Below are 56,923 nucleotides of genomic sequence, written 5' to 3'. Positions count from 1 at the left end.
TCTTCAGCAAGCAGCTGCTGCACTTCCTGATGGAGCCGCTGCCGGCCTGCACCCCGGCCCAGCGGCTCGACCCCAACTACCACGGCCACTGCGCCGAGGTCGCGGTCATCGGTGTGACGGCGCCGTTCGCGCTCACCCTGAAGGTCTGCGTGACGGCGGGCCTGGTGGCCGCAGTGCCGGTCTGGCTCTACCAGCTCTGGGCCTTCATCTCGCCGGGTCTGCACCGCAACGAGCGGCGCTACTCGCTGGGCTTCCTGGCCGCGGGCACGCCGCTCTTCCTGGCCGGCGCTGGCTGCGCGTACATGCTGATGCCGACCACGATCCGGGTGCTGGGCTCCTTCACCCCGATCGGGGCGCAGCAGATCCTGCCCACCGAGGACTACCTGAACATCGCGACCAGGATGGTCCTGGTGTTCGGTGCGGCCTTCGAGTTCCCGCTGATCCTGGTGATGCTGAACTTCGCCGGGGCGCTCTCCGGCAAGCGGATGCTCGGCTGGTGGCGCGGCATGGTGATGGGCATCACGGTCTTCGCGGCGTTCGCCACACCGAGCGCCGACCCGGTCAGCATGCTCGCGCTGGCCTCGCCGATCTGGATCCTCTTCTTCCTCGCGGTCGGCATCTCGCTGCTCAACGACCGGCGCCGCAAGCGCCGCAACCCGGACGCGGACCTGGGTGACGAGGAGGCCTCGCACCTGGACCTGAGCGTCGAGCAGGTCGGCGGGGTGCAGGCGGTCGAGGCTTCGGCCGCGCCGCTGGCCTCGGTGCCGGGCGCGCGCGGTGAGAGCGTGGACGACGACATCACCTGATCCTGGTGCTGAAAAGGCCCCGGCCCCCTCGCACGCGTGCGAGGGGGCCGGGGCCTTTTGCGGTCCTTTTGCCGAACCGCGGGCGTCGTCTTGGCAGCCTAAAGGCAATGTGACATATTACTGAGGTGCTCACGAGACCATCCCACGACGTCGTGGTGATCGGCGCCGGCGTTGTCGGCGCCGCCTGCGCGTACTACGCAGCCGAGGCCGGCCTGTCGGTCGCCGTTGTCGACCGAGGCCCGGTCGCCGGCGGCACCACCGGCGCCGGCGAGGGCAACCTGCTGCTCTCCGACAAGGAGCCCGGCCCCGAGCTGGACCTCGCGCTGCTCTCGGCCCGGCTCTGGAGCGGGCTGGCCCAGGAGCTGCCCGCAGCCGTCGAGTACGAGGCCAAGGGCGGTCTTGTGGTCGCCTCCGACCCCGCGCGCCAGGACGCCCTGCGGGCCTTCGCGGCCAAGCAGGCCGCGGCCGGCGTGCAGGCCGAGGAGGTGCCGGGCGCCCGGCTGCACGAGCTGGAGCCGCACCTGGCCCCCGGGCTGGCCGGCGGCTTCCTGTACCCGCAGGACGCCCAGGTCCAGCCGGCCCTGGCCGCTGCCCACCTGCTGCGCGCCGCCCGCCGGCGCGGCGCCCGGCTCTACCTGGGCGAGGCCGTCACCGGGCTGCTGACCGGGTCGGCCGGCGCGGTCGGCGGCGTCCGGACGCCCCGGCGCGAGCTGCCGGCCGGCGCGGTGGTCAACGCGGCCGGCACCTGGGGCGGCGAGCTCGCGGCGCTGGCCGGGGTGGCGCTGCCGGTGCTGCCCCGGCGCGGCTTCGTGCTGGTCACCGAGCCGCTGCCACGGGTGGTGCGGCACAAGGTCTACGCCGCCGACTACGTGGCCGACGTGGCCAGCGGTTCGGCCGCCCTGCAGACCTCGGGCGTGGTCGAGGGCACCCCGTCCGGCCCGGTGCTGATCGGTGCCAGCCGCGAGCGGGTCGGCTTCGACCGGACGCTGTCGCCGCTGGTGCTGCAGCGGCTGGCCGCGCAGGCCGCCGAGCTCTTCCCGGTGCTGGCCGACGTCCGGGTGCTGCGCGCCTACCGGGGCTTTCGCCCCTACCTGCCCGACCACCTGCCGGCGATCGGCGCCGACCCGCGGGCGCCGGGCCTCTACCACGCCTGCGGCCACGAGGGCGCCGGGATCGGCCTGGCCCCCGCCACCGGTCTGCTGATCGCCCGGCAGCTGACCGGTGAGCGGACCGAGCTGGACCTCGCCCCGTTCCGGCCCGACCGCTTCCCGGCCTGAGGCCGGCCGGCCACCGTCCGACCGATTGCAGTCCGGCCGACTCTGAGTTCCACCCCCCCGCAACCCGCCCCGCAGAACGGATCAGCCGCATGCGTCGCACCCCCGCCGCACTGGTCGAGGCAGACCCCGGCCCGGCCCACACCATCGAGTTCGACGGCCGTCCGGTGCCCGCGCTGGCGGGCCAGAGCATCGCCGCCGCGCTCTGGGCGCACGGCATCCTGGCCTGGCGCACCACCCGGGTGGGGGGCCGTCCGCGCGGTGCGTTCTGCGGGATCGGCGCCTGCTTCGACTGCCTGGCCACCGTCAACGGGCGCCCCAACCAGCGCACCTGCCTGCTGCCCGCCGAGCCGGGCGACCTCGTTACCACCCAGGAGGGCCACGGCCATGCCGACCTCGCCGTCTGAGTCCGCCTCGCCGTCTGAGCCCGCCTCGCCGTCTGAGTCCGCCGTGTCGTCCGGGCGCCCGCGCCGGCTGCTGCACCCCCCGTACGACCTGGCGGTGATCGGAGCCGGGCCGGCCGGGCTGGCCGGCGTGGTGGCCGCCGCCGACCGCGGTCTGCGCTGCGTGCTGCTGGACGCCGGTGCCCGAGCCGGCGGCCAGTACTACCGCCACCCCGCCCCCGAGCTGGGCGCCGCCCGTCCCGACCGGCTGCACCACCACTGGTCGGTCTTCACCGGCCTGGCCGAGCGGTTGGCCGAGCACGTCGCGGCGGGTCGGATCGTCCACCTGGTGCACCACCACGTGTGGACGGCCGAGGCGGGCGCCGAGTGGCGACTGCACGCCGCGACCGGCGCCGACTCCTCGGGGAGCGCGGTGATCGGCGCGCGCGCCGTGCTGCTGGCCACCGGCGCCTACGAGCGGCAACTGCCGTTCCCCGGCTGGACGCTGCCGGGTGTGGTCACCGCGGGCGGCGCGCAGGCGATGCTCAAGGCAGGGCTGGTGCTGCCCGGACGCCGGGTGGTCGTGGCCGGCAGCGGCCCGCTGCTGCTGGCCGCCGCCGTCTCGCTGGCCGCCGCCGGGGCCGAGGTCCCCGCGGTGCTGGAGGCGGGCGACTACCTCGGCTACGCCCGCCGCCCCGGGGTGCTGGGCGCAGTCCCTGGCAAGCTGGTGGAGGGCGCGGTGCACGGCGCGGCGCTGGCCCGCCACGGTGTGCGGCTGCACCGGAGCAGCGCCGTGGTCGAGGCGCACGGGACGGACCGGGTGACCGGTGTGACGGTGGCCCGCCTTGACGCCCGCTGGCGTCCGGTGCCCGGCACCGAGCGCCGGATCGCCTGCGACGCGCTGGCGGTCGGCCACGGCCTGGTCCCGCAGATCGAGTTGGCCACCGAGCTGGGCGCGGCGACCCGTACCGTCCCCGACGGAACCGTCGCGCTGCGGGTCGACCGCCGCCAGCGCACCAGCCTGCCCGGGCTCTGGGCAGCGGGCGAGACCTGCGGTGTCGGCGGGGCCGAACTGGCGATCGCGGAGGGCGAGTTGGCGGCCCGGGCGATCGCCGGAGCGGCACCCTCGCGGTCGCTGCTCAGCCGCCGCCGGCGGCTGCGCGAGTTCGCCGAGCTGATGGCCGCCGCGCACCGCCCGGGCCTCGACTGGAGCGCCTGGCTGCGGCCGGAGACCGAGGTCTGCCGCTGCGAGGAGGTCCCGGTGGCCGCCGTTCGCGAGGCGCTGGACGAGCTGGGCGCGAGCGACGCGCGCACCGTCAAGCTGCTCACCCGGGCCGGGATGGGCTGGTGCCAGGGCCGGATGTGCGGTCCGGCGGTGGCCGAGCTCTGCGGCGGCGGGCAGCAGCGCGGTGCGGACAGCCGGCCGCTCTCCTGTCCGGTACTGCTGGGCGAGTTGGCCGAGCCCCTGGACGGCTGATCGCCCTGCTGCGGTCGTCTGTCTGGTCGTCCGTCTGGGCGTCCGCCGTATTGGCGCGTGCATGGTGCTTGCGCCGGACGGCGCCTATCTATAAAATGTCACACCTCACCAAGGAGAATCCTCGTGCCCAACGCTCTGAACGACCCCACCCGTCCGTGGCGCGGGATCATGGTCGCCACCGCACTCCCGCTGCGCGCCGACCACTCCGTGGACTACGACGCCTACGCCGACCACGTCCGCTGGCTGATCGACTCCGGCTGCGACGGTGTGGTCCCCAACGGCTCGCTCGGCGAGTACCAGACGCTCACCGACCAGGAGCGCGCCCAGGTCGTGCGCACCGCGGTCGAGGCGGCCGGCGACGGCGCGCGGGTGATGCCCGGGGTCGCCGCCTACGGCAGCGCCGAGTCGCGCCGCTGGACTGAGCAGGCCGCCGAGGCCGGCGCCGGCTCGGTGCTGCTGCTCCCGCCGAACGCCTACCGGGCCGACGCCGCCACCGTGCGCGCGCACTACGCCGAGGTGGCGCAGGTCGGGCTGCCGATCGTGGCGTACAACAACCCGTTCGACACCAGGGTCGACCTGACCCCCGAGCTGCTGGCCGCCGTGCACGGCGACGGCAGCATCGTGGCGGTCAAGGAGTTCAGCGGCGACGTCCGCCGGGCCTACCAGATCGCCGAGCTGGCCCCCGGCCTCGACCTGCTGATCGGCGCCGACGACGTGCTGCTCGAACTGGCGCTGGCCGGCGCGGTCGGCTGGATCGCCGGCTACCCCAACGCCCTGCCGCAGGCCTCGGTCGCCCTCTACCGGGCCGCCGTCGCGCACGACCTGGGCACCGCGCTGCCGCTCTACAAGGCGCTGCACTCGCTGCTGCGCTGGGACTCCAAGACCGAGTTCGTCCAGGCCATCAAGCTTTCGATGGACCTGGCCGGGCGCCCCGGCGGCCCGACCCGGGCCCCTCGCGGCCCGCTCGCCCCCGAGATCGAGGCCGCCGTCCGCGCCGCCACCGAGAAGGCCCTCGCCGAGGGCCTGCGATAAGGAGCCGGTGTCTCATCCTGCGCCGGGCCCGCGACGCCCGGCACGGCACCTCGCCGCGTTGGCGAAACGCCCTAATAGCTCCGCTATGAGGGCGCCCCGCCGCCTTGCGATGCACCGCACCGAACGCCGCGGTCTGATCCGACGCAGGATGAGACACCGGCTCAGCCGCAGTCGGGCCGGCCGTCGGGCCGGCCCGGCCTCTGATGAAGGGTCACCGATGCGCACCCGTCACGTCTTCCACGCTGTGGACTCGCACACCGAGGGCATGCCCACCCGGGTGATCACGGGTGGCTTCGGTGTCATCCCCGGCGCCACGATGGCCGAGCGCCGCACGCACTTCCAGCAGCACCTGGACCAGTTCCGCACGCTGCTGATGTACGAGCCGCGCGGCCACGCCTCGATGAGCGGCGCGATCCTGCAGCCGCCCACCCGCCCCGACGCCGACTACGGCGTGCTGTTCATCGAGGTCTCCGGCCTGCTGCCGATGTGCGGGCACGGCACGATCGGGGTGGCCACGGTGCTGGTCGAGACCGGCATGGTGCCGGTCGTCGAGCCGGTCACCACCGTGCGCCTGGACACCCCCGCCGGTCTGGTGGTCGCCGAGGTGCGGGTCGAGGACGGCGCGGCCACCGCGGTCACCATCCGCAACGTGGCCTCCTTCTCGGTCGCCCTGGACCGCAAGATCGACGTCCCCGGCTACGGCACCGTCCGCTACGACCTGGCGTACGGCGGCAACTTCTACGCCATCCTGCCGCTGGCCGAGTTCGGCATCCCGTTCGAGCGCGCGCGCAAGCAGGAGATCCTGCAGGCCGGCCTGGCCATGATGGACGCGATCAACGAGGCCGACCGCCCGGTCCACCCCGAGGACCCGTCCTTCCACAGCTGCCACCACGTCAACCTGCTCGCCCCCGGCTCCACCGCCGAGCACTCGCGGCACGCGATGGCCATCCACCCCGGCTGGTTCGACCGCTCGCCCTGCGGCACCGGCACCTCGGCCCGGATGGCCCAGCTGCACGCCCGCGGCGAACTGCCGCTGGGCCGCGACTTCGTCAACGAGTCGTTCATCGGCACCACCTTCACCGGTCGCCTCATCGAGGAGACCACCGTGGCGGGCCTGCCCGCCGTGGTGCCCACCGTCACCGGCCGCGCCTGGCTGACCGGCACCGCCCAGTACTTCCTCGACCCGAGCGACCCGTTTCCCGGAGGATTCCTGCTATGAGCGTCACCTCGTACAACCCCGCCGACCCCACCGACCTGGTCGTCGAGGCGGCCACCCCCGGTGCGTTCGGCACCGAGGCCGCCGTGGAGCGGGCCCGGGCCGCGCAGGGCGGGTGGCTCGCGGCCGGCGCGGCGGCGCGTTCGGCCGCGCTGGGCCGGGCCGCCGCCGCGGTCGAGGCGCACGCCGACGAGTTGGCCGCGCTCGCGGTCCGCGAGGTGGGCAAGCCGATCGCCGAGGCCCGCGGCGAGGTCGCCCGCACCGCCGCGATCCTGCGCTACTACGCCCAGGCGCCCTACGCCGCGGCGGGAGCCGTGCACGAGCCGGCGGCCGGCCCCGGCCTGCTGCTGACCCGCCGACGCCCGTACGGGGTGGCCGGGTTGATCACCCCGTGGAACTTCCCGCTGGCGATCCCGGTCTGGAAGGCCGCGCCCGCGCTGGCCACCGGCAACACCGTGGTGCTCAAGCCGGCGCCCGAGGCGACCGCCTGCGCGCTGCGGCTGGCCGAACTGCTGGGCCTGCCCGAGGGCGTGTTCACCGTGGTGCCCGGCGGGGCGGAGGAGGGCGGCGCGCTGGTGTCGGCCGCCGACGTGGTCTCCTTCACCGGCTCCACCGCCACCGGCACCGCCGTGATCGCCGCCGCCACCTCCCGGGGCATTCCGGTGCAGGCCGAACTCGGCGGGCTGAACTCCGCGTTGGTGCTCCCGGACGCCGACATCGAGCAGGCGGCCGCGCACCTGGCCGCGGCCATCGCCGGCTACGCGGGCCAGAAGTGCACCGCCACCAGCAAGGTGATCGCCGTCGGCGCGGCCTACCAGCCGCTGCGCGAGGCGCTGGCCAAGGCCCTGGCCGCGACCCCGCCCGGCGACCCCGCGAATCCTGCCACGGTCTGCGGGCCGGTGGTGTCCGAGGCCGCGCTGACCCGGCTGACCGCGGCCGTCGACTCCGCCCGGGCGGCCGGTGCCACCGTCCTTGCGGGCGGCGAACGCCCGGCGCTGGCGGGCTGGTTCATCGAGCCGACGCTGCTCACCGAGGTGCCGGAGCAACACCCGCTGCTGGCCGAGGAGTTCTTCGGCCCGGTCGCCGTGCTGCTGGCCGCCGCCGACCTGGACGAGGCGATCGCGCTGGCCAACGGCACCCGGCACACGCTGGCCACCTCGGTGCACACCCGCAGCCTGGACACCGCGCTGGCCGTCGCCGACCGCCTGGACGCCGGGATGATCCGGGTCAACGCGCCCTCCAGCGGCGTCGACTTCCACCTGCCGTTCGGCGGCGCGAAGGGGGCCTCGTACGGCGAGCGCGAGCAGGGGCAGGCCGCGCTCGACTTCTACACCGCGAGCCGCACCGTGACGCTGCTGCCGGCCGGAGACCCGCAGTGACGGTGGACGGCGCTGACCGGGCCCTGGTGGTGGAGACCGTCGACTACCACACGGCGGGCGAGCCGTTCCGGATCGTCACCGCGGGCCTGCCGCCGGTGCCCGGCGACACCGTCGCCGAGCGCCGCGCCATCGCGCTCGGCGCCGGCGGCACGGCCACCGCGCCGCGGGCGAGCCGGCTGGACACCGTCCGCCGGCTGCTCACCCGCGAGCCGCGCGGCCACGGGGGCATGTACGGCGGCTTCGTGGTGCCGCCGGACGACAGCGAGGCGCACCTGGGCGTGCTGTTCTGGCACAAGGACGGCTACTCGACGGCCTGCGGCCACGGCACCATCGCGCTGGGCGCCTGGGCCGTGGACAGCGGGCTGGTCGAGGCCCCCGACGACGGCACGGCGCGGGTTCGGATCGACGTGCCGTCCGGACGGGTCAGCGCGCAGGTGCACCGCGCCGGTGGCCGCACCACCGCGGTGACCTTCCGCAACGTCCCCACCGCGGTGGTCGCCCGCAAGCTGGCCGTCGCCACCTCGCGCGGCACGGTCGAGGTGGACCTCGCCGACTCCGGCGCCTGCTACGCCTCGCTCGCGGTGGAGTCGGTCGCGGTGGAGTCGGTCTCGCTCGCCACGCTGCCCGAGCTGACCGCGCTCGGGCGCGAGATCCGCGCGGCGCTGGTCGAGCGCTACGACCTGTACGGGGTGATCTTCCACCAGGAGCTGCCGGACACCGCCTCGGGCCTCAACCAGCGCAATGTGACCGTCTTCGCCGACGGCCAGATCGACCGCTCGCCGTGCGGCTCGGGCACCTCGGCCCGGCTCGCCCTGCTGGCCGCCGACGGGCTGCTCGCACCGGGGGAGGAGCTGCGCCACGAGTCGGTGATCGGGACCGTCTTCACAGGTCGGCTGGCCGGCCGGCACCCGCTGGGCGTGCTGACCGAGGTCACCGGGCAGGCCCACCACACCGGCACGCACCGCTTCGAGCTCGATCCGCGCGACGAGCTCGGCACGGGGTTCCTACTGTGACCCGCTCGCCCGCGCCGTGGCTCGAGGTCGACCTGACACCCGCGCAGGCCGCGGTGGCCGTCGCGGACGCGCTGCGCGCCGGTCTGGACCCGGAGGCCTGCCCGGCGCGCAGCAACGTCCCCGTGCCGGGCGGTGAGCTGCTGCTGATGCCCGCCGCCGGCTCCGGCTACGCGGGCGTGAAGATCGCCGGGGTCGCCCCCGCCAACCCCGGGCGCGGCCTGCCCCGGATCACCGGCAGCTACCTGCTGCTGGACGGCCCGACGCTGCTGCCGCTCGCGCTGCTGGACGGCGCCGCGCTGACGGCGCTGCGCACGCCCGCCGTCACGGCGGTGGCCCTGGACGCGCTGGCCGATCCGTCCGCCGCGCGCCTGGTGCTCTTCGGCGCCGGCCCGCAGGCGTACGGGCATCTGGACGCGCTGGCGGCGATCCGCCCGCTGCGCCGCGTCACGGTGGTCGCCCGGCGGGCCGGACCGGCCGGCGAGCTGGCCGCGTACGCCCGCTCCTGCGGCCTGGCGGCGGAGGTCGGCGGGCCCGACGCCGTGGCGGGGGCCGACCTGGTGGTCTGCTGCACCACCTCTGCCGAGCCGCTCTTCGACGGCCGGCTGCTCCCCGACCACGCCGCTGTGGCCGCGGTCGGCTCGCACGATCCGGCCGGCCGCGAGACGGATTCCGCCCTGGTGCGCCGGGCCGCCTGCTACGTGGAGTCGCGCGCGGTCGCCCCTGCGGGAGGCGGGCGATCTGCTGCTCGCGCTCGCCGAGGGCGCCACGGCGGGCCCCGAGCAGTGGCACAACCTCGCGGAGCTGGTCACCGGCAAGGCGCCGGTACCGAGGGATCGGCCGCGCTTTTTCAAGAGTGTCGGTATGGCCTGGCAGGACCTCGCGGTGGCGGCCGAACTGCATCGCCGCTCGATCCGGGCCTGATTTCCGATCCAGCCTGGTCGGTATTGTTGCTATCTGCTGATGTTCCGTCAGGATGTCGACGGAATTCACCAATCTCCCTGGTCCGGCGCTGGTTCAGCTGATTCAATGTTGTCGCGGTGGATGATCAAAGAAACGTGACATTGTACGCTGGTGCTCCGTACCGTTCGGAGGATCGCAGTGACCGAGTCGAAGCCCCGCACCCTTATTTCCGTTCAGGAGCGCCTGCGCGACCAGGTCGCGCACGCGCTGCGTGCCGCGCTGATCTCGGGGGAGCTGCGTCCCGGAGCCGTCTACTCCGCGCCCGCACTCGCCGCCGACTTCGGCGTCTCGGCCACCCCCGTCCGCGAGGCGATGCTCGACCTGGCCCGCGAGGGCCTGGTCGAGGCCGTCCGCAACAAGGGGTTCCGGGTCACCGAGGTGACCGAGCGCGACCTCGACGACTTCACCGAGATCCGCGCGCTGATCGAGGTCCCCACCGTCGGCCGGGTCACCCGCAGCGCGACCGCCGAGCAGCTGGAGGCGCTGCGCCCGGTCGCCCAGGAGATCGTGGCCGCCGCCGGGCAGCACGACCTGATCGGTTACCTGGAGGCCGACCGGCAGTTCCACCTGACCCTGCTCGCATTGGCCGGCAACGCCCGGCTGGTCGAGGTGGTCGGCGACCTGCGCAAGCGCTCGCGCCTCTACGGCCTGACCCGTCTGGACGAGCGCGGCGACCTGATCTCCTCCGCCGAGGAGCACCTGGAGCTGCTGGACATCATGCTCACCGGCGACGCGGAGGCGGCCGAGGCCTGCATGTCCCGCCACCTGGGCCACATCCGCTCCCTCTGGGCCGAGGGCCGCGAGCTCCCCCCGGAGGAGAAGTCGGCCCTGCGCCTGCGGGCCCGCTGAGCGGGCGCGCGGCGCGAGGGGTGCGTCCATCCGGGTGAACGGGGAGCATTTGGTCACGGGCGCCGGTAGCGTCCTTCAAGATGGTCTCGACATCGGCAGCCAGGAGGAAATCCGTGTCCGCCGCAGCACTTGAGCAGCCCTGTGAACAGCCATGTGAAGAGGTCGTCGAGCAGCCGAGTGACGAGTTGACGTTGCTCGAAGCCGCTGATCTGATCTCCGACCGGCTGGCAGGCTATCGAGTTGAGATTCTCGGGAGCCAGATCCTCGTGACGCCCCCCGCTGACGGTCCGCACGGCCGTTCTCTCACCCGTTGCATGAGGCCGTTGGTGGCGGCCGGTCTGGACGACGAGGAAACGAACGTCATCCAGGCCATCGGAGTCTGGCTCCCGGATGGGCCGTCGGACTACGCGATTCCCGATCTAGCGCTCGTCGACAGCGACTTCGAGGATCATCCCGCCGAGTTCAACTGCTACGACCCGTCGGTCTTCCGGCTCGTTCTGGAGATCACGTCCTCCAACCGCCAGACCGATGTCATGACGAAGCCGGCGGCCTACGCCACCGCCGGAATCCCCGTCTATGTCATCGTCGACCGCACCAAGCGCCGCGTGATGGTCCTCACCGAGCCCAAGGACGGCGAGTACCGGGTGCACACCGTCCACCGCCCCGGGGAGCAGTTCGAGCTGCCCGAGAGCATCGGCGCCCTCGTGACGATGGACGTCGACAGCATGCTCGGGCCCGTCAAGTAGCCTCGCTCAGGCGGCCGTCGTGCATCTCCATCACGGTGTCGACGCGGCCCAGCAGTTCGCGGTCGTGGGTGACCATCACGGTGGCTGTCCGGTGGGTGCGGGTGACCTCGGCGAGGAGGTCGACGATCTGTTTGCCGCGCTCGTGGTCCAGCGCCGAGGTCGGTTCGTCCACCAGGAGGACGGACGGGCGGCCGAAGAGCGCGCGGGCGATGTTGACCCGCTGGCGTTCGCCGCCGGAGAGCTGGTGCGGGCGGCGCTGCTGTTTGGAGCCGGTCAGGCCGACCGAGCCGAGCAACTCCTCGGCGCGCCCGCGGGCCTCGCGGACCCGTCCGCCGCGGACGTTCTCCAGGACGAGCAGCTGCTCCAGTGCCGTCAGCGAGGCCAGCAGGTTGGACTGCTGGAAGACGATGCCCAGGCGGTCCCGGCGCAGTGCGGTGCGCTCGCGGTCGCCCAGCGCCCCCGCGTCCTGACCGTCTATCAGCACCTCGCCGCTGTCCGGGCGCAGCAGCGTGGCGGCCACCGCCAGCAGGCTGGACTTGCCGGAGCCGGACGGCCCGGCCACCGCCGTGAACTCGCCCGGCGAGACCTCCAGCGAGACGTTGTCCAGGGCGGTCAGCCGGCTCTCGCCGTCGGGGTAGGTGAGGGTGACGTCGCGGAGCGCGAGTCCGGTGCGGGTCTGCAGAACGGCTGTGGTCATCGCTTGGCTGCTCATCGGTTGGCTGGTCATCGGTTTGCTCCCAGAGCGGCGATCGGGTCGACGGAGGTGATGCGGCGGACGGCGAGGGCGGCGCCGACCAGGCCGAGCAGGACCATCGCCGTCACCGGCACGGCCACGCTGGAGAAGCTCAGGTCGAACGGCACCCCGTTGGAGGCGATCAGCCCGCCCACCGCGCCCGCCGCCCCGCCCAGCGCCGCGCCGGCCAGCAGCACCGCCGCGGCCTGCGCCAGCGCGTCGCGCACCAGGTAGGCGCTGCTCGCGCCGACCGCCTTGAGCACCGCGATGTCGGGCTTGCGCTGCACCGTCCAGACCGTGAAGAAGGCGCCGACCACCAGCGCGCTGACCGCGAACAGGAAGCCCTGGATCATCTGCAGGCTGCCCTGCTCGGCGGTGTAGCCGTCGATGCCGGCCGGCGCGTCGGCCAGGGGGGCGGCGCGGGTGTTCTGCGCGGCGTCCAGCGCGGCCGGGTCGGCGGGGGCGCCGATCAGCGCGAGCGCGGTGGGCCGGCTCTGGCCGCTGACGGCCTGCCAGCCGGTCGGTGTGGTCCACACCGTCGGGGCGTGCGCGTAGGAGCGCTCGGCGGTGATGCCGGAGACGGTCAGCGTGCTCGGCCCGACCTGCACCTGGGAGCCGACGGTCAGGTGGTAGGTGGCGGCAGTGTCGGTGCCGACCGCGACCTGGCCGTCCTGCGGGGCGGCGCCCGTGCCGAGCGGCGGCAGCAGGGCGGCCGGCGCGCCGAACACGCTGACCGAGGCGGCGGCGCCGTCGGCGGTCAGCCTGGTCATCGCGATCCCCAGCGGCGCGGCCGTGCGCACGCCCGGGGCGGCGCTCCAGGCGGCCTGCTGGGCGGGGGAGACGGAGCTGTTGCTGAACGAGACGGTCGGCGAGGCCCCGGCGGGCGCGGCGAAGACGATCCGGTCGGCCGGCATCGAGGCGATGGCCGAGGAGGACGCGGAGGACAGTCCGCCGGTCAGCCCGTACAGGAAGACGACGAGGGTGGTGATCAGGGTGACCACGGCGCCCATCAGGGCGAAGCGGCCCTTGGCGAAACGGATGTCACGCAGGGCGACGAACACGGGGAGCCCTTCCGGGAGAGGCGGCGGTGTACCCCTCCACCTTGTCGAGCGGGCGGCCCGCTGCCATCGGGGAGAGGAGCTGGACCGGGACCCATCCTGTGGTGCACCCGGGAATCCATCGAACGGTTGATGCCGGGCGGTGTGGATCAACCGCAGCGGGCCCGTACCCTCGGAAGGCGTGAGCCGTACCGAGACACCCGCGAGCGACGACACCGTCGGCCATTCTGGAAACACCCCAGCCCTTCGCCTGATGAACCTCGCCCTGCACGGGCTGTTCTTCACCCTCCTGGCGGTGCTCGTGGTGCGCGGCCTGCTGGACGGTGCGCTGGGCGCCGCCGGGCTGGTCCTCGCCGCGGCCCTCGGCGCGCTCTACGCGGCGGGCGGGCTGGCCGAGCGGATCAGGACGGACCGGCTCTGGGCGGGCTGCTGGCTCGGCGCGGTGGTCGCGCTCTGGGCGGTGCTGACCCTGCTGCACCCCGAGTTCTGCTACCTGGTCTTCCCGCTCTACTTCGTCTGCCTGCACCTGATGCCGGTGCGCTGGGCGCTGCCCTCGGTGGTCGGCCTGACGGCGGTCGTGCTGGCCGCGCAGACGCAGACCACCGGCGGAATCTCCACTCCCAAGGTGATCGGTCCGCTGGCCGGCCTGGCCGTCGCGCTGCTCACCGCGTACGGCTACGCCGCGCTCTACCGGGAGAGCCGCGAGCGTCAGCGGCTGATCGACGACCTGGTGCGCACCCGCGACGCGCTGGCCGCCAGTCAGCGCGAGGCCGGCCGGCTGGCCGAGCGCCAGCGGCTGGCCCGCGAGATCCACGACACGCTGGCGCAGGGGCTGTCCAGCATCGTGCTGCTGGCCCGGTCGGCCGAGGCGGCGCTGCCCGCCGACCCGGCGACCGCCGCCGGCCGGATCCGCGAGGTCGGGCAGACCGCCTCCGAGAACCTCGCCGAGGCGCGCCGCTTCGTCCAGGCCCTGACGCCGCCCGCGCTGGACGACGTCACGCTCACCGAGGCGCTGCGCCGCCTGGCGGCCGGCCCGGGCGCCGCCTTCCACCTGGACGGCGAGCCGTACCCGCTGCCGGTGGAGGCGGAGGTCGCGCTGCTGCGGCTGACCCAGGAGGCGCTGGCCAACGCGGTTCGGCACGCGCGGGCCCGGCAGATCGCGGTGACGCTGACCTATCTGGACGACGAGGTCACCCTGGACGTGTTCGACGACGGCGTCGGCTTCGACCCGCAGACGCTGCCCAGCGAGGAGCGGCCCACCTTCGGGCTGCACGGGATGCACGAGCGGATCGCCGCGCTGGGCGGCAGCCTCACGGTGGAGTCCGCGCCGGGGGAGGGCACGGCGGTGGCGGTCTCGCTGCCGCTGCGTGCGGTGGTGACGGCGGAGAGCGTGCTGACCGAGGCGCCGGCGGCGCAGCTGAAGGCGGTGGCGCCGTGATCCGGGTCCTACTGGTGGACGACCACCCGGTGGTGCGGCGCGGCCTGCGCGCGATGGTCGACGACCGTCCGGAGCTGGAGGCGGTCGGCGAGGCGGAGGACGGCGCGGCGGCGCTGCGCGTGCTGGCGGAGCTGGAGACCCGGCCCGACGTGGTGCTGATGGACCTGCAGATGGGCACCGGCATGCACGGCGTCGAGGCGACCCGGCGGATCACCGCCCTGCCCGACCCGCCCGCCGTGCTGATCCTGACCACGTACAGCACGGACGCCGACATCCTGGCCGCGGTCGAGGCCGGCGCGACCGGTTACCTGCTGAAGGACGCGCTGCCCGAGGACGTGGTGGCGGCGGTGCAGGCCGCCGCCCGGGGCGAGACGGTGCTTGCCCCGCCCGTCGCGGCCCGGTTGCTCGGGCGGGTCCGGGCGGGGCGGCCGACGCTCTCGCCCCGGGAGGGGCAGATCCTGCAGCTGCTCGCGGAGGGGCTGGCGAACCGGCAGATCTCCAAGCGGCTCTTCATCAGCGAGGCCACCGTCAAGACCCACCTGGTGCATATCTACGACAAGCTCGGCGTGGACAGCCGCACCGCGGCCATCGCGGCCGGACTGAGCAGCGGCCTGATCCGTCCGGCGTAGACCGACCACCATGTGATGGTCGGTCCCAGCCTCAGCACACGGGGATGAGTACCGTCAGCGTGAACTGGTGCGGGTCCGGGTTGGCCGGGGCCTGCTGGGTGATCGTCACCGGGATGGCGGTGCCGGGCGTGGCGGTGGGGTCGACCTGGAGGGCGAAGCCGCGGTTGGCGAAGGACCAGGTGTTGCCGAAGACGCGCGGGCCGAGATTCGGGCCGAGACCCTCGCACGGGTGCGTGGGCACGAGCTGGCGGAGTTGCGGCGGTCGGCGGGGCTGACGCAGCGGGAGGTGGCGCGGACGCTGGGGGTGAGCCAGGCGCGGGTGTCGCAGATCGAGCACGGGCAGGTGGACAGCCTGGAGACGTTGCGCGCGTATGCCGCCGCGCTCGGGGGCGAGGTGTCCGTGGTGGTCCAGCGCGGGCCGGTCACGGTGCGGGTGGCCTGAGGGCACCTCGCCCGGGCGGGGGTCAGGGGAGGAGGGTGGCCATCCACTCCTCGATGGCGGGGGCGGTGCGGGGGAGGGCGCCGGACATCAGGTGGGCGCCGTCGGCGGTGATCACCAGGTCGTCCTCGATCCGGACGCCGAGGCCGCGCAGTTCGGCGGGCAGCGTCTCGTCGTCGGGCTGGAGGTAGAGGCCGGGTTCCACGGTCAGCACCTGGCCCTCCTCAAGCACGCTGTCCAGGTAGGTCTCGGCGCGGGCCTTGGCGCAGTCGTGGACGTCCAGGCCGAGCATGTGCCCGCTGCTGCACAGGGTGTAGCGGCGGTAGAGGCCGCTGTCCTCCTGCAGGGCCTGCTCGGCGGGGATCCGCAGCACGCCCCAGTCCGCCAGCCCCTCGGCGATCACGGTCATCGCCGCGCGGTGGAAGTCGCGGAAGCGGGCGCCGGGGCGCAGGGCGGCGATGCCGGCGTCCTGGGCGGCCAGCACCAGGTCGTAGACCTGGCGTTGGACGGAGCTGAAGGTGCCGCTGAGCGGCAGGGTGCGGGTGATGTCGGCGGTGTAGAGGGTGTCGGTCTCCACGCCGGCGTCGAGCAGCAGCAGTTGCTGCGGGTCGAGCGCGCCGTCGTTGCGGATCCAGTGCAGGACGCAGGCGTGTGCGCCGGAGGCGGCGATGGTCTCGTAGCCGGTGCCGTTGCCCTCGGCGCGGGCGCGCAGGTCGAAGACGCCCTCGATCCAGCGTTCGCCGCGCGGGTGGCGCAGCGCGGCGGGCAGCGCGCGGGCGACGTCCTCGAAGCCGGCGATGGTGTGGTCGACGGCCAGTTGCAACTGGCCGATCTCCCAGGCGTCCTTGATCAGCCGCAGTTCGGAGAGGGTGGTGGCGAGCTGGGCGTCCTGCTCGGCGACGGCGGTGCCGGCGTAGCCGGGGCGCGCGGTGCGGCTGTCCACCACCGGGTCGACGCCGGCCAGCACCCGGGTGGCCGGCTGCGGGCCGGTCAGCAGCTTCTCCAGGTCGTCCAGGTGCTCCACCTGGAGCCCGGTGAGCTGGGCGGCCTCGGCCAGGTCGGGGCGCCGGCCGACCCAGAACTCGCCGTAGCGGCGGTCGCGGTAGAACTCCCCGCCGCTGCGCGGTGAGCGCGGGCGCAGGTAGAGGACGGCCTGGTGGCCCTCGGGGCCGGTGGGCTCCAGGACGAGTACGTGCCCGACCTGGTCCTCGCCGCTGAGCCCGGTCAGCCAGGTGTAGGCGCTGTGCGGGCGGAAGCGGTAGTCGCAGTCGTGGCTGCGGACCTTGAGCTGTCCGGCCGGCACGATCAGCCGCTCCCCGGGGTGGGCGGCCGAGAGGCGGGCGCGGCGGGCCGGGGTCACCTGGTACGCCGCGACGCGGTCGGTGGCGGGCAGCGGGGTGGCCGCCCAGCGGGTGGCCATGAAGGCGTCCAGGGCGGCCGAGACGGGGAGGTCGTGGCTGCCGGTGTTCGGTGGCGTGACGGCGTGGCCGGAGGGTTGGGTGGTCACGGGGGCGGCTCCTGAGGTCTCGGGGCTTTTGTCCGCCACAGGCGGGCTGAACTGCGGCAATTCACTTGTATGAGAAGGAATATGAGTGTCCGTTAGGACACATCTGGATAACGTGCGGCCGCATCCCTTGTCAGTGCAATTTCACATTACTATGTTACGTGCCACCCCTCCGGAGTGCCAGACCCTGGCAGTCACCCGGTCGGTGGCCTCGGACCAGCCCCGGGGCGGGCCACGCGCCCCCGCACGTCACGGGCCTCAGGTCCGTCCCCCCAAAGCGGAGTTGCACATGACCAGGCGTACCTGCGCCGCCCTCGCGGCGGCGATCGCAGCGACACTGACCCTCACACTCGGGGCGTGTTCCAGCACCAGTGGCGGCAGCGGCGCCGCCGACAACGGCAAGGGCATCACCACCGAGGGCGACGGCATCGTCGGCGGTACGCCGGTCAAGGGCGGCACCCTCAACATCCTCTCCAACCAGGACTTCTCGCAGCTCGACCCGACCCGCAACTGGGTCGAGCCGGAGATGGACTTCGGCATCCGCACCCTCTACCGCACGCTGACCACCTTCAAGGCGGCCCCGGGCGCCGAGGGCCTGCAGATCGTGCCGGACCTGGCCACCGACCTCGGCGAGCCCAGTGACAACGACAAGACCTGGACCTTCCACCTCAAGGACGGCCTCAAGTACGAGGACGGCAGCACGATCGTCGCCGACGACATCAAGTACAACGTCGAGCGCTCGTTCTCGCCCGACCTGCCCGGCGGTCCCGACTACGCCAAGCAGTACCTCAACGCCCCGGCCGGGTATGCCGGTCCGCTCAAGGGGCAGCGGCTGGGCCCGGAGGCCATCGAGGTCCCGGACAGCAAGACCATCATCTTCCATCTCAAGCGCCCGGTCGCCGAGTTCGGCTACACCGTCACGCTGCCGACCTTCGCGCCGGTCCCGATCGCCAAGGAGGCCGGCGCCAACTACAGCAACCACCCGTTCTCCTCCGGCCCGTACAAGATCCAGTCGTACGACCGCGGCAAGAGCATGGTGCTGGTCCGCAACCCCTACTGGGACCCGAGCACCGACTCGGTCCGCAAGGCCTACCCGGACAAGATCGTGGTGGACCAGTCGCTCGGCAGCGCCGGCATCGCCGACCGCCTTATCGCCGACCAGGGCGACGACCGCAGCGCGATCTCGTACGTCGACCTGACCCCGGCCCGGGTGCCCGACGTGATCACCGACCCGGCCGTCAAGGCCCGCCTGGTCAGCGAGAATTCGGGCTGCACCACGATGCTGGACATGAACACCTCCAAGGCGCCGTTCAACAACCCCAAGCTGCGCCTGGCGCTGCAGTACGCGGTGGACAAGCAGGCGTTCCAGTCCGCGGTGGGTGGTCCGGCGCTGGCCGACATCGCCACCACCTACCTGCCCCCGGCGCTGACCGGCGGCACCGCGGTCGACCACTTCCAGATCCCGGCCGCCGGCGACCAGGCGAAGGCCAAGCAGCTGCTGGCGGACGCCGGTTACGCCAACGGCCTGTCCACCGACATCACCGTCTCCACCGGCGCCAAGCAGCAGGCCGAGGCGATCCAGGCGTCGCTGAAGAACGTCGGTATCAACGTCACCATCGACGCGGTGGATGCCAGTTCGGTCAACTCGGTGATCGGCGACAAGGACAAGCAGACCGGCCTGGCCATCTCCGGCTGGTGCCCGGACTACCCGTCGGCCGCCACCTTCCTGCCGATGATCTTCGACGGCCGCACCATCACCGACACCGGCAACCAGGGCGACGTCACCCGCTTCAACGACCCGGCCGTCAACGCCGAGTTGGACCGGATCGCCACCCTGAGCGACCTCAAGGCCGCCAACGCCGCCTACCTCGCGCTGGACGCCAAGATCATGGACGACTCGCCCGCCGTGCCGCTGACCTGGCAGAAGAAGCCGCTGCTGGTCGGCTCCAACATCGCCGGGGCGTTCGCCAACCCGGTCTGGTCCGGGCAGTTGGACTTCGGCGCCATCGGTCTCAAGTCCACCAACCTCAAGTAGCAGGGGAGTTGTGACATGACCGCCCCGCTCTCCACCGGCCACCCCGGGGGAGCGGGCGCGGCGGCCGGTGACCCTGACCCCGCCGCTCCCACCCCCGAGGACCAACTCACGGCCTCACCCTGGCAGTTGGCCTGGCAACGGCTGCGCCGCCAGCGCGCCGCGATGGCCGGCTTCGGCATCATCGTCTTCTTCGTGCTGGCCGCGCTGCTCGCCCCCGTGCTCACCGCGATCAGCGGCAGCGGCCCGGACACCACCGACAAGAACGCCATCGACCCCTATCTCGGCGGCCTGCCGCGCGGCAGCGCGGGCGGCATGAGTCCCAAGCACTGGCTGGGAGTCGAACCGATGCTCGGGCGCGACATCTTCGCCCGGCTGCTCTACGGCGCGCAGATCAGTCTCACCGTCGCCTTCAGCGCGGCCGTGATGATCACCGTGATCGGCGTGCTGCTGGGCATCACCTCGGGCTACTTCGGCGGCCGGATCGACACCCTGATCAGCCGCTTCATGGACGTCATGATGTCCTTCCCCAGTCTGATCTTCATGATGGCGCTGCTCTCGGTGGTCCAGAACGTCAACCGGGTGATGCTGCTGATCGTCGTGATGAGCCTGTTCACCTGGCCCTACATCGCCCGGGTGATCCGGGGTCAGACGATGTCCCTCAAGCACCGCGAGTACGTGGAGGCGGCCCGCGCCAGCGGCACCTCCAGCGCGCGGATCCTGCTCACCGAGATCCTGCCCAACCTCACCGGCACGATCATCGTCTACCTCACGCTCGCCATCCCGGGCCTGATCGGCGCCGAGGCCGGACTCACCTACCTGGGTGTCGGAGTGCGCCCGCCCACGCCGTCCTGGGGCCAGATGATCGCCGACTCCTCGCTCTACTACAAGGTCGACCCGATGTTCTTCATCCTGCCCTGCGCCTGCCTGTTCCTGATGGTGCTGGCCTTCACCCTGCTCGGCGACGCGCTGCGCGACGCGCTGGACCCGAAGGGCAGCCGCGGATGACCTCCTTCCTGATCCGCCGCCTGTTCGGGGTCGCGGTCACCCTGCTGGTGGTCTGCGCAGTGACCTTCTGCATCTTCTACCTGCTGCCCGCCGACCCGGCCACCCAGTTCTGCGGCAAGGACTGCGCGCCCGACCAAGTGGCCCTGATCCGCAAGCAGATGGGCCTGAGCGCCCCGCTGATCGTGCAGTTCGGCCACTATGTGCAGGCCATCTTCGCCGGCCGCACGATGGGCAGCGGCAACTACGCCGTGCAGTGCCACTTCCCGTGCTTCGGCTACTCCTTCCAGACCGGCCGCCCGGTCTGGGACCTGATGATGGACCGGCTGCCCACCAGCGCCTCGCTGGCGATCGGCGCGGCGGTGATCTGGCTGCTGCTGGGCCTGGGCGCCGGGGTGCTCTCGGCGCTGCGCAAGAACACCTGGATCGACCGCACCCTGATGGTGGGGACGATCGGGGTGGCCGCGCTGCCGGTCTACTTCACCGCGATGATCCTGCTCTATGTGGTGGTCTCGGTGCTCGGCCTGATGCCCTATCCGCGCTATGTCGCCTTCACCGACGACCCGGTCGGCTGGCTGCAGAACCTGCTGCTGCCCTGGATCACCCTGGCGCTGACCTTCGCCGCGATCTACGCCCGGATGACCCGCAGTTCGGTGATCGAGACGCTGGCCGAGCCGTATGTGCGCACCGCGCGGGCCAAGGGCCTGCCCGAGCGCCGGGTGGTGGGCCGGCACGGGCTGCGCCCGGCGCTGACGCCGATCGCCACCATGCTCGGGATGGACCTGGGCGGCCTGCTCGCCGGGGCGCTGATCACCGAGTCGCTGTTCGGCCTGCCGGGGGTCGGCAAGCTCTTCGCCGACTCGCTGGCCAAGTCCGACCAGCCGGTGGTGATGGGCATCACGCTGCTCGCCTCCTTCTTCATCATCATGTCCAACCTGGTCGTGGACCTCGTCTACGCCTGGATCGACCCGAGAGCGAGGGTGGCGTGACGCTGCTCGAAGTCAACGACCTCGCAGTGGAGTTCAGCACCGCCGAGGGCACCGTCCAGGCCGTGAAGGGGATCGACTTCGCGGTCGAGCGCGGTCAGACCCTGGGCATCGTCGGCGAGTCCGGCTCCGGCAAGTCCGTCACCTCGCTGGCCGTGATGGGCCTGCACCGCGGCGCGAAGGTGAGCGGCTCGGTGCGCTTCGACGGCGCCGAGCTGATCGGCGCCCCGGAGGAGACGCTGCGCAAGCTGCGCGGGCGGCGGATCGCCATGGTGTTCCAGGACGCGCTCACCGCGCTGCACCCGTACTTCACCATCGGCGACCAGATCGCCGAGGCGCACCGCGCGCACTACGGCAGCGGCCGCAAGGCGTCCTGGGCGCGCGCGGTGGAGGTGCTCGGCGATGTCGGCATCCCCGAGCCGGCCCGCCGGGCGGGGGAGTACCCGCACCAGTTCTCCGGTGGGATGCGGCAGCGGGCGATGATCGCCCTGGCGCTCTCCTGCGAGCCCGACCTGATCATCGCCGACGAGCCGACCACGGCGCTGGACGTCACCGTGCAGGCCCAGGTGCTCGACCTGCTGATGCGCCTGCAGCAGGAGCGAGGCCTCGGCATCATCGTGATCACCCACGACCTGGGCGTGATCGCCCGGGTCGCCGACGAGGTGCTGGTGATGTACGGCGGCTCGGCCGTCGAACAGGCCGGTGCCGACACGTTGTTCACCGCGCCGAGGCACCCCTACACCCGCGGCCTGCTGGAGTCGCTGCCCCGCCTGGACGCCGCCGAGGGCGAGCCGCTGCACTCCATCCCGGGCAACCCGCCCTCGCTGCTGGCCCCTCCGGCCGGCTGCGCCTTCCACCCCCGCTGCCCGGTGTACGCGGCGGCCGACGCCGAGCAGCGGGCCCTGTGTACCGCGGGACGTCCGCCGCTGCGGCTGGTGGCGACCGCTCACCGCAACGCCTGCGTCCGCCTGGAGGTGGCTTCATGACGGATCGTCAGACCCTGCTGGAGGTAAGCGACCTCGGCATGACCTTCCCCGTGGCGGGCGGCCTGCGCGGGCGGCGGGCCGGGATCAAGGCGGTGGACGGTGTCTCCTTCGGCGTCGCGCCGGGCGAGACCCTCGGACTGGTCGGCGAGTCCGGCTGCGGCAAGTCCACCACCGGGCGGATGCTGGTGCGCCTGCTGGACCCCACCGCAGGGCGGGTCGACTTCCAGGGCAAGGACATCACCCGGATCGGCCAGCGCGAGCTGCGTCCGCTGCGCAGCAGGATGCAGATCATCTTCCAGGACCCGTTCGCCTCGCTGAACCCGCGGCAGACCGTCCAGCAGATCATCTCGGCTCCGCTGCGCGCCCAGGGCACCGCCGCCGCCGAGATCCGGCGCGAGGTACGGGAGTTGGTGGAGCTGGTCGGGCTCGCCCCCGAGCATCTGGAGCGCTACCCGCACCAGTTCTCCGGCGGCCAGGCTCAGCGCATCGGCATCGCCAGGGCGCTGGCCACCCGGCCGGCCCTGGTGGTGGCGGACGAGCCGGTCTCCGCGCTCGATGTCTCCATCCAGGCGCAGATCGTCGGCCTGATGGAGCGCCTGCAGCGCGAGCTCGGCGTCGCGTATGTCTTCATCGCCCACGACCTGGCCGTGGTGAAGCACATCAGCCACCGGGTCGCGGTGATGTACCTCGGCCGGATCGTCGAGATCGGCGACAAGGAGGAGGTGTACGACCGGCCGGCGCACCCCTACACCCGTGCGCTGCTGTCGGCCGTCCCGCTGCCCGATCCGGCGGCCGAGCGGGCCAGGGAGCGGATCGTGCTGCTCGGCGACCCGCCGAGCCCGGCCAACCCGCCCAGTGGCTGCACCTTCCACCCCAGGTGCCCCAAGGCCCAGGACGTCTGCCGCAGCGAACCCCCGCTGCTGCGGATCTCCGGTGCCGGTCAGCGGCAGGTCGCCTGCCACTTCCCGGACAACTGACCACCCGTCGGGCGCGGGCGTGGGAGCGACGCGCCCGACGGGTACCCATCCGTCCCCACCCGAAAGGCCCCACCATGTCCCCTCTGAGCTGGGACGGTTGCGCTCCGGCCAGCGGCCGTACCGAGACCGTCCGCGAGCTCGCCACGGACCTCCCGGAGCTGGCGCTGCGGGTGACGGCGATCGGCGCGGCCGCGCTGGCGACGGCGGTTCGTGCCACCGGTCGGTTGCTGCTGGTGGAGGCCGCAGCCGAGCGAGCGGACGACGGCGGGCCGGTCCGGATCCGGGTGGAGTGGCGGCTGCCCTGCGTCGGCGCGACCGGCCTGTGGACCCCGGCCAGCGGCACCCGCTGGCTGCCGCCGTCCTGGAACACCCCGCGCACCGCCGCGCTCCCGCAGGGCGCCCCGGTCGGCAGCCTGGTCGCCACCGGGGATGCGGCGCTGTGCACCTTCGCCGCCGCCGAGCTGGTGCTGCCGGTCACCATCGGCGAGGGCGCGGTGGAGGAGAGCGGCGAGTTCGTCTGGTGGGTCGAGCACGAGGTCACCCCCGGCGGCGAACCGCTGCGCCTGCGCCTTGATCTGACGAATCGTCACTTCGCCGAGACGCTGGCCGACACGGTCGCCTGGTGGGCCGGGCGGGCGGCGCCGGTGACGGTTCCCGACAGCGCGTTCATGCCGGTCTTCTGCACCTGGTACGCGCTGCACCTGCGGATGACCTCAGCCGACGTCGAGCGGCTGGCCGCGCTGGCCGCGCCGCTGGGCTTCGCCGCGCTGATCGTGGACGACGGCTGGCAGACCGACGAGACCTCCCGCTCCTATGCCACCGCCGGCGACTGGCGGCCGGCACCGGTCGGCTTCGCCGACTTCGGCGAGCATGTGAAGCGCGTCCAATCCCTGGGCCTGGCCTACCTGTTGTGGTACTCGCTGCCCTTCGCGGGGGACCGCAGCGAGGTCGGCGAGCGGCTGGCCGGGCAGATCCTCAAGCGGCTGCCCGAGCTGGAGACCTCCGTGCTGGACCCGGGCAGCGCGCAGGTGCGCGAGCACCTGGTGGAGCGGCTGGCGGCGGCCGTCGAGGAGTACGGCGTGGACGGCCTCAAGGTCGACTTCATCGACACCTTCACCCGCCACGCCACCGACCCCACGGCGGTGGCCGCCGGCGTGCACCGACTGCTCGCCGAGCTCGACGCCCGCCTGCGCGCGGGCCGCCCCGACCTGCTGATCGAGCACCGGCAGGGCTACGTGGGCGCGGGGCTGTGGCCGTACGCGACGATGGTCCGGGCCACCGACTGCCCGCACAACGCGGTCGAGAACCGGGTGCGCTGCACCGACCTGCGGCTCACCGCGGGCCCGCTGGCCGTGCACGCCGACCCGCTGACCTGGCACCCGGAGGAGGCGCCCGAGCAGATCGCGGTGCTGCTGCAGTCGGTGCTCTTCGCCACCCCGCAGGTCTCCGTCGACCTCGGCAGGCAGAGCCCCGAGCAGCTGGCCGCGCTGCGCTTCTGGCTCTCCGTCGGGCGTGCCCGCACCGCGCTGCTGCAGCGCGGCAGCTTCCGCCCGCACCGCCCGGAGCTCGGCTACCCGCTGCTGGAGGCCCGCGACGGAGCCGAGTTGGCCTTCGGCCGCTACGCGCCGCTGCCGATCCAGGTCACCGGCGAGTGGGAGCTGATCCTGGTGGCCAACGCCGATCCCGACACCCTGGTGCGCCTGGTCTTCGCCGAGCGGCCCGGCGAGTTGGAGCTGCTGGTGCAGGACTGCGTCGGTGAGCCGGTGCCGATCACCAGCCGGGCGCAGGACGCGACCGAGCTCGCCGTCCACGTCCCGCAGGGAGGCCTGCTCACGCTGCGCCGCGCCCGGTAGGGTGCCGTCGGTGACCTCCTCGCCGTCGGTGACCTCCGCTGAACAACCCGCTCTGCTGCCGTCCGGCCCCGCCACGCTCCCCACGGTGGTGCGTTGCCGCCGGTGCGGGCGGGTTCTTCGCGATCCGGAGGCGCGGATGCTGCGACTGGGCAAGGAGTGCCGCGGCCCCGAGCGCGCGGTGCGGGTGGTGGCGGGCGAACAGGAGCCGCTGCCAGGCGTCTGACCAGGCCGAGTTGACCTTGTCGCGGGAATGCGCCAGGCTTCCACTACTACACTAGTGAAAGGGTGCGGACATGATCGAGTACCGCATCGACCGGCGCAGTGGCGTGGCCACCTACCTGCAGATCGTCCACCAGACGAAGCAGGCGTTGCGGCTCGGCCTGCTGCAGCCGGGGGACAAGCTGCCGACCGCGCGGGAGGTGGTCGAAGCGACCGCCATCAATCCCAACACCGTGCTCAAGGCCTACCGCGAACTCGATCGTGAGGGGCTGGTCGAGCCGCGTCCCGGCCTTGGCACCTTCGTGCGGCGATCGCTGGCGCGGGCCGAAGCCGGCGCGGACGGCCCGCTGCGCGCGGAGCTGGTCGCCTGGGTGGACCGCGCACAGCGGGCGGGGTTGGAGCACGAGGACGTCGCCGCGCTGGTGGCGTCCGTGCTGGAGCAGCGGTTTGTCACCGGCATCACCGCGAAGAGGCAGACGGAGGGGAACGTATGAACGAGGAGACGGACCGGACCGCCCTGGAGGCCATCGGCCTGGGCAAGCGCTACCGCCGGGGCTGGGCCCTGCGCGACTGCAGCTTCCGGATCCCGGCGGGGCGGGTCTGCGGCCTGGTCGGCCCCAACGGCGCCGGCAAGAGCACCCTGCTCGCGCTGGCCGCCTACCTGCTGGCCCCCACCGAGGGCACCATCACCGCCTTCGGCCGCCCGCTGGACGGCCCCGAGCAGCGCGGCCGGCTGGGCTTCGTCGCGCAGGACAAGCCGCTCTACCCGCGGCTGACCGTCGACGAGACACTGCGCCTGGGCCGCGAGCTCAACGCCGGCTGGAACCAGACCGCCGCGCAGCGGATCGTCGACCAGGGCAGCCTGCCGGGCGGTGCCCGGATCGGCACGCTCTCCGGCGGCCAGCGCACCCGGGTGGCCCTGGCGCTGGCCCTCGGCAAGCAGCCCGACCTGCTGATCCTGGACGAGCCGATGTCCGACCTGGACCCGCTGGCCCGCCACCAGCTGATGGGCACCCTGATGTCCGAGGCCGCCGCCAACGGCACCACCATCCTGATGTCCTCGCACATCCTCTCCGAGCTGGACGGGGCGATCGACTACCTGCTGCTGGTGGACGCCGGGAGGGTCCGGCTGGCCGGCGAGGTGGACGAGATCCTGGACGCCCACCGCCTGCTGGTCGGGGCGCAGTCCGAGACCGGCGGGGAGGACCCGCTGGCCGGGCACACCGTGATCGAGTCCCGGCAGACCGGCCGCCAGCGCACCGTGCTGCTGCGGCCGCAGGGTCCGGTCGCCGGGGACTGGGAGAGCACCGAGCCGACCCTGGAGGAACTGCTGCTCTGCTACCTGCGCTCGCCGCAGGCCCCCTCGCTCTTCACCGACAGCGCACTCGCGTCGCGCCCCGCGGCGGTGGCCGCGTGAGCAACCCGAGCATCGTCGACCAGCTGGTGCGCGCCGACACCGCCGCGCCGCCGCGGATCGGACGGCTGAGCGGTCTCGGCTGGCTGGTCTGGCGCCAGCACCGCGTCACGGCGGGCATCGCGCTGCTGCTGATGGTGGCGGCGGCCGGCTGGCTGCTGGCCGAGCACGCCGCCGTCGCCGACGGTGTCGCCCGGATCCGGCAGGCCGGCTGCGTCGACCCCGAGACCTGGGACCAGACCCCCGCCTGCTGGCCGCTGATCCAGGAGGCGAGCTCGTATCAGGAGCCGTTCGTCACCTACTTTCAGCTGCTGATGGCGACAGTCCCGGCGCTGCTCGGGATGTTCCTCGGCGCACCGCTGCTGGCCCAGGAGTACGAGCGCGGCACCCACCTGCTGGCCTGGTCGCAGTCGGTCTCCCGGGGCCGCTGGCTGGCCGCCCGGCTCGGCGCCGCGCTCGCCACGGTGCTGGTGGTCAGTGCCGTGCTGGCCGCACTGACCAGCTGGTTCTGGAAGACGACCGTCAACAGCGCGGCGAGCTTCCTCTCCTACGACCCGCCGTTCCAGAGCTTCACCTACCTGGTGCTGGGCATCGTGCCGATCGCGATCGCGCTGTTCGCCTTCGCGGTCGGGGTGACGGCGGGGATGCTGCTGCGCCGCACGCTGGCCGCCGTGGCCGCCACCGGCGCGGTGATGGTGGCGGCCGAGGTGGCCCTGCGGCTGCTGCGCCCGCACCTGTGGCCGCAGGTCTACGGAGTGCAGGCCTTCAACCAGAACTTCAGCTCGTTCATGCAGCCGAAGGACGCCTGGCTGGTGTCGAGCGGGTCCATCCTGACCGACGGCACCAGGGTCCCGGACGGCGGCGCCTGCGCGCACCTGGACGGGTGCCCCAAGGTCGTCCAGGTGTACGGCTACTACCACCCGGTCTCGCACTTCTGGCCGCTCCAGCTGGTCGAGAGCGGGTTGCTGCTGTGCCTGACCGGCGGGTTGCTCGCCTTCGTCTTCCTGCGCCTGCGCCGCGCCCGCTGAGTAGTTGTCAGCCCAACGCGCCTCGCAGGAAGTCGAGTTCGGCGACCATCAGGCGCTCGTCCACGCCGTTCGAGCGCAGGTGGCTGACGCCGGGCAGGGGCAGCACGCTGTGCGGGCGCCCGGCGCGGTGCAGGGCCTGCGAGAGCAGCAGGGTGTGCGAGGGGTGCACGTTGTCGTCCGCGAGGCCGTGGATCAGCAGCAGCGGGCGGCTCAGCGACGGGGCGTCGGTGAGCAGGCAGTCCGCCGCGTAGCCGTCCGGGTTGTCCTGCGGCAGGCCGAGGTAGCGCTCGGTGTACGCGGTGTCGTAGAGCCGGAAGTCGGTGGGCGGGGCGCCCGCCGAGCCGGCGTGGAAGACGTCGGGGCGGCGCAGCACCGCCATCGCCGCGAAGTAGCCGCCGTAGGACCAGCCGCGCACCCCGACCCGGCTCAGGTCGAGGTCGGGGTGGCGCTCGGCGAGCGCGTGCAGGGCGGCCACCTGGTCGTCCAGGGTGACCTGGGAGAGCCCCGCGCGGAACATCGCCTTGCTGAAGGCGGGTGAGACGAACGGCGTGCCGCGGTTGTCGGTGCTGACCACCGCGAAGCCCTGATCGGCCCACCACTGGCGCGGCTGCCAGCGGCGCGGCTCGGAGGCGACGGCCTGCCCGCCCGGTCCGCCGTAGACGTCCAGCAGGACCGGCAGCCGCTGCCCCGGGACATGGTGGCGCGGGTACACCACCGCGGTGGGCAGGGCGAGTTCGGTCACCCGGGCGAGCTGCGGGCGGACCCGGTAGGGCAGCGGCTCGGTGTGGTCGGGCAGCGTGAACTCGTGCTCTCCGCGCCGGATCCGGCGCCGAATGCCGTCCGGTCCGGCGGAGTTGAGCAGCAGGGTGTCGCCGGCCGCCAGCGCGCTGTGCACGCCGGGGCCCTCGCTGAGCCGCTCCAGTGCGCCGTCCGCCGGGTCCAGCAGGAAGACGTGCTGGTCGGCGGGGTCGTCCTCGCCGGCCTCGATCAGCAGCCGGCCGCGCAGCCGCCCGACCACGCGGCGCACCTGGAGCCGCTCTCCGGTCAGGATCCGGCCGTCCAGGGCGATCGCGCGGGCGGTGCCGCCGGGGGTGTCGGCCGAGCTCAGCAGAGCGCCGCCGGCCAGCCTGGCGGGCGTGCCCGGCAGGTCGTCGACATAGAACTCGTCCGTGGTGCGGCTGAGTTCGACGGTTTTGCCGCTCGCCGGGTCGGCACTGAGCAGCAGCACGGTCTGCTGCAGGCGGTCGGCCACGGTGAGCAGGATCTCGCCCGCGCCCGCCCAGTCGGCGGCGCAGACGTACGGGTAGCGCTCGGCGTCCCAGTCCAGCCTGGTGCGGCGCCCGTCCAGGGCCAGCACCCAGAGCTGGACGTCCGCGTTGGGGCCGCCGGCCTGCGGGTAGGCGAAGGACTCGGCGGGCAGTTCGGGCCGGGCCGGATCGGCGAACCAGCGCCGGGGCAGGGCGGATTCGTCCACCCGGGCTGCCAGCAGCGCGCTGCCGTCCGGCGACCACCAGTGGCCGCGGTGGCGGCCCAGCTCCTCGGCGGCGGCGAACTCGGCCACGCCCCACACAGCGTCGTCGGCCGGGCTGAGCGCGCCGTCCAGCCAGGCCCTGTCCAGCCCGGTCCTGTCCAGTGCGGTGATGTGCAGCGCGCCGTCGCTGACGTACGCCGTACGGCTGCCGTCCGGGCTCGGGCGCGGGTCGAACGCGGGCCCGGCGACGGTGAGTTCGACGCTCTCGCCGGTGGCGGTGGCCGTCTGGAAGAGCCGGCCGTCCAACGCGAAGACGGCGGTGGCGCAGTCGGGTGTGGCGGCGAACGAGCCGATGCCGGTGGCCCAGAGCCGGGTCCGCTCGCGCAGTCGGCGCTCCAGGACGGGCAGTTCGGAAAGCTCCCCGGTGCGGCCGGGCAGCAGTATCGTGGGATCGGCGACCACTCGTTCCTGATAGCTGGTCAAGTCGAGTAGCCAGAGCCGCTCGACGGAGTCTCGCGGGCCGCTGGAGCGCAGGAAGAGCAGTCGGCCGCCGTCCTCGGCGAGGGTGAAGGCGCGCGGTGCGCCGTAGCTGAAGCGGCCGGTGCGCGCGCTGAGGGCGAGGTAGGGATCTGAGGGTTCGGTCACGGATCCGATGCTACTATGCAGTGTGAAATGTCACACGCCATTCAGTGAGGTGTCACCGCCCGAGCCGATCCCCGGCGCCGCCGAGCTGTTCGCGCTGGACCGGCGGGTGGCCCACCTCAACCACGGCTCGTACGGCGCGGTGCCGATCCCCGTGCAGCAGGCGCAGGAGCGGCTGCGGATCGAGCAGGAGGGCGACCCGGACGCCTTCCTCACCGAGGCGCCGGACCGGATCACCGCCACCCGGGTCGAGCTGGCCAAGGTGCTCGGCGCCGATCCGGCGGGCCTGGCGCTGCTGAGCAACGTCACCGAGGCGGTCGCGGTGGCACTGGACAGCATCCCGTTCCTGCCCGGTGACGAGATCCTGGTGACCGACCACGGCTACGGCGTGGTGACCCGGGCCGCCGAGCGGCGGGCTGCCGAGTGCGGCGCCACCGTGCGCACCGTCGCCCTGCCGCTGGACGCCGGCGACCCGGCGGCCGCCGTGCTCGGCGCGCTGCGCCCGCGCACCCGGCTGGCGATCCTGGACCGGATCACCTCGCCCACCGCCCGGGCGATCGCCACCGTCCCGCTGGTCGACGCCCTCGCCGAGCGCGGGGTGCTCACCATGGTGGACGCCGCGCACGCCCCGGGGATGCTGGCACTGGAGCAGGAGATCGACCGGGCCGACTTCTGGTTCGGCAACCTGCACAAATGGGCCTTCGCGCCGCGCCCCACCGCCGTGCTGGCCGTGCGTCCCGAGTGGCGCGAGCGGATTCGGCCGCTGACCTACTCCTGGGAGCACGAGCGGGGCTACCCGGCCCGCGTCGAGTGGCGGGGGACCGGTGACTACACCGGCTGGCTGGCCGCTCCGACCGGGCTCGCCCTGCTGGCGGAGCTGGGGGTGGACCGGGTGCGCGGCCACAACGACCGGCTCGCGCACTACGGGCAGTCGGCGCTGGTGGAACTCGCCGGACTGCGGGCGCTGCCCGCCGAGCCCGGGGTCTCGATGCGGGCGGTGCGGCTGCCCGCGGCGGTGGCGCAGGACGAGCCCGCGGCGAAGGCGCTGATGGCTGCCGTCCGCAGCCGGCTCGGCGCCCGGATCGCGGTGCGGCCGTGGGTGGGCGGCGGAGTACTGCGGATCAGCGCGCAGGTGTACAACCGGCCCGAGGAGTACCGGGCGCTGGCGAGCGGACTGGCGCAGCTGCTGGGCTGAGCGGGTTCACACCTCCAGAGCGGCCTCGATGGTCCGCAGCTTGTGCCGGGCCATCGCCAGGTTGGCGCGGCTGCGGTGCAGCGCGAGGTAGAGGAAGAGGCCGCGGCCGGTGGCCGTGGTCAGCGGCCTGATCAGGTGGTACTGGTTGGTCAGGGTGATCAGGATGTCCTCGATCTCGTTGTCGTGCAGATTGAGCATCTCCATGGTCCGCATCTTGGCCCGGACCACGTCCGTGTTGCCGGCGGCCGCCACATTGAGGTCGAGTTCCGCGCCGTCGCCCAGTGATCCGAGCGCCATCCCGCTGCTGTAGTCGACCAGGGCGACGCCCATCGCGCCCTCGATCGACATCGCTTCCTTGAGCCCGGTCTCCAGGTTCGCCATGCTGCCGCCTCTCGTCGTCGGTGTGTGACCGACTGTAGGGAGCAGTGCAACGCGGGGTTGACGTTTGATCACAGGCGACCGAATGAGATCGATTGCCGACCGGAGCAGCCTGAATGCGACCGAAGGCCGTCCCGAAAACGGTGCGATCAATGTCAGTCCTGCCGGGTAACCTCTGGCTGAGATGCTGGATCACCACACCAACGACAGCAGCTGCGTTCCGCAGGCGTCACCGTCTGCGACCCACCACCACGGGAAGAAGAGGTGACGCCGATGAGCAGCGCCCTGCCAGACGACGACGCGATGAGCCCCGCCGAGGCCTACGCGGCCTCCCGCCTGCGTGCCAAGGAGCAGTCCACCGCCCTGCACGGCTTCCAGGAGCTGTACGACTTCCCGCTCGACCCCTTCCAGCTGGAGGCCTGCCGGGCCCTGGAGGAGGGCTCGGGTGTGCTGGTCGCCGCGCCGACCGGCTCCGGCAAGACCATCGTCGGCGAGTTCGCCGTCCACCTGGCCCTGCAGGCCGGCCGCAAGTGCTTCTACACCACCCCGATCAAGGCGCTCTCCAACCAGAAGTACGCGGACCTGGTCAAGCGCTACGGCGCCGCCAAGGTCGGCCTGCTGACCGGTGACAACACGGTCAACGGCGACGCCCCGATCGTCATCATGACCACCGAGGTCCTGCGCAACATGCTCTACGCGGGCTCGCAGACCCTGAACGGCCTGGGCTACGTGGTGATGGACGAGGTGCACTACCTCGCCGACCGCTTCCGCGGCGCGGTGTGGGAGGAGGTGATCATCCACCTGCCCGAGTCGGTGACCCTGGTCTCGCTCTCCGCGACCGTCTCCAACGCCGAGGAGTTCGGCGACTGGCTGGACACCGTGCGCGGCGGTACCAAGGTGATCGTCTCCGAGCACCGCCCGGTGCCGCTGTGGCAGCACGTGATGGCCGGCCACAAGATGTACGACCTGTTCTCCAACCCGGACGTGGACGGCCGCCCGAAGAACGCGCCGCGCAACCCCGCCAAGGCCGTCAACCCCGAGCTGGTCCGCCTCGCCCGCTCGGAGGCCGACCGCAACCCCCGGCTCCAGCGCGGCCGCGGCCGCTCGATGCCCACCGGCCGTCCGGGCCGGGTCTGGACGCCCAACCGCGTCGACGTGATCGAGCGGCTGGACGCCGAGGGCCTGCTGCCCGCGATCACCTTCATCTTCAGCCGGGCCGGCTGCGAGGCCGCCGTCCAGCAGTGCCTCAACTCGGGCCTGCGGCTGAACAAGGACAGCGAGCGCGCCCAGGTGCGCGCGCTGGTCGAGGAGCGCTGCGCCGCGATCCCCGACGAGGACCTGCACGTGCTGGGCTACTTCGAGTGGCTCGACGCGCTGGAGCGCGGCGTCGCCGCCCACCACGCGGGCATGCTGCCGAGGTTCAAGGAGGTCGTCGAGGAGCTCTTCCTGCGCGGCCTGGTCAAGGCCGTCTTCGCCACCGAGACGCTGGCGCTGGGCATCAACATGCCGGCCCGCTCGGTGGTGATGGAGAAGCTGGTCAAGTGGAACGGCGAGATGCACGCCGACATCACCCCCGGTGAGTACACCCAGCTCACCGGCCGGGCCGGCCGGCGCGGCATCGACATCGAGGGCCACGCGGTGGTGCTCTGGCAGCGCGGCTTCGACCCGGAGGCGCTGGCCGGGCTGGCCGGCACCCGCACGTACCCGCTGAAGTCGTCGTTCAAGCCGTCCTACAACATGGCCGTCAACCTGGTCTCGCAGTTCGGCCGGCACCGCTCGCGCGAACTCCTTGAGACCTCGTTCGCCCAGTTCCAGGCGGACCGCTCGGTGGTCGGCATCTCCCGGCAGGTGCAGCGCAACGAGGAGGGCCTGGAGGGCTACCGCGAGGCGATGACCTGTCACCTCGGCGACTTCGAGGCGTACATGGACCTGCGCCGCGCGCTGAAGGACCGTGAGAACGAGCTCGCCCGCGAGGGCAGCGGCCAGCGCCGGGCCGCCGCGATCGACTCGATCGAGGCGCTCAAGCCGGGTGACGTGATCCATGTGCCGGCCGGCAAGTTCGCGGGCCTGGCCCTGGTGCTCGAACCGGGGCTGCCGCCGGGCGGCCGCTCGCCGCGCGGCGCCTCGCGCCACCCCGACTACCAGGACGGGCCGCGCCCGGTGGTGCTCACCGCCGAGCGGCAGGTCAAGCGGCTCGCGATGATCGACTTCCCGTACCCGGTGGTCGCCGTCGACCATCTGAGGATCCCGAAGTCGTTCAACCCGCGCAGCCCGCAGTCCCGCCGCGACCTGGCCTCCACGCTGCGCACCAAGGCCGGCCACCTGGAGCCGGAGCGCTACCGCAAGGGCCGGGCGGCCGCCGCCGACGACTCGGAGATCACCCGGCTGCGCAGCGAGCTGCGGACGCACCCCTGCCACGGCTGCGACGAGCGCGAGGACCACGCCCGCTGGTCCGAGCGCTACCACCGGCTGCACCGGGACACCGAGCTGCTGGAGCGCAAGATGCGCTCGCGCACCCACACCATCGCCCGCACCTTCGACCGGGTCTGCGGACTGCTCACCGACCTCGGCTACCTGCGCGGCGACGACGTCACCCCCGACGGCAAGCGGCTCGGCCGGCTCTACGGCGAGCTCGACCTGCTCGCCTCGGAGTGCATCCGGGAGGGCGTCTGGAAGGACCTGGCCGCCGCCGAACTCGCCGCCTGCGCCTCGGCGCTGGTGTACGAGGCCCGTCAGGCGGACGACGCCACCGCCCCCCGGGTGCCGGAGGGCAACGCCAAGGACGCGCTGGGCCGGATGGTGCGGATCTGGGGCCACCTGGACGCCCTGGAGGAGCAGCACCGGATCTCCACGGCCGAGGGCGTCGGCCAGCGCGAGCCCGACCTGGGCTTCGCCTGGGCGTCCTACCGCTGGGCGCTGGGCCACAGCCTGGACTCGGTGCTGCGCGACGCCGACATGCCGGCCGGCGACTTCGTGCGCTGGACGAAGCAGCTGATCGACGTGCTCGGCCAGATCCAGGACGCGGCGGGTGAGGACGCGCAGCTGCGCTCCACCGCCCGCAAGGCGGTGGACGCGCTGCGGCGCGGCATCATCGCCTACTCCTCGGTGGGGTGAGAGACGGTGGGGTGAGAGACAGCAACGCCGCGGCGGGGGACCGTGCCTGGTCCCCCGCCGCGGCGTTTCCCGCCGGCCGTCAGCCCAGCTGGAAGGTGGCCTCGACCGGGTAGTGGTCGCTCGGCGAGTTGGTGTCCAGCTGGCCGGCCGTCCAGCCCGCCTGCGGGTCGAAGTCGGTGTTGACGGTCGGCAGCGCCAGCGGGGTCGGCCGGCCCGGCGCGTTGAGGTAGCCGAGGTAGTCCAGGCTGTCCTGGTAGTCGACCGGGAAGCTCTCCACGCCCGACATGTACTGGCACCAGGCCGAGACGGTGCAGTCCATGGTGGTCAGCGTCTGGCCGGGGTTGGTGGCCGGGGTGCCGAGCACGCCGCCCACCGCGTTCTGCGCGTTGGTGTAGTCGCCGCGGCTCTGGCCGTGGAAGTACTCGACGTTGAGGTCGCCGCCGAAGAGCACCGGCGCGGTCGAGCCGACGATGCCGTTGACCCAGCTCTGCACCTCGCCGAGCTGGGCGAGGCGGGTGGCCTGGGTGGTGTCGGTGGAGGTGCCACTCTGGTCGGCCTGCAGGTGGGTGCCGGCCACCCAGGTCTTCACGCCGCCCTTGTCGACCTGGGCCAGCACGGCGCCCTTGTTGGAGTTGTAGTCCCAGGTGCCCGAGGTGGAGTTGCTGTAGACGTGGGCGTACTGGGCGCTGATCGGGTACTTGGAGAGGATCATCGTCCCGCCGTTGATCACGAACGGCGAGTTGGAGCAGTCGCCGCTGATCCCGTTCCAGCCGCCGCCCGAACAGGTCTGCCCGACCACGGGGGTGCGGTAAGGGTAGAGGTCGGCGAGCTTGCTGTTGATGTCGCTGGTCGAGCTGTGGTTGAACAGCTCGTCCAGGATCACCACGTCCGCGTTGTGCTGGCGGATGATCGACTCGATCACCGGGGTGCGCGTCGAGGCCTTCTCGTTCTCCATCGAGTCGACGATCGAGGTGCCGAGGTCCACGTTCCAGGCGAAGACCGAGAGGGTCGAGCCGCTGGTCGTGGCGGCGCTCGCGCTCTGCGGTACACCGCTCAGCAGGGCGACGGTGGCGGCAACTGCGGTCAGGGCGGCGGCATTACGGCGCAGGGACATGGCAGACGGCTCCTGGGGATGAGTCAGCGGCGTGCATGACAGCGGAACCGTAGCTACTCATGGGTACGTTTGGAAGAACTCCGACCAATGCTTTCGTGGCAGAAAGATGTCTGCACAACCTAGGCCGCACTCGACCTAGTTGGCCTGACAACTCTGGCCCAGGTCAGTGCTGCGCGAGGGTGTCGAGCAGGCGGGTGAGGGAGGTGCCGAGGCCCCAGCGGGCGGTGAGGGCTTCGAGGGTCATCGGGTCGAGCGGCTCGCGGGGGAGGGTGGGGTCGAAGTCGGGGAGCGGGAGGTCGGTGGCCACCCGCACCACGGTGGGGGCGACGTCGAGGTAGCCGGCGCCCTCCAGCAGGTTCTTGCGGCGCGCGGGGGTGAGCTTGGAGAACGGGTCGGCGGCCGCCGCGCGGATGCCGGCCAGGTCGCCGTACTCGTTGATCAGCTGGGCGGCGGTCTTCTCGCCGATGCCCTTCACCCCCGGCAGGCCGTCGCTCGGGTCGCCGCGCAGCGCCGCCATGTCGGCGTACTGGGCGCCGCCGACGGCGTACTTCTCGCGCAGCACCGCGTCATCGGTGATCTGCAGCGAGCCGACCCCCTTGAGCGGGTAGAGCACGGTGATCTGCCGTGCGTCGTCGACCAGTTGGAAGAGATCCCGGTCGCCGGTGACGATCTGGACGGGGCCCTCGGCGCGGGCGGTGAGGGCGCCGATCACGTCGTCCGCCTCGTAGCCGGGGCAGCCGACGCGGGCGATGCCCACCGCGTCCAGCACCTGCTCGATCACCGGCACCTGCGGCGCGAGGGTGTCGGGGATCTCCTCCTCGCCCGCCACCGCCTCGGGGGCCAGCCGGTGCGTCTTGTACGTCGGGACGAGGTCCACCCGCCACTGCGGGCGCCAGTCGGCGTCCATGCAGGCCACCAACTGGTCGGGGTGGTGGTCCTGTACCAGGCGGGTGATGAAGTCCAGCAGCCCGCGGACGGCGTTCACCGGCTGTCCGTCGGGGGACTTCACGGACTCCGGGACACCGAAGTACGCCCGGAAGTAGAGGCTGGCGGAGTCGAGCAGCATCAGTCGAGGTGCGGTCACCCGCCGATCATCCCGCACCCCGCTGACAATCGGGGGCTACGGAAGCCGTACCGCCGCGCCGGAGACCCGCACCCGGGTGTCGCCGGCGCGCAGTTCGACCTGCAGCAGGCCGGGGCTGCCGAGGTCCTCGCCCTGGTGCAGGGTCAGCCGGGCGTCCGGACCGGCCTCGCCCAGCTCGCGCAGGTACGCCCCGAAGGCGAGCGCCGCCGAGCCCGTCGCCGGGTCCTCCACCACCCCGCCGACCGGGAACGGGTCGCGGACGTGGAAGACCTCTCCCGACTCCCGCCAGACCAGCTGCAGGGTGAGCAGCCCGTGCGCCCTCGAGAAGGCGGCCAGCCGGTCGAAGTCGTACGCGAGGTCCGCGAGCCGCTCGCGGGTGGCCGCCGCCAGCACCAGGTGGCGCCCGCCGGCGGAGGCGAACCGCGGCGGCAGCTCCGGGTCGAGCTCCTCGGCCCGCCAGTCCAGCGCGGCCAGCGCCTCCCGGAGGTCGGCCGGGTCGATGTCCTGGACGTGCGGCTCGACGCTGGTCAGGGTGGCGTTCAGCACGCCGTCCCGATCCGCCGCCACCTGCACCGGGACACTGCCCACGTTGGTCTCGAAGAGCAGGTCGCCGGGCCCGGTCAGCTCGGCGAGGGCCACCGCGGCGGCGACCGTCGCGTGGCCGCAGAACGGCACCTCGGTGGTGGGCGCGAAAAAGCGCACCTCGAAGGTGCGGGCGCGGCCCTGGCGATCGGGGGTGAGGAAGGCGGTCTCGGAGTACCCGAGTTCGGCGGCGATGGCGAGCATCTGCTCGTCGGTCAGGCCGCGCGCGTCCGGGACCACCCCCGCCTTGTTGCCGCCCTCGGGGGTGGTGGTGAAGGCGGCGTAGCGCAGGATCGTCGTCATCGCTCCGACTCTCAGTGGGTGTGCGGACCGCTGCGGTGCACCGGGCCGTGCGAGTCGGCGCAGTGCTCGGCGGCCGTCGCGGTGGCCGCGTCGGTGATCTGCAGCAGTTCCTGGCCCTCGTCCTCGCCGACGTGGTCCACCTGGAGTGTGGCGTGGGTGATTTTATAGTCCTCGCGCAGCCGGCGCTGCAGATCGCGGCGGACCGCGTGACAGTCGCCACCGGGGGCGACCAGGATGTGCGCGGAGAGCGCCGGCTGTCCGGAGGTGATCTCCCAGACGTGCAGGTCGTGGATCTCCTCCACCTCGGGTGCGGCCACCAGCCGGTCGGCCAGCGCGTCCGGGTCGATCCCGGCGGGCGAGGCCTCCAGGAAGATCCGTCCGGAGTCCCGGACCAGCCCGATCCCGGCCTTCAGCATCAGCGCCACCACGATCAGTGAGGCGATCGCGTCCGCCCGCAGGAACCCGGTGGTCAGCATGATCGCGCCGGCCACCGCGGTGGCGATGAAGGCGTAGAGGTCGGTGAGCACGTGCTGGAAGGCGCCCTCGACGTTGAGCGAGCTGCGGTTGGCCTTCGACATGCACCAGGCGGCGGCGATGTTGACGACGATGCCGACCAGCGCGGTGACCAGGACCAGGCCGCCCGTTACATCGGGCGGCGAGATCAGCCGGCCGACCGACTCGTAGCCCAGCCAGGCCGACAGGATCAGCAGCGTGACGCCGTTGGCCTGGGCGGAGAGGATCTCGGCCCGCTTGAGGCCGTAGGTGTAGCCGCCGCGGGCCGGCCTGGCGGCCAGCCGCATCGCGATCAGCGCCAGCACGATGGAGGCCGCGTCGGTCAGCATGTGGGCCGCGTCCGAGATCAGCGCCAGCGACCGGGCCGCGATCCCGACCACCACCTCGCCGGCCATGAAGACCACGATCAGCGCGAGCGCGCTGGTCAGCCAGCGGCGGTCGGCGTCGGCGGCCACCGCGTGCGAGTGGCTGTGGCCATGCCCGTGGGCGTCATGGGAGTGAGCGTGATCGTGGTCGTCGTGGTCGTGGCCGGCCATCGCGGTCGTCTCCTGATCGCTGTCGCTGGGAGGTCAAGGACGGGTGCCCTGCATGCAGAGTGAACCCCAGATCGTAGGAAGATCCAAAGGCTGCACTGGTGACCGTTGTCGTTGTCTTCTGGCCCCCCGCCGGCCCACCCGCAGGAGCCGTTTCCGCACTCACCGTATACTGGCGGTCGCCGTACGTGACGAAGGGAATCCCCGATGCCTGACAGGTCGCCGGACGCCGCCGCGCTCTGCCGCCGCCTGGTCGGCCGGACGGCCGTGGTCACCGCGGCGGGCAGCGGTATCGGCCTGGCGGTCGCCCGCCGGCTGGCCGCGGAGGGCGCGCGGGTGGTGCTCGCCGACGTCGACGAGGCGGCCGGGCGGGCGGCGGCCGCGGCGGTCCGCGGCCACTTCACGGCCACCGACGTCACCGACCCGTACATGGTCGAGGCGCTCTTCGACACCGCCTACGAGACCTGCGGCAGCGTGGACATCGCCGTCCACACCGTGCGGGAGGCCGAGCTCACCGCCGCCCGGCTCTGCTGCGAGGCGGCGCTGCACTACATGCGCCGGCACGGGCGCGGCTCGATCGTCAACATCGCGGCGGCGGCCCCGCAGCTCTCCCGCACCGCTGCGGCCGCCTCGGCCGCCGGGGTGCTGGCGCTGTCGCGCGAGCTGGCCCTGCGGTTCGCCCGCGAGGGCATCCGGGTCAACGCGCTCTCGGCCGGCCCGGTGGACTCCCCGCAGCTGCGCGAGTGGCTGGCCGAGGACCCGCGGCGCGCTGACGGGCAGCCGGCGGACCTTCCGCTCGGCCGCCTTGCTCGGCCGGAGGAGATCGCCGCGGCGGTGGCGTTCCTGGCGAGCGACGACTCCTCGTTCATCACGGCCGGTGAGCTGCGGGTGGACGGCGGAGCTTCCGGGACATACGTCACACCGGAGGAGCGCCCGGAGGCGAGCCCGGAGTAGGGCCCGCCGCCACTCTCACCGTAATCTCATCCGAAATGCGCTGATTGCGCGGGTCAGTTGATATCGCGCTTATCCGCCTGCCCATACATTTTCTACTGTGAGCGACGCGAAGATCCCGGCCGGGTGGTACCCGGACCCCCAGGACACGACCAGTGACCCCCGGCCCGAGCGCTGGTGGGACGGCAGCGGCTGGACGGCCACCACCCGTCCGGTCGCCCCGAACTCCGATGACGACACCGCCGTGCTGAGCGGCCCGGGCACGGTGATCGAGGGCGAGGTGCTGCAGAGCGGCCCCGCCGTGCGCTTCCCCGACCCGCCCACCGAGGCGGTGCCGCCGGTCGACGCCCTGGCGGGCGGCCCGGCGGACGACCCGGCCTACCACGCGGTGGACTGGTCCCAGCCGGTGGCCCGCAAGCCCTCCCTGCTCAAGCGGATCTCCCGGCCGGTGCTGATCACGGCGGCGGTGGCGGGACTGCTGGGCCTGGCGGTCGGCTCCGGCGTGACCTACCTCGCCGTGCACAACGACGGTCATCAGCAGACCACCGCGCTGCCGCGGCCCAACCCGGCGCCGCCCGGCCACCTGCGCGGCGGCGGCGCGGGCGGCTCCGGCGGCAGCCTGCCCGGCTTCCCGGGCCTGGGCGGCGGCGCGGGTGCCAGCGGTGGCGGGAGCGGCGCGCTGCCCGGCATGCCGGGGCTGGGCGGCTCCGGCGGGCTCGGCGGCGGCAACCAGGCCATCGACCTGAACAACAAGATCGTGCTTCCGGTCCCGGCCGGCTGGACCGGCGGCACCGGCGGTGACGGCAGCGCGGTCCTCACGATCGGCGCCTACACCTGCCCGGGCGCCCCCAGCTCGGGCGGCTCCGGTGGGTCCGGCGGCGCGGGCGGCGGCGCTGCCACCTGCTCGCTCGGTGGCGCCAACACCGGCCAGCTGCAGGGCACGGACGTCGCGGCGGCCGCCAAGGCGGACATCACCGCAGCGGCCAACGAGTCCTACCCGAACAGCAAGGGCCACACCGAGCTCAAGTCCCAGGCGGTGACCGTCGACGGGCGCAGCGGCTACCTGGTCCGCTGGAAGGTCTCGGCCTCGCAGGGCAACGACGGCTACGTCGAGACGGTGGTCTTCCCCTCCTCGACCAGTGGCACCCTGATCAGCCTGCACCTGGGCTTCGACATCGCGGCCAAGGCGCCGGACGTCTCGGTGATGGACACCATCGTCAGCGGCGTCACCGACTTCACCGGCTCGATCCCCGGTGGCGGTGGCAGCGGCGCCGCGGGCGGTGGCGGCACCGGCGGCGCCAGCACCTGACCGCAGAACGCAAGGGGGCCCGGCCGCGCGGCACTGCGCGGCCGGGCCCGGTCTGTTGAGGCGGCGTCAGAGAGGGTCAGAGGAAGGTCCTGCCCTCGCCGCGGTAGGTGGGCACGGTCCGCACCACCCGGTCGCCCTCGATCAGTTGCAGCTCGGCGAACCGCTCGCACAGCTCGCCCGCCTTGGCGTGCCGGAACCAGACCTTGTCGCCGATCAGCAGGTCGTCGGCCGCCGATCCCAGCAGCGGGGTCTGCACCTCGCCGGCGCCCTCCTGCGGGTCGTAGCGCAGCCCCTGCGGGAGATAGGGGACCGGCGAGCGGTCCGGCCCGGCCGCACCCGAGGCCGGATAGCCGCCGCCGAGCACCGTCACCACGCCGAGCCCCGGCCGGCGGACCACCGGCTGCGCGAAGAGCGCCGCCGGACGTCCTTGGAACGAGCGGTAGTTGTCGAAGAGCCGCGGCACGAACAGCCCCGAGCCCGCCGCCACCTCGGTCACCGCGGCCTCCGCCACGGTGCTCTCCACGCTGCCGGTCCCACCGCCGTTGACGAACTCGAGCTCCGCCACCTCGCGCAACGCCCGCACCACCGCCGAGCGCCGCTCGGCCAGTTCGGCCCGCGCCTTGGCCTGCATCAGCTGGATCATGCGCGAGCGCAGCGGACGGCCGGCGATCCGGTCGCCCACTCCGGCGACGTGCCCCTCGTAGGCCATCAGGCCGACCACCCGGAAGCCGGGCCGGTTCTGCACCAACTCGGCGAAGGCCCGCAGGTCCTGCGGTGTGCGCAGCGGCGAGCGCCGCGCGCCGACCCGGACCCGGCCGCCCAACAGGTGCAGTGCGGTGTCCAGTTCCAGGCAGACCCGCACCTCCTCGCCGCCCGCGCGGGCGGCGTCCACCAGGTCGAGTTGCGCCGGGTCGTCCAGCAGCACGGTGACGGCGGCGGCCAGCTTGGGGTCGGTGGTCAGCTCGGCGAAGCCGGACCGGTCGGTGGAGGGGTAGGCGAGCAGCACGTCCTCGAAACCGGCCCGGGCCAGCCAGAGCGACTCGGCGAGCGTGAAGCTCATCAGACCGGCGAACCCCTCGCGGGCCAGCACCCGCTCCAGCAGGGCCCGGCAGCGCACCGACTTGCTGGCCACCCGGATCGGCTTGCCGCCCGCCCGGCGCACCAGGTCGGCGGCGTTGGCGTCGAAGGCTTCCAGGTCGACGACGGCCAGCGGGGCGTCCAGGTGGGCGGTGGCGCGGTCGTAACGGGCGCGGTCGGCCGCGGGGGAGGTGCTGGTGCGGGCCGCCGGAGACAAGGTGAGGTGGGCCATGCGCGCAGACTGCCACAGACCGCTACCGGGCGGTAGGGAGCGGACGCTGCCGGTGCGTTCCTGGGCGGTGCGTTCCTGGGCGGTGCAGCCGTTAGGCTCGCCAGGTGGATCGCAAGAACATTCCGAACCCTGGTTTCGCCGACGACGACGGCAGCGCCGACCCGGCCCTGGCCGGCGCCCTGACGGCCTGGTCGCACGAGCGCTCGGCCACCGCGGAGCTGGCGCTGCTCGCGGCTCTGCCCGCCGCCCGGCTGATGGTGCCGATCGTCGCGCTGCTCGGCGAGGTGGAGACCGACGCGCAGGGGCTCAAGCACGAGAAGACCAGCGACATGGCGGTCCCGGTGATCGAGGCCGCCGACGGGCGGCGCGCGCTGCCGGCCTTCACCTCGCTGGAGTCGCTGGCCCGTTGGCGGGCGGACGCGCGCCCGGCGCCGGTGGCCGCGCCGCAGGCCGTGCTGGCCGCCTACTCGGAGCGGGCCGACGTGCTGCTGATCGACCCGGCCGGGCCGGTGGTCTACGAGCTGACGGGGGCTCGGATGCGCGCGGTCGCCGAGGGCCGGGCGTGGCTGCCGCCGGTGCAGGACCCGCAGGTGCTGGCGGCGCTCAGCGCGCTGCTGGCCGCCGAACCCGAGGTGCTGCGGGCCGAACTGCGCCCGGGGACGGTCACCGACGCGGTGCTCGCGCTCGGCCCGTCCGCCGACGCGGCGGTGCCGGAGCTGGCCCAGCGGCTGGCCGGCGCGGTGGCGGGCGACCCGGTGCTGCGGGTGCGGCTGGGGCGCGGCCTCGACCTGGCGCTGCTGCCCGCGGACGCGAAGCCCGCGGGGCAGCTCTTCTACCGGAAGTCCTAGGACTAGGACTAGGACTAGGAGTAGACCGGCCCGGTGAACTTCTCGCCCGGGCCGGTGCCCGGGGCGTCCGGCACCAGCGAGGCCTCACGGAAGGCCAGCTGAAGGGACTTCAGACCGTCGCGCAGCGGCGCGGCGTGGAAGTTGCTGATCTCGGGGGCGCCCGCGGTCACCAGACCGGCCAGGGCGGTGATCAGCTTGCGGGCCTCGTCGAGGTCCTTGTCGGCCGCGCCGCCCTCGGCGAGGCCGCACTTGACGGCCGCGGCGCTCATCAGGTGCACCGCGACGGTGGTGATCACCTCGACGGCCGGCACCTCCGCGATGTCGCGGGTGAGGTCGTCGAAGCCGATCGCGTCGTCCGCGGACACGCTGTCGGTGGGCTCGCTGCTCAAGGGGGGCTCATTCCTTAGGGGTGGATCCGTACCCCACGGAGCGTACAAGGAGCCGTCGCGGGGACGGGAATAACGCTCACCCCCCACATGCTGGTATGCTTCGAGACTGACCGGCCAGGTAGCCACGTGCGACCCGGCCAGCAAGTGGAGGCTCCACCCAGGAGGCCCGAGAGGGCAACCGCGAAAGTCTCCCACCTGATCGACCTCGCGGTCGATGGGTCCCGGTCCAGCGACAGGCACCTGAGGGTGCCGGTTCGTCGGCGGCGTCCAGCGGATGCCGCTCCCGGTTGTGTGGAGCCCTGCTTGTAACCGAGCGGGGCTTTTTTCGTGTCGCGGTGCGCTGGACGCCAGGCGGCAGCGCAGCACGAATGAAGCCCCGCCCAGTGGTCGAGTCCACTACGTGCGACCGCCTCCCTGACGGCCGCATCGCAGAAGGTGCAACCAAGGAGGCCCCATCAGCACCGAGCCCCGCATCAACGACCGGATTCGCGTCCCTGAGGTGCGACTCGTCGGTCCCAGCGGCGAGCAGGTCGGCATCGTGCCGCTTGCCAAGGCGCTGGAGCTTGCGCAGGAGTACGACCTCGACCTGGTCGAGGTCGCGGCGACCGCCCGGCCGCCGGTGTGCAAGCTCATGGACTACGGCAAGTTCAAGTACGAGTCGGCCATGAAGGCCCGTGAGGCGCGCAAGAACCAGGCGCACACGGTCATCAAGGAGATGAAGCTCCGGCCGAAGATCGACCCGCACGACTATGACACCAAGAAGGGTCACGTCGTCCGGTTCCTCAAGCAGGGTGACAAGGTCAAGATCACGATCATGTTCCGCGGTCGTGAGCAGTCCCGCCCCGAGTTGGGCTTCCGACTGCTGCAGCGGCTGGCGAACGACGTCCAGGACCTGGGCTTCGTGGAGTCCTCGGCCAAGCAGGACGGCCGTAACATGATCATGGTTCTCGGCCCGCACAAGAAGAAGACCGAGGCGATGGCCGAGGCCCGTGTGCTGGCAGACGCTCGCAAGGCCGAGCGTCAGGGCCGCAACGCCGGACCGGACACCGCTGACGAGCTCGACGACGACGCAGCCCTCGAGGCGGAGAACGCAGCGGCCGAGGCCGAAGCGGACGAAGCCGAGGCTGAAGAGGACGAGGCGGAGGACGGCGGCGAGCAGGCCGCCGAGACCGCCGAGCAGCCGGCCGAGGTCTCTCAGGACGCCTGAGCCCCAGGGCTCCGGGCCGGTCCGAGTGATCTGGCCACCACGGTCCCAGGGCGTCCTGCCCAGGGACCGGAGTACCCCCAGCGCCCCTGCCCGCGTGGTTCTGCCACGCGGGCCAGGGCGGACCGACGAGGAGATACGGCGATATGCCGAAGCAGAAGACGCACAGCGGCGCGAGCAAGCGCTTCAAGATCACGGGCTCGGGCAAGGTGCTGCGCGAGCGCGCCGGCCGTCGCCACCTCCTGGAGCACAAGCCCTCCACGCTGACCCGCAAGCTGGCCGGCACCGTCGTGGTTGCCCCCGCCGACGTCAAGAAGATCAAGAAGCTTCTCGGCAAGTGATCGCCCGCCGTGGCCGCAAGGCCGCGGATTCCGGCTGATCCTTCCCGACCAATTCGATTGACGGACCACGTGAAGTAGTCCGTGGTCCAACCCAAGGAGTAATGAAGTGGCACGCGTCAAGCGGGCAGTAAACGCCCACAAGAAGCGCCGGGTCATCCTCGAGCGGGCGAAGGGGTACCGCGGCCAGCGGTCGCGCCTCTACCGTAAGGCCAAGGAGCAGGTCACCCACTCGCTCGTTTACAACTACAACGACCGCAAGAAGCGCAAGGGCGACTTCCGTCAGCTCTGGATCCAGCGCATCAACGCTGCGGCCCGCGCCAACGGCATGACCTACAACCGCTTCGTGCAGGGCCTCAAGGCCGCCAGCATCGAGATCGACCGCAAGATGCTGGCCGAGCTGGCCGTCCACGACCCGAACGCGTTCGCGTCGCTGGTCGAGGCTGCCCAGAAGGCGCTGCCGGCCGACGTCAACGCGCCGAAGGCCGCTGCCGACGCCGCCTGATCCTCTTCTTGGATCACCGCACCGCAATCAGACCCGCAGGCGGCACCAGCCTGCGGGTCTGAGCTGTCTCCGACCGCCGTTCCCCCAGCCCCAGAGAAGCGAGACCAGCGCACTCCCATGGCCGCCACCGAGACCCCTCTGCTCAGCTCGCTCCGCTCGCCGCGGGTGATCGCCGCCCGTAAGTTGGCCCGCCGGGCCCAACGCGGCAAGGACCGGCGCTTCCTGGCCGAGGGCCCGCAGGCGGTCCGCGAAGCGGTGGCGTTCGGCCTGCTGCCGGGGAGCGGGCAGCACGCCGTGGTGGAGATCTACCTCACCCCGGAGGCCGCCGAGCGCCACCGGGACATCACCGAGGCCGCCGAGCAGGCCGGTCTCGCGGTGCTGACCGCCACCGACGAGGTGATCGCGGAGATCTGCGACACCGTCACCCCGCAGGGCATCGTGGCGCTCTGCCGCTTCCTGGACACCCCGTTCGAGGAGATCCTGCGCAGCCGCCCCCGGCTGGTCGCGGTGCTCGCGCATGTGCGCGACCCCGGGAACGCCGGCACCGTGCTGCGTACGGCGGACGCGGCCGGCGCCGACGCGGTGGTGCTCACCGACGCATCGGTGGACGTCTACAACCCCAAGGCCGTCCGGGCCTCGGTCGGCAGCCTCTTCCACCTGCCGGTGGCGGTCGGCGTCCCGATCGAGCAGGTGGTGGCCGAGCTGCGGGCCGCGGGCGTGCGGGTGCTGGCCGCCGACGGCGCGGGGGAGCGCGACCTGGACCAGGAGCTGGACGAGGGCACCCTGGGCGCACCGACCGCCTGGGTCTTCGGCAACGAGGCCTGGGGCCTGCCGGCGGAGACCCGCGCACTCGCCGACGAGGTGGTGCGCGTGCCCATCCACGGGCACGCCGAGAGCCTCAACCTCGCCACGGCCGCCGCCGTGTGCCTCTACGCCTCCGCCCGGGCGCAGCGTTCGTCCGCAGGGTGTCGCGCTGCGGGTGCGGAGCGCTAGGGTCTGAGTCACTGGTCCCGGGTGCTGTTCGGCGGGGGGACGCATCTGCAGTCTCGGGAGGACGCCATGGACGTGGACCCCGATGACCTGCCGGACGGCCTGGTGATCGCCGACGAGCAGGGCCGGGTGGTCTGCTTCAACCGGGCCGCCGCCCGCCTGACCGGCCTGCCGGCGGGCTCGGCGCTCGGCCGCCCGCTGGACGAGGCGCTGCCGCTGGAGGACCTGGACGGCCGCCGCTGGTGGCCGCTGACCGATCCGTACGGCGGCCTGGCCATCCGCACCCGCCAGCCCGAGCGCAATCTGCTGCTGCCCGGCGGCCGCGAGGTGCTGGTCTGCGCCCGGTACGTGCGCGAGTGCGAGCGGGGCCCGGTGCGGCGGGTGGTGGTCGCGCTGCGCGGCACCGAGGCGCGCCGGCGCACCGAGCGGGCGCACGCCGAGCTGATCGCCACCGTCGCGCACGAGCTGCGCTCCCCGCTGACCAGCGTCAAGGGTTTCACCGCGACCCTGCTCAACAAGTGGGAGCGGTTCACCGACGGCCAGAAGCGGCTGATGCTGGAGACCGTCAACTCCGACGCCGACCGGGTGACCCGGCTGATCGCCGAGCTGCTGGACATCTCGCGGATCGACGCGGGCCGCCTGGAGCTGCGCAAGCAGGTGGTGGACCTCGCGGTCGCCGTCCGCCGCCAGGTCGAGGGCCGGATCGCCGCGGGCGCCTCGCAGGAGCGCTTCGACATCCGGATCGCCGAGGACCTGCCGCAGCAGTGGGCCGACCCCGACAAGGTCGACCAGGTGCTCGCCAACCTGCTGGAAAACGCGGTGCGCCACGGCGAGGGGACTGTCACCATCGAGGTGGCCCCGGCGAAGGAGATCGTCGAGGCAGCGACCTGGGAGCACCCGGGCACTCCGCCCCGATTCGTGGAAGGGACCGCGGTCACCGTGAGCGATGAGGGCAGCGGCATCCCGGAGGAGTCGATGCCGCGCGTCTTCACCCGCTTCTGGCGCGGCAGCAAGCGCGGCGGCACGGGCCTGGGCCTCTACATCGTCAAGGGCATCGTGGAGGCCCACGGGGGCGCCATCAGGATCGACCGCGCCCCCGGCGGCGGCGCGCGGTTCCGATTTATCCTGCCCGCCGGGGTGCCCGACTTCATGCTCTGAGTCTTGGGAGTACGGGCCCGGTGGGCGGACGAGCCCCAGGCGGTGTGCGCCCTGCGACTACACTCGACCTGGTGTAACGGCCATGTAGCGGCTGGAATCCACTTGAGCACGGACGAGCAGGAGCACGGGAAGATAGCGATGTCGGCACCCAATAAGTCCTACGACCCGGTCGAGGTCGAGGCACTCAAGCCCGAAGAGGTCGAGCGCGCCCGCGACGAGGCGATCGCTGCCTTCGCCGCGGCCGGCAGCCTCGATGAGCTCAAGGCGGCCAAGGTCGCGCACACCGGCGACCGGTCGGCGCTCTCGCTGGCCAACCGCGAGATCGGCGCGCTGCCCCCGCAGGCCAAGGCGGCGGCCGGCAAGCTGATCGGCCAGGCCCGCGGCGCGGTCAACCAGGCGCTGGCGAAGCGTCAGGTGGAGCTGGAGGCCGAGCGCGACGCCCGGGTGCTGGTCGAGGAGGCGGTGGATGTCACCCTGCCGTTCGACCGCGCCCCGCGCGGCGCCCGCCACCCGCTGACCACGCTGGCGGAGCGGATCGAGGACACCTTCGTCGCGATGGGCTACGAGATCGCCGAGGGCCCCGAGGTCGAGGCGGAGTGGCTCAACTTCGACGCCCTCAACCTGGGCCCGGACCACCCGGCCCGCTCGATGCAGGACACCTTCTTCGTGGCGGCCCCCGACGGCTCGCCCGACTCCGGCGTCGTGCTGCGCACCCAGACCTCGCCGGTCCAGATCCGCACCATGCTGGACCGTCAGCCGCCGATCTACGCGATCTGCCCCGGCCGGGTCTACCGGACGGACGAGCTGGACGCCACCCACACCCCGGTCTTCCGGCAGGTGGAGGGCATCGCGGTGGACGAGGGCATCACCTTCGCCGACCTCAAGGGCACCATCGAGCAGCTGGTCTCCAAGCTGATCGGGGACGAGCTGGAGCTGCGCTGGCGCCCCTCGTACTTCCCGTTCACCGAGCCGAGCGCCGAGGTGGACCTGCAGTGCTTCGTCTGCCGGGGTGCCAGCGTCGGCAACCCGGACCGCCCCTGCCGGACCTGCTCCTCCGAGGGCTGGATCGAGCTGGGCGGCTGCGGCGTGGTCAACCCGCGGGTGCTGGTCGCCAGCGGCGTCGACCCCGAGCGCTACAGCGGGTTCGCCTTCGGCCTGGGCCTTGAGCGGATCCTGATGAATCGTCACAACGTCGCCGACATGCGCGACATGGTGGAGGGTGACGTGCGCTTCACCCTTCCGTTCGGGATGGAGATCTGATGCGCGTCCCGCTTTCCTGGCTGCGCGAGTACGTCGACCTGCCGGCCGGTGAGACCGGTCGGGACGTCGCCGAGAAGCTGATCCGGGCCGGCCTTGAGGTCGAGACCGTCGAGCAGCTCGGCGGCGACCTCAAGGGCCCGCTGGTGGTCGGCCAGGTGCTGTCCATCGAGGAGTTGACCGGCTTCAAGAAGCCGATCCGGCACTGCTGGGTGAACGTCGGCGACGCCAACGGAACCGGCGAGCCGCAGGAGATCGTCTGCGGCGCCCGCAACTTCGCGGTCGGCGACAAGGTGGTCGTGGTGCTCCCGGGTGCCGTGCTGCCCGGCCCGTTCCCGATCGCCGCGCGGCAGACCTACGGCCACACCTCGGCCGGCATGATCTGCTCCGCGCGCGAGCTCGGCATGGGCGACGACCACGACGGCATCATCGTGCTCCCCGAGCACTACGAGCCCGGCACCGACGCCATCGAGCTGCTCCAGCTGGTCGACGAGGTGCTGGACATCGCCGTCACCCCCGACCGCGGCTACTGCCTGTCGATGCGCGGGGTGGCCCGCGAGGCCGCCGCCGCGTACGGGCTGCCGCTGGCCGACCCGGCGCTGCTCGACGTGCCGCCGGCCAACTCCTACGGCTACCTGGTCAAGGTCGCCGACCCGGCGGGCTGCGACCGCTTCGTGGCCCGTACGGTGACCGGCATCGACCCGGCCGCCAAGTCGCCGATCTGGCTGCAGCGCCGCCTGCAGAAGATGCATGTGCGGCCGATCTCGCTGACCGTCGACATCACCAACTACGTGATGCTGGAGGTCGGTCAGCCGCTGCACGCCTACGACCGCAACCGGGTGGACGGCCCGATCCAGGTCCGCCGCGCGCAGGAGGGCGAGCTGCTCACCACGCTGGACGGCGTGAAGCGCAAGCTCGCCGCCGAGGACCTGCTGATCTGCGACAACACCGGGCCGATCGGCCTGGCGGGTGTCATGGGCGGCGCCTCGACCGAGATCCTCGACCCGGTGCTCGACCCGGAGACCGGCGAGGTCACCGGCTCCACCGAGGTGATCATCGAGGCCGCGCACTTCGACCCGGTCGCCATCGCCCGCACCGCCAAGCGGCACAAGCTGCCCTCCGAGGCCTCCAAGCGCTTCGAGCGCGGTGTGGACCCGGAGGCCGCCCGGGCGGCCGCCCAGCGCGCGGTGGACCTGCTGGTGCTGATCGCCGGCGGGACCGCCGAGGCCGGTGTCACCGACATCGCGGGCCCGCACCCGGTGCGCACCATCACCATCGCCGCCGACCTGCCGGACCGCGTCGCGGGCACCGAGTACGGCCGCGAGACCGTCACCCGGCGCCTGCAGGAGGTCGGTTGCTCGGTCTCGGGATCCGACGTCCTGGAGGTCACCCCGCCGACCTGGCGCCTGGACCTGACCGACCCCAACGACCTCGCGGAGGAGGTCATCCGGCTGGAGGGCTACGACAACGTCCCCGCCCGGATGCCCACCGTCCCGCCGGGCCGGGGTCTGACGCAGGCCCAGCGGATGCACCGCCGGGTGGGCGTGGCGCTGGCCGCGGCCGGCTATGTCGAGGTCAACAACTACCCGTTCCTCGGGCAGGCGGCCTTCGACGCGCTGGGCCTGGCCGAGGACGACGCGCGCCGTCGTACCGTCAAGCTGGTCAACCCGCTCAACGACGAGGAGCCGGCGCTGCGCACCACGCTGCTGCCGGGCCTGCTCGCCACCCTGCGCCGCAACGTCGGCCGCGGCAACACCGACCTGGCGATCTTCGAGGCGGGTCTGGTCTTCCAGCCCAAGTCGGAGCTCGTGGTCGCGCCGCGCCCGGCCGTCGACCGTCGTCCGACGGCCGAGGAGCTCGCCGCGCTGGACGCCGCCCTGCCCGACCAGCCGCGTCGGATCGCCGTCGCGCTGGCCGGCGAGCGGCAGCCGTCCGGCTGGTGGGGCGCAGGGGCGCCGGCCGGCTGGGCGGACGCCGTCGAGGCGGCCCGCACGGTGGCCCGCGCGGCCGGAGTGGAGCTGGAGGCCCGTCAGGACCAGCACGCGCCCTGGCACCCGGGTCGCTGCGCGGCGCTGTACGCGGCGGGCACCGACAGGCTGGTCGGCCACGCCGGCGAGCTGCACCCGCGTGTGGTCAAGGCCATGCACCTGCCGGAGCGCACCAGCGCGATGGAGCTGGACCTGGACCTGCTGACCGCCGACGGCGAGCAGCCGGTGCAGGGCCCGGTGGTCTCCGGGTTCCCGGTCGCCACTCAGGACGTCGCGCTGATCGTGGACCGCGAGGTGCCGGCCGCGCGGGTCGAGCAGGCGCTGCGTGAGGGGGCGGGTGAACTCCTTGAGGCGATCCGGCTGTTCGACGTCTTCGAGGGCGAGCAGGTGGGCGAGGGCAAGAAGTCGCTGGCGTACGCGCTGCGCTTCCGCGCCACCGACCGCACGCTGACCGCCGACGAGGCCTCCGCCGCCCGCGAGGCGGCGGTGGCCGCGGCGCTGGCCCGTACGGGCGCGGTGCTGCGCGGGGCGTAGCCGCAGGTGAGGGCCCCCGGACCGCTGCTGCGGTCCGGGGGCCCTCGGCGTTAAATCCCGGGCGCCGCAGGATCGATCGCTGCTATGTTCGACGCGTGCCGAAGCTGAATCAGATCATCGCCGTCGAAAAGGGCGTCAAGTCCAAGTCCTTCCAGGAGCTGACGCAGGCTCACCAGGACCTCCAGAAGCCCGCGCTGCTGGCCGGGATCTCCCGCACCTACCAGCCCAAGGACGAGGAGGGCGAGCAGCTGCCGCCCGAGTCGACCAGGGTCCAGGTCAAGGCCGAGGACATCCTGCGCAGCACCGCGGCGACGCTCACCCGGCTCTTCGACGTGACCGCCACCAAGGACTGGGCCAACCGCAGCGCGGCCGCCGACGTGGTGGTCGACGGCACGGTGCTGCTCGCCCAGGTCCCGGTGCCGTACCTGCTCTTCCTGGAGAAGCAGCTCACCGACCTGCACACCTTCGTGCGCAAGCTCCCGGTGCTGGACGGCGCCGAGGCGTGGAACCTCGACCCGTCCACCGACTCCTGGAAGACCGAGGCGGTGCGCACCATCCGCACCAAGAAGGTCCCGCGCAACCACGTGAAGGCCGAGGCCACCGAGAACCACCCGGCCCAGGTCGAGGTCTACTACGAGGACATCCCGGTCGGGTACTGGACGACGGTGAAGTTCTCCGGCGCGCTGCCGGCCCGCCGTGTGAACGAGCTGGCGGACCGGCTGGAAAAGCTCCAGCAGGCCGTCAAGTTCGCCCGCGAGGAGGCCAACGGCACCGAGGTCACCGACCAGCGGATCGGGGACGCGGTGTTCGGCTACCTGTTCAGGTAGCCTCATGATCGCCCCCCGTGCAGACGGTGGGGTGCGCTGAAGAGCGCAAGCTGAAACTGATGTTGAAGCTGACCAAGGGGTCCAGTGGAGGTTCGAATCCTCCCCCCGGCACCACGTGCCGGGGTAGCCCAAGCCGGTAGAGGCAGCCCCCTGAATCTCAGATTCTCGCTCCAGTCTCAGTATTCGCCGCCGAACACCGGATCGACCGGGTGCGGACGATCATCGATGGGTGCGGGTTCGAATCCCGCCCGAGCCTCTTCCCGGCTTGGTAGTTCAACGGGAGAACACCTCGATTTCAGGATGATCCGCACTCTTCAACGTGCCGGTGTGAGCAATTGGGTGGCACCAGAGAAGCCCGGGAGCTGGATACGCTCCCGGGCTTCGTCACGCCCGGGAGGCGCCTGTTCGAACAGCTATGGGACACTGTCCGCTGGTTCCGGGAGGAGGGGTTGATGGGGGCGTTCTCGATGCGCCGGCTTCGCAAGACGTGCGAACAGAAGTTGGCCGACCTGCCGCTGCCGCAACCGTTCACCATCGCGGGCCTGGTGGCCAACATCGAGGCGGTGCGCGGCCGGACCATCGAACTGGTCCCGATCGACGACCGCGGCACCGATCTGCGCACCGCGTGCGGACTGCGGGTCAAGACCGAGACCCACTCGTACATCCTCTTCCGGCGCCGGCCGACCCAGAACCAGACCGACCACGTGAAGCTGCACGAGCTGGTGCACGAGTGGTTCGACCACGGCAGCAGCCTGACCGCTGAGGAACTGCAGCACTACGTGCCGCCCGCGCTGCACGAGAGCCTGGTCGAGCGGCTCGGGCGCGGCGGCATCGTCCAGGCCCGGGCCCGCTACGACACGCTGGAGGAGCAGGAGGCCGAGCTGTCCGCCTCGCTCATCAAGCGCATGGTCCGCCGCCAACTCCCGCAGGGCGACGACATGGTGAGCCTGCTGGAGTCCACGCTCTCGCACCCCGTCGCCCCGCCCCCGCGCGGGCGGCAGACAAATTGACTGCTCCCCCGGCTGAAGCCAGGGGTTCCGGCTTCTGTCGGGTGGATTTCTGACTCAAGCCGCCTTCCGGACCGGCGGTCCGGGAGGTCTTCCACTCTCAGCGTCAGCCGGGTTCAGACCTGCCCGGATGAGCATCACGCGGGCGGAGTTCTTGTCCCTGGGGGACACGGCTCCGCATGTGGTGCAGGTGTAGGTGCGCAGTCCCAGCGGCAGTGCGTGCTTGGCTCTCGCATCGCAGTGCGCGCAGTCCATCGTGGTGTGCGCGGGGTGGACCAGGTGCACGGTCCTGCCGTGCTTGCGGCCCATCTCGATCAGGGCCCGTTTGGTGGCGCCGATGGCGGCGTCGGCGGCCTTCCTGGCCATCGTGGACTTGGCCAGGAACTTCGGCTTGAAGTCCTCCACCGCGATTGCGTCGTGGTCGCGGACGACGGTCTTGGCCCACTTGCGGCCGGTGTCCTCGCGCTGCCGGGCGACCTTCTTGTACAGCTTCGCGCGCAGCTTCTTCGCGCGCTGGTAGCCCCTCGATCCGGGCCGGCCCTTGGCAGGTCGGCGGCGGGCCATCATCCGGTCGTAGCGGGTCAGCCTGTCCTGGGCCTCCCAGCCGTGCTCAGGGTGGGGAAGATCGTGGGCGTCGCTGGTGGTGGTCGCGATCTCCCTCACACCCCAGTCGATACCGATCACCCGGCCTGTCGCGGGCAGCGGTTCGGTGGCGATCGCGACGACGAAACTGGCGTACCAGTGGCCGAGGCTGTCCCGGTACACCCGCACCGAGCTGGGCGCGGCCGGAAGGTTACGGGACCACACCACGCTCAGCACGATGCCGCCCGCCAGGTGCAGGCGGCCGTCCTTGATCCGGAACCCCCGTGTCGTGTAGTTCAGCGACGGGTCCGCCTCGCGCTTCCTCTTCGGGCGCGGCATCCCGGCGCGCCGCCGCATCGGCAGCTGTGCCTTGATGTCCTTGAGCGCCTTCGCGCGGGACTTGGCGAAGTCCCGAATCGTCTGCTGCTGCGGGACACTGGCCCCACCACGCAGCCACGCCATCGCGGACCGGGCCTCGGTCAGCATCCTGTCCAGCCGCGCCGGACCGCAGGTCACCTGGTCCGCCCCCTGGGGGCGGCTCCGGTTGGCCAGGTGGACCTTGCGGGACATGGCCACGCACTCGTTCCACACCCACCGGCACCGCCCCCACTCGGCCTCCAGCGCGGCGAGAGCGTTAGACGAAACGCGCAGCCGGTAGGTGTACCGGGCGAGCCCGGCATCCTCCCTGGCCTCCTGCGCTGTGATCGTCATGCCAGGAACATAACCTGACGCACTGACACAAGGCACTTCCCCGTGGGTGGGTGGCAACACCGCTCCGCCTGGGTGGCGAAACGGCTAATCTTTGACCCTCCCCCAGCCTCCGGCCGGGGGGTACCCCCACCGCGGGCAGTCGAATTCCTCCCCAGCCTGAAGGCCGGGGCATCCTCCGGTTGCTCGGTGAAGCAAGAATAAGGAGCAGTCCCCCGTGCTTGGTTTCTGGGCCTACGCCGTCGCGGCCACGATGACCGCGGTCGCCGTGTGGCGGCTCCCCGCCGTCCTCTATGGCGACTCGCACCGACGCGCGCTGTGGGGCTGCTACGTCGGCTTCGCCGCCGCGCTCTGGCTCAAGAGCCCCGCGGTGGCGAAGTGGCTGAACGACTCGCCGATCACGGACATCTCCATCCTGCTCAAGCACTACGTGAGCACGGCCGCGCTGCTGGCGATCCTCACCTACGTGGTGGCCAGCTACGGCAAGACCGACGAGGAGGTCATACCGCGCCACGTCGCCGTCGCGCGCTGGATCGAGCGGGTCGCCTGGAAGGCGGCGATCGGCCAACTGGCCCTGATGACCGTGCTGTTCTTCACGGTGGTGAACCGCTCGCACCCCAGCACGGACTTCGTCGCCGACCACGCGGGCCAGTGGGGTGCCTCCCTTTACGAGTCCATCTTCTACATCTACCTGGGCGCCTCCTCCGCCGTCACCTGCTACCAGTGGTCCAGCGCGGCGCGCCGCGCCGAGACCCGGCTGCTGCGCGCCGGCCTGCTGCTGATGGCCGTCGCGATGGCCCTCGGCGTGGCGTATGTGGTGATCCGTACGGCCTTCATGTGGGTCGCGGTCTTCCACCACCTGAGCCACAGCTTCGACACGGCGCTCGGCCGTGACACCGAGGCGCTGCAGATCGTGCTGTTCTTCCTGTTCGCCGCCGGAGTCAGCATCCCCACCACCAACGCCGCGGCCACCCGGTGGCGGTCCTGGCGCGCGCTGTGGCGCCTGTACCCGCTGTGGAACGACCTGATGACGGCGTTCCCGGGGACTGCGTTCCAGCCCCCCGCGGGCCGCTGGCGCGAGGCCGCGCGCATCTCGCCGCCGCTGGACGTCCGGCTGGACCGCTGCACCCAGGACATCGCCGACGCCGTCGACCAGCTGCGCCACTACGCCCCGCCGACGCTGCTGTTCGCCGCCGAGGACGCCGCCGCCTCGACCCCCGACCCCGGGCCCGCCGCCGAGGCCCTGTGGATCAGGGCCGCGCTGCACGCGCTGGCCGCCGGTGAGCGCAGCGACGTGCCCTCGCCCGCGCTGCCCAGCAAGCCGATCAGTGACAGCGACGCGGAGGCCTCCTGGCTGGTGCGGGTGCAGGACGCCTACACCGCCGTCGACGCCGGCCAGGTCGGCCAACTGCGGGAGGCGGCGCAGGAGTACGCGTTGTGAGTGCCATCTCTGGTGGTTCTGTCGGCTACTCACTGCCCGCGTCGGGGATCTTCCCCCGGCGCAGGGCTGCCACCAGCTCGTTGATCTTCGCCATCGCCTGAGCGGAGAGCCCGCCGCCCTGGTCGCCCCGCGCGGCCAGGGCGAGGCCGGTGCCGTGCACCATGAGCTGGATGCCCTCGACGACCTGGCGCTCGACCTGCTCGTTGGACTGGAAGAAGAGCGGCGAGACGCCGAACACCTCGGACAGCCCCTCGTACACCAGGCTCTCCGGCAGCTCCGCCAGCACCTGCGGTGCCGGCGGCTCCCCGGTGCGCAGCGCGCGCACCTGGGCCTCGCCGAGCACGTACCGGCCGGCCCTGGCGTTGACGGCGGCGGCGATCGCCTCGTCCGAGGGGCGTTCGGCGGGGCTGAAGGTGCGCTCCAGCAGATAGCGGATCTTCTCGGCGAGCGTCTGCGGGGTCGGCGTGTGGGGCGTCGGCGTGCGGGCCTGCGCGCTCTGGCCCCTCTGGCCCAGCGCAGGTGTGAGCTCCCCGAACGAGCGGTCCTGCGCCGCCAGCAGCAGCGCCTCGCTGACGCCGTACGCCTGCGCCAACTTCGGTACGTAGCCGGGGTCCAGGCGGCGCACCCCGCGCTCGGCGTTGCTGACCGGGATATGCGACTTCGTCCCGATGATCTCGCCGGTGCGGTTCTGCGGATAGCCGGCGTCGCACCGCAGATCGGCCAGATCCGGCTCCCCGTCGCGCGGGAACAGCTCGTCCAGCGTCCCCCCGAGTGTGGCGGCCAGAGCCGACAACCGCTCGGCCTCGGGGAAGGTCTCGCCGCTCTCCCACTTCGCGACGGTGGGACGCCGCACCCCCAGCGCGTCCGCCACGTCGGCCTGGGTGCGCTCTGCGGCTCGGCGCATCCGACGCAGATCGCGGCCGTCAAAATGGCGGGCAGGCATCCCGGTACTCCTGAATACGAACGGTCGAAGTGGGTCAGGCGGGCAGCAGGGTACTTTCGACTACCAGCTTGATAGCCAAGAGTACATCAAGTACTGTCCGCTATCGAGGAGAACGCAGCGCCCCCCGGCCGTTATCGCCGGGAGTCCTGTGCCGCCTCGACCCGTTCAGGACCGCCATGCCCGCAGGCAGGGGACGGTGTCACCCATCACTGGAGACAAGGATGAGTGTGTCATCACCCAACCCCCGCCCGCAGGACGACCGCGGATTTC

At 72.5% G+C, this 56,923-nt stretch carries 53 protein-coding genes (1 of these 53 only partly in view); 39 read left to right on the top strand and 14 right to left on the bottom strand.

The features are described 5' to 3' along the window. The 11 genes from tatC to P3T34_RS08775 form a co-directional block, all read left to right on the top strand. Positions 1–806: the 3' portion of a twin-arginine translocase subunit TatC gene (gene tatC, locus P3T34_RS08825; protein WP_280665449.1), read on the top strand. The gene continues 88 nt to the left of window position 1, outside the view; only the last 806 of its 894 coding nucleotides appear in the window; its start codon lies beyond the left edge, outside the window; the stop codon is at positions 804–806. A 125-nt stretch (positions 807–931) separates the two neighbouring features. After that, on the top strand, positions 932–2,083 hold the full coding sequence (locus tag P3T34_RS08820) for an FAD-binding oxidoreductase (protein ID WP_280665448.1): 1,152 nt from the start codon (positions 932–934) through the stop codon (positions 2,081–2,083). 89 nt (positions 2,084–2,172) lie between these two features. Then, positions 2,173–2,487 carry a (2Fe-2S)-binding protein gene (locus P3T34_RS08815; RefSeq protein ID WP_280665447.1) on the top strand — a complete coding sequence of 105 codons (315 nt, stop codon included), beginning with the start codon at positions 2,173–2,175 and terminating at the stop codon, positions 2,485–2,487. Between the two features lie 43 nt (positions 2,488–2,530). Continuing rightward, entirely contained in the window at positions 2,531–3,940 is a 1,410-nt protein-coding gene (locus P3T34_RS08810) for an NAD(P)/FAD-dependent oxidoreductase (protein ID WP_280665446.1), read from the top strand. Positions 3,941–4,108: 168 nt separating this feature from the next. Continuing rightward, on the top strand, positions 4,109–4,972 hold the full coding sequence (locus P3T34_RS08805) for a dihydrodipicolinate synthase family protein (RefSeq protein WP_280671907.1): 864 nt from the start codon (positions 4,109–4,111) through the stop codon (positions 4,970–4,972). Between the two features lie 217 nt (positions 4,973–5,189). Then, positions 5,190–6,191: a proline racemase family protein gene (locus tag P3T34_RS08800; protein ID WP_280665445.1), complete on the top strand. Its 1,002-nt coding sequence runs from the start codon at positions 5,190–5,192 to the stop codon at positions 6,189–6,191. Then, entirely contained in the window at positions 6,188–7,567 is a 1,380-nt protein-coding gene (locus P3T34_RS08795) for an aldehyde dehydrogenase family protein (RefSeq protein ID WP_280665444.1), read from the top strand. The genes P3T34_RS08800 and P3T34_RS08795 overlap by 4 nt, the downstream gene beginning before the upstream one ends. Continuing rightward, entirely contained in the window at positions 7,564–8,580 is a 1,017-nt protein-coding gene (locus tag P3T34_RS08790) for a proline racemase family protein (RefSeq protein ID WP_280665443.1), read from the top strand. The genes P3T34_RS08795 and P3T34_RS08790 overlap by 4 nt, the downstream gene beginning before the upstream one ends. Continuing rightward, positions 8,577–9,602 (top strand): ornithine cyclodeaminase family protein, encoded by a 1,026-nt coding sequence (locus P3T34_RS08785; RefSeq protein WP_348534642.1) that lies wholly within the window; start codon positions 8,577–8,579, stop codon positions 9,600–9,602. Before P3T34_RS08790 ends, P3T34_RS08785 begins: the two co-directional genes overlap by 4 nt. A 76-nt stretch (positions 9,603–9,678) precedes the next feature. Continuing rightward, on the top strand, positions 9,679–10,389 hold the full coding sequence (locus P3T34_RS08780; RefSeq protein WP_280665442.1) for a GntR family transcriptional regulator: 711 nt from the start codon (positions 9,679–9,681) through the stop codon (positions 10,387–10,389). 113 nt (positions 10,390–10,502) lie between these two features. Then, on the top strand, positions 10,503–11,135 hold the full coding sequence (locus tag P3T34_RS08775) for a Uma2 family endonuclease (protein WP_280665441.1): 633 nt from the start codon (positions 10,503–10,505) through the stop codon (positions 11,133–11,135). Here P3T34_RS08775 and P3T34_RS08770 read toward each other — a convergent pair. Both P3T34_RS08770 and P3T34_RS08765 read right to left on the bottom strand, forming a co-directional pair. Further along, entirely contained in the window at positions 11,128–11,832 is a 705-nt protein-coding gene (locus tag P3T34_RS08770; protein WP_280665440.1) for an ABC transporter ATP-binding protein, read from the bottom strand. The genes P3T34_RS08775 and P3T34_RS08770 overlap by 8 nt on opposite strands. A gap of 26 nt (positions 11,833–11,858) precedes the next feature. Beyond that, on the bottom strand, positions 11,859–12,929 hold the full coding sequence (locus tag P3T34_RS08765) for an FtsX-like permease family protein (protein WP_280665439.1): 1,071 nt from the start codon (positions 12,927–12,929) through the stop codon (positions 11,859–11,861). Positions 12,930–13,107: 178 nt separating this feature from the next. Between P3T34_RS08765 and P3T34_RS08760 the strand changes: the two genes are divergently transcribed. Next, positions 13,108–14,364 carry a sensor histidine kinase gene (locus P3T34_RS08760; protein ID WP_280665438.1) on the top strand — a complete coding sequence of 419 codons (1,257 nt, stop codon included), beginning with the start codon at positions 13,108–13,110 and terminating at the stop codon, positions 14,362–14,364. Further along, complete coding sequence (locus tag P3T34_RS08755) at positions 14,361–14,993, top strand: response regulator transcription factor (RefSeq protein ID WP_280665437.1); 633 nt, start codon at positions 14,361–14,363, stop codon at positions 14,991–14,993. Before P3T34_RS08760 ends, P3T34_RS08755 begins: the two co-directional genes overlap by 4 nt. A 31-nt stretch (positions 14,994–15,024) precedes the next feature. Here the strand turns inward: P3T34_RS08755 and P3T34_RS08750 are convergent, their stop codons facing one another. Next, positions 15,025–15,234, bottom strand: coding sequence for a hypothetical protein (locus P3T34_RS08750; RefSeq protein WP_280665436.1), 210 nt, complete (start codon positions 15,232–15,234; stop codon positions 15,025–15,027). Between P3T34_RS08750 and P3T34_RS08745 the strand changes: the two genes are divergently transcribed. Then, positions 15,223–15,435, top strand: a complete 213-nt coding sequence (locus P3T34_RS08745) for a helix-turn-helix transcriptional regulator (protein WP_280665435.1) — start codon at positions 15,223–15,225, stop codon at positions 15,433–15,435. The genes P3T34_RS08750 and P3T34_RS08745 overlap by 12 nt on opposite strands. Before the next feature lie 22 nt (positions 15,436–15,457). Here P3T34_RS08745 and P3T34_RS08740 read toward each other — a convergent pair whose 3' ends face one another. Beyond that, the gene (locus tag P3T34_RS08740) at positions 15,458–16,939 is read right to left on the bottom strand and encodes a Xaa-Pro aminopeptidase (RefSeq protein WP_280665434.1); all 1,482 of its coding nucleotides are present in this window, start codon (positions 16,937–16,939) and stop codon (positions 15,458–15,460) included. 286 nt (positions 16,940–17,225) lie between these two features. Here P3T34_RS08740 and P3T34_RS08735 point away from each other — a divergent pair, with 286 nt between their 5' ends. The 10 genes from P3T34_RS08735 (at position 17,226) to P3T34_RS08690 (ending at position 27,436) form a co-directional block, all read left to right on the top strand. Beyond that, on the top strand, positions 17,226–18,971 hold the full coding sequence (locus P3T34_RS08735) for an ABC transporter substrate-binding protein (RefSeq protein WP_280665433.1): 1,746 nt from the start codon (positions 17,226–17,228) through the stop codon (positions 18,969–18,971). A gap of 15 nt (positions 18,972–18,986) precedes the next feature. Further along, entirely contained in the window at positions 18,987–19,976 is a 990-nt protein-coding gene (locus P3T34_RS08730; RefSeq protein ID WP_280665432.1) for an ABC transporter permease, read from the top strand. Then, on the top strand, positions 19,973–20,962 hold the full coding sequence (locus P3T34_RS08725) for an ABC transporter permease (protein ID WP_280665431.1): 990 nt from the start codon (positions 19,973–19,975) through the stop codon (positions 20,960–20,962). Before P3T34_RS08730 ends, P3T34_RS08725 begins: the two co-directional genes overlap by 4 nt. Next, a complete protein-coding gene (locus P3T34_RS08720; RefSeq protein ID WP_280665430.1) occupies positions 20,959–21,945 on the top strand; it encodes an ABC transporter ATP-binding protein in 987 nt (328 codons plus the stop codon). Before P3T34_RS08725 ends, P3T34_RS08720 begins: the two co-directional genes overlap by 4 nt. A 38-nt stretch (positions 21,946–21,983) precedes the next feature. Continuing rightward, positions 21,984–22,922 (top strand): oligopeptide/dipeptide ABC transporter ATP-binding protein, encoded by a 939-nt coding sequence (locus P3T34_RS08715; RefSeq protein WP_280671905.1) that lies wholly within the window; start codon positions 21,984–21,986, stop codon positions 22,920–22,922. Positions 22,923–22,996: 74 nt separating this feature from the next. Further along, positions 22,997–24,775, top strand: coding sequence for an alpha-galactosidase (locus tag P3T34_RS08710; protein WP_280665429.1), 1,779 nt, complete (start codon positions 22,997–22,999; stop codon positions 24,773–24,775). A 10-nt stretch (positions 24,776–24,785) separates the two neighbouring features. Further along, positions 24,786–24,998: a DUF6011 domain-containing protein gene (locus tag P3T34_RS08705; RefSeq protein ID WP_280665428.1), complete on the top strand. Its 213-nt coding sequence runs from the start codon at positions 24,786–24,788 to the stop codon at positions 24,996–24,998. A 70-nt stretch (positions 24,999–25,068) separates the two neighbouring features. Continuing rightward, positions 25,069–25,488 (top strand): GntR family transcriptional regulator, encoded by a 420-nt coding sequence (locus P3T34_RS08700; RefSeq protein WP_280665427.1) that lies wholly within the window; start codon positions 25,069–25,071, stop codon positions 25,486–25,488. After that, complete coding sequence (locus tag P3T34_RS08695; protein WP_280665426.1) at positions 25,485–26,411, top strand: ABC transporter ATP-binding protein; 927 nt, start codon at positions 25,485–25,487, stop codon at positions 26,409–26,411. Before P3T34_RS08700 ends, P3T34_RS08695 begins: the two co-directional genes overlap by 4 nt. Further along, a complete protein-coding gene (locus P3T34_RS08690; protein ID WP_280665425.1) occupies positions 26,408–27,436 on the top strand; it encodes an ABC transporter permease subunit in 1,029 nt (342 codons plus the stop codon). Before P3T34_RS08695 ends, P3T34_RS08690 begins: the two co-directional genes overlap by 4 nt. Positions 27,437–27,443: 7 nt before the next feature. Here the strand turns inward: P3T34_RS08690 and P3T34_RS08685 are convergent, their stop codons facing one another. After that, positions 27,444–29,552 carry a prolyl oligopeptidase family serine peptidase gene (locus P3T34_RS08685; protein WP_280665424.1) on the bottom strand — a complete coding sequence of 703 codons (2,109 nt, stop codon included), beginning with the start codon at positions 29,550–29,552 and terminating at the stop codon, positions 27,444–27,446. Positions 29,553–29,601: 49 nt separating this feature from the next. Between P3T34_RS08685 and P3T34_RS08680 the strand changes: the two genes are divergently transcribed. Continuing rightward, complete coding sequence (locus tag P3T34_RS08680) at positions 29,602–30,744, top strand: aminotransferase class V-fold PLP-dependent enzyme (protein ID WP_280665423.1); 1,143 nt, start codon at positions 29,602–29,604, stop codon at positions 30,742–30,744. Between the two features lie 6 nt (positions 30,745–30,750). Here the strand turns inward: P3T34_RS08680 and P3T34_RS08675 are convergent, their stop codons facing one another. After that, positions 30,751–31,125, bottom strand: a complete 375-nt coding sequence (locus P3T34_RS08675) for a hypothetical protein (protein WP_280665422.1) — start codon at positions 31,123–31,125, stop codon at positions 30,751–30,753. Positions 31,126–31,395: 270 nt separating this feature from the next. Between P3T34_RS08675 and P3T34_RS08670 the strand changes: the two genes are divergently transcribed. Further along, entirely contained in the window at positions 31,396–34,236 is a 2,841-nt protein-coding gene (locus tag P3T34_RS08670; RefSeq protein ID WP_280665421.1) for a DEAD/DEAH box helicase, read from the top strand. 79 nt (positions 34,237–34,315) lie between these two features. On the opposite strand, the gene P3T34_RS08665 is transcribed toward P3T34_RS08670, so the two are convergent. The 4 genes from P3T34_RS08665 to P3T34_RS08650 form a co-directional block, all read right to left on the bottom strand. Continuing rightward, complete coding sequence (locus P3T34_RS08665; protein ID WP_280665420.1) at positions 34,316–35,350, bottom strand: sphingomyelin phosphodiesterase; 1,035 nt, start codon at positions 35,348–35,350, stop codon at positions 34,316–34,318. A gap of 163 nt (positions 35,351–35,513) precedes the next feature. After that, positions 35,514–36,416, bottom strand: coding sequence for a 5'-3' exonuclease H3TH domain-containing protein (locus tag P3T34_RS08660; protein WP_280671903.1), 903 nt, complete (start codon positions 36,414–36,416; stop codon positions 35,514–35,516). Between the two features lie 54 nt (positions 36,417–36,470). Then, entirely contained in the window at positions 36,471–37,319 is an 849-nt protein-coding gene (locus P3T34_RS08655; RefSeq protein WP_280665419.1) for a PhzF family phenazine biosynthesis protein, read from the bottom strand. Between the two features lie 11 nt (positions 37,320–37,330). Then, positions 37,331–38,368, bottom strand: a complete 1,038-nt coding sequence (locus P3T34_RS08650; protein ID WP_280665418.1) for a cation diffusion facilitator family transporter — start codon at positions 38,366–38,368, stop codon at positions 37,331–37,333. 204 nt (positions 38,369–38,572) lie between these two features. Here P3T34_RS08650 and P3T34_RS08645 point away from each other — a divergent pair, with 204 nt between their 5' ends. Both P3T34_RS08645 and P3T34_RS08640 read left to right on the top strand, forming a co-directional pair. Then, a complete protein-coding gene (locus P3T34_RS08645) occupies positions 38,573–39,319 on the top strand; it encodes an SDR family oxidoreductase (protein ID WP_280665417.1) in 747 nt (248 codons plus the stop codon). A gap of 97 nt (positions 39,320–39,416) precedes the next feature. Then, the gene (locus tag P3T34_RS08640; protein ID WP_280665416.1) at positions 39,417–40,625 is read left to right on the top strand and encodes a DUF2510 domain-containing protein; all 1,209 of its coding nucleotides are present in this window, start codon (positions 39,417–39,419) and stop codon (positions 40,623–40,625) included. Positions 40,626–40,701: 76 nt separating this feature from the next. Here the strand turns inward: P3T34_RS08640 and P3T34_RS08635 are convergent, their stop codons facing one another. Continuing rightward, positions 40,702–41,934, bottom strand: coding sequence for an amino acid deaminase/aldolase (locus tag P3T34_RS08635; RefSeq protein WP_280665415.1), 1,233 nt, complete (start codon positions 41,932–41,934; stop codon positions 40,702–40,704). A 104-nt stretch (positions 41,935–42,038) separates the two neighbouring features. Here P3T34_RS08635 and P3T34_RS08630 point away from each other — a divergent pair, with 104 nt between their 5' ends. Next, entirely contained in the window at positions 42,039–42,782 is a 744-nt protein-coding gene (locus P3T34_RS08630) for an SseB family protein (protein ID WP_280665414.1), read from the top strand. 14 nt (positions 42,783–42,796) lie between these two features. Here P3T34_RS08630 and P3T34_RS08625 read toward each other — a convergent pair whose 3' ends face one another. Beyond that, complete coding sequence (locus tag P3T34_RS08625) at positions 42,797–43,171, bottom strand: DUF1844 domain-containing protein (RefSeq protein ID WP_280665413.1); 375 nt, start codon at positions 43,169–43,171, stop codon at positions 42,797–42,799. A gap of 454 nt (positions 43,172–43,625) precedes the next feature. On the opposite strand from P3T34_RS08625, the gene infC reads away from it, so the two are divergent. From infC to P3T34_RS08580, 9 genes are all read left to right on the top strand, one after another. Further along, complete coding sequence (gene infC, locus P3T34_RS08620) at positions 43,626–44,378, top strand: translation initiation factor IF-3 (RefSeq protein ID WP_280671901.1); 753 nt, start codon at positions 43,626–43,628, stop codon at positions 44,376–44,378. A 143-nt stretch (positions 44,379–44,521) separates the two neighbouring features. After that, on the top strand, positions 44,522–44,716 hold the full coding sequence (rpmI, locus tag P3T34_RS08615; RefSeq protein WP_280665412.1) for a 50S ribosomal protein L35: 195 nt from the start codon (positions 44,522–44,524) through the stop codon (positions 44,714–44,716). 106 nt (positions 44,717–44,822) lie between these two features. Beyond that, positions 44,823–45,218: a 50S ribosomal protein L20 gene (gene rplT / locus P3T34_RS08610; protein WP_280665411.1), complete on the top strand. Its 396-nt coding sequence runs from the start codon at positions 44,823–44,825 to the stop codon at positions 45,216–45,218. 117 nt (positions 45,219–45,335) lie between these two features. Then, positions 45,336–46,211 (top strand): RNA methyltransferase, encoded by an 876-nt coding sequence (locus tag P3T34_RS08605; protein WP_280665410.1) that lies wholly within the window; start codon positions 45,336–45,338, stop codon positions 46,209–46,211. Between the two features lie 66 nt (positions 46,212–46,277). Beyond that, positions 46,278–47,366 (top strand): ATP-binding protein, encoded by a 1,089-nt coding sequence (locus P3T34_RS08600; RefSeq protein ID WP_280665409.1) that lies wholly within the window; start codon positions 46,278–46,280, stop codon positions 47,364–47,366. 138 nt (positions 47,367–47,504) lie between these two features. Next, the gene (pheS, locus tag P3T34_RS08595; protein ID WP_280665408.1) at positions 47,505–48,626 is read left to right on the top strand and encodes a phenylalanine--tRNA ligase subunit alpha; all 1,122 of its coding nucleotides are present in this window, start codon (positions 47,505–47,507) and stop codon (positions 48,624–48,626) included. Next, positions 48,626–51,145: a phenylalanine--tRNA ligase subunit beta gene (gene pheT / locus P3T34_RS08590; RefSeq protein WP_280665407.1), complete on the top strand. Its 2,520-nt coding sequence runs from the start codon at positions 48,626–48,628 to the stop codon at positions 51,143–51,145. Before pheS ends, pheT begins: the two co-directional genes overlap by 1 nt. 95 nt (positions 51,146–51,240) lie before the next feature. Beyond that, positions 51,241–51,972: a hypothetical protein gene (locus P3T34_RS08585; RefSeq protein ID WP_280665406.1), complete on the top strand. Its 732-nt coding sequence runs from the start codon at positions 51,241–51,243 to the stop codon at positions 51,970–51,972. 452 nt (positions 51,973–52,424) lie between these two features. After that, positions 52,425–52,982: a hypothetical protein gene (locus P3T34_RS08580; protein ID WP_280665405.1), complete on the top strand. Its 558-nt coding sequence runs from the start codon at positions 52,425–52,427 to the stop codon at positions 52,980–52,982. Positions 52,983–53,036: 54 nt separating this feature from the next. Here P3T34_RS08580 and P3T34_RS08575 read toward each other — a convergent pair whose 3' ends face one another. Continuing rightward, a complete protein-coding gene (locus tag P3T34_RS08575; protein WP_280665404.1) occupies positions 53,037–54,272 on the bottom strand; it encodes a transposase in 1,236 nt (411 codons plus the stop codon). Positions 54,273–54,486: 214 nt separating this feature from the next. Between P3T34_RS08575 and P3T34_RS08570 the strand changes: the two genes are divergently transcribed. Next, positions 54,487–55,710, top strand: a complete 1,224-nt coding sequence (locus P3T34_RS08570) for an MAB_1171c family putative transporter (RefSeq protein ID WP_280665403.1) — start codon at positions 54,487–54,489, stop codon at positions 55,708–55,710. Between the two features lie 25 nt (positions 55,711–55,735). Here the strand turns inward: P3T34_RS08570 and P3T34_RS08565 are convergent, their stop codons facing one another. Then, complete coding sequence (locus P3T34_RS08565; protein ID WP_280665402.1) at positions 55,736–56,653, bottom strand: helix-turn-helix transcriptional regulator; 918 nt, start codon at positions 56,651–56,653, stop codon at positions 55,736–55,738. Positions 56,654–56,923: the final 270 nt, after the last annotated feature.

The organism is Kitasatospora sp. MAP12-44, from assembly GCF_029892095.1.
In the GTDB taxonomy this organism is placed as follows: domain Bacteria; phylum Actinomycetota; class Actinomycetes; order Streptomycetales; family Streptomycetaceae; genus Kitasatospora.
The sequence above is the reverse complement of the archived record's forward strand: the minus strand, read 5'-3'. Positions and strand labels throughout refer to the sequence as shown.

Bases quoted from the DNA above. Each gene is read 5' to 3' on its own strand.
- P3T34_RS08815 (WP_280665447.1), top strand. From the start codon at position 2,173: ATGCGTCGCACCCCCGCCGCACTGGTCGAGGCAGACCCCGGCCCGGCC.
- P3T34_RS08805 (WP_280671907.1), top strand. From the start codon at position 4,109: ATGGTCGCCACCGCACTCCCGCTGCGCGCCGACCACTCCGTGGACTAC.
- P3T34_RS08800 (WP_280665445.1), top strand. From the start codon at position 5,190: ATGCGCACCCGTCACGTCTTCCACGCTGTGGACTCGCACACCGAGGGC.
- P3T34_RS08795 (WP_280665444.1), top strand. From the start codon at position 6,188: ATGAGCGTCACCTCGTACAACCCCGCCGACCCCACCGACCTGGTCGTC.
- P3T34_RS08770 (WP_280665440.1), bottom strand. From the start codon at position 11,832: ATGACCACAGCCGTTCTGCAGACCCGCACCGGACTCGCGCTCCGCGAC.
- P3T34_RS08735 (WP_280665433.1), top strand. From the start codon at position 17,226: ATGACCAGGCGTACCTGCGCCGCCCTCGCGGCGGCGATCGCAGCGACA.
- P3T34_RS08730 (WP_280665432.1), top strand. From the start codon at position 18,987: ATGACCGCCCCGCTCTCCACCGGCCACCCCGGGGGAGCGGGCGCGGCG.
- P3T34_RS08725 (WP_280665431.1), top strand. From the start codon at position 19,973: ATGACCTCCTTCCTGATCCGCCGCCTGTTCGGGGTCGCGGTCACCCTG.
- P3T34_RS08715 (WP_280671905.1), top strand. From the start codon at position 21,984: ATGACCTTCCCCGTGGCGGGCGGCCTGCGCGGGCGGCGGGCCGGGATC.
- P3T34_RS08710 (WP_280665429.1), top strand. From the start codon at position 22,997: ATGTCCCCTCTGAGCTGGGACGGTTGCGCTCCGGCCAGCGGCCGTACC.
- P3T34_RS08700 (WP_280665427.1), top strand. From the start codon at position 25,069: ATGATCGAGTACCGCATCGACCGGCGCAGTGGCGTGGCCACCTACCTG.
- P3T34_RS08695 (WP_280665426.1), top strand. From the start codon at position 25,485: ATGAACGAGGAGACGGACCGGACCGCCCTGGAGGCCATCGGCCTGGGC.
- P3T34_RS08675 (WP_280665422.1), bottom strand. From the start codon at position 31,125: ATGGCGAACCTGGAGACCGGGCTCAAGGAAGCGATGTCGATCGAGGGC.
- P3T34_RS08670 (WP_280665421.1), top strand. From the start codon at position 31,396: ATGAGCAGCGCCCTGCCAGACGACGACGCGATGAGCCCCGCCGAGGCC.
- P3T34_RS08665 (WP_280665420.1), bottom strand. From the start codon at position 35,350: ATGTCCCTGCGCCGTAATGCCGCCGCCCTGACCGCAGTTGCCGCCACC.
- P3T34_RS08660 (WP_280671903.1), bottom strand. From the start codon at position 36,416: ATGCTGCTCGACTCCGCCAGCCTCTACTTCCGGGCGTACTTCGGTGTC.
- P3T34_RS08655 (WP_280665419.1), bottom strand. From the start codon at position 37,319: ATGACGACGATCCTGCGCTACGCCGCCTTCACCACCACCCCCGAGGGC.
- P3T34_RS08650 (WP_280665418.1), bottom strand. From the start codon at position 38,368: ATGGCCGGCCACGACCACGACGACCACGATCACGCTCACTCCCATGAC.
- P3T34_RS08645 (WP_280665417.1), top strand. From the start codon at position 38,573: ATGCCTGACAGGTCGCCGGACGCCGCCGCGCTCTGCCGCCGCCTGGTC.
- P3T34_RS08635 (WP_280665415.1), bottom strand. From the start codon at position 41,934: ATGGCCCACCTCACCTTGTCTCCGGCGGCCCGCACCAGCACCTCCCCC.
- rpmI (WP_280665412.1), top strand. From the start codon at position 44,522: ATGCCGAAGCAGAAGACGCACAGCGGCGCGAGCAAGCGCTTCAAGATC.
- P3T34_RS08605 (WP_280665410.1), top strand. From the start codon at position 45,336: ATGGCCGCCACCGAGACCCCTCTGCTCAGCTCGCTCCGCTCGCCGCGG.
- P3T34_RS08600 (WP_280665409.1), top strand. From the start codon at position 46,278: ATGGACGTGGACCCCGATGACCTGCCGGACGGCCTGGTGATCGCCGAC.
- pheS (WP_280665408.1), top strand. From the start codon at position 47,505: ATGTCGGCACCCAATAAGTCCTACGACCCGGTCGAGGTCGAGGCACTC.
- pheT (WP_280665407.1), top strand. From the start codon at position 48,626: ATGCGCGTCCCGCTTTCCTGGCTGCGCGAGTACGTCGACCTGCCGGCC.
- P3T34_RS08580 (WP_280665405.1), top strand. From the start codon at position 52,425: ATGGGGGCGTTCTCGATGCGCCGGCTTCGCAAGACGTGCGAACAGAAG.
- P3T34_RS08575 (WP_280665404.1), bottom strand. From the start codon at position 54,272: ATGACGATCACAGCGCAGGAGGCCAGGGAGGATGCCGGGCTCGCCCGG.
- P3T34_RS08565 (WP_280665402.1), bottom strand. From the start codon at position 56,653: ATGCCTGCCCGCCATTTTGACGGCCGCGATCTGCGTCGGATGCGCCGA.